This window comes from Deltaproteobacteria bacterium (genome assembly GCA_016183235.1).
GTDB lineage: Bacteria > UBA10199 > UBA10199 > DSSB01 > JACPFA01 > JACPFA01.
In genome coordinates, this window is record JACPFA010000031.1 from 1 (window position 1) to 57,671 (window position 57,671).

General features: G+C 45.1%; 48 protein-coding genes and 1 pseudogene (1 of these 49 running past the window's edge). 42 read left to right on the forward strand and 7 right to left on the reverse strand.

Annotation, left to right across the window (positions count from 1 at the left end; all coding sequences use genetic code 11):
* The first annotated feature begins 198 nt into the window (after positions 1–198).
* A complete protein-coding gene (locus HYU97_07635) occupies positions 199–1,062 on the forward strand; it encodes a heme A synthase (protein ID MBI2336615.1) in 864 nt (287 codons plus the stop codon).
* Complete coding sequence (cyoE, locus tag HYU97_07640) at positions 1,059–1,928, forward strand: protoheme IX farnesyltransferase (protein ID MBI2336616.1); 870 nt, start codon at positions 1,059–1,061, stop codon at positions 1,926–1,928. Before HYU97_07635 ends, cyoE begins: the two co-directional genes overlap by 4 nt.
* Here cyoE and HYU97_07645 read toward each other — a convergent pair.
* On the reverse strand, positions 1,873–3,048 hold the full coding sequence (locus HYU97_07645; GenBank protein ID MBI2336617.1) for an MFS transporter: 1,176 nt from the start codon (positions 3,046–3,048) through the stop codon (positions 1,873–1,875). The genes cyoE and HYU97_07645 overlap by 56 nt on opposite strands.
* 79 nt (positions 3,049–3,127) lie before the next feature.
* Between HYU97_07645 and HYU97_07650 the strand changes: the two genes are divergently transcribed.
* The 13 genes and pseudogenes from HYU97_07650 (at position 3,128) to pgeF (ending at position 15,723) form a co-directional block, all read left to right on the forward strand.
* On the forward strand, positions 3,128–3,994 hold the full coding sequence (locus tag HYU97_07650) for a CDP-alcohol phosphatidyltransferase family protein (GenBank protein MBI2336618.1): 867 nt from the start codon (positions 3,128–3,130) through the stop codon (positions 3,992–3,994).
* A gap of 80 nt (positions 3,995–4,074) precedes the next feature.
* Positions 4,075–4,371, forward strand: a pseudogene (locus HYU97_07655) (GIY-YIG nuclease family protein).
* Positions 4,372–4,552: 181 nt separating this feature from the next.
* Positions 4,553–5,827: a patatin-like phospholipase family protein gene (locus tag HYU97_07660; GenBank protein ID MBI2336619.1), complete on the forward strand. Its 1,275-nt coding sequence runs from the start codon at positions 4,553–4,555 to the stop codon at positions 5,825–5,827.
* Positions 5,828–6,122: 295 nt separating this feature from the next.
* Positions 6,123–6,341 (forward strand): DUF2191 domain-containing protein, encoded by a 219-nt coding sequence (locus HYU97_07665; GenBank protein MBI2336620.1) that lies wholly within the window; start codon positions 6,123–6,125, stop codon positions 6,339–6,341.
* Entirely contained in the window at positions 6,338–6,715 is a 378-nt protein-coding gene (locus tag HYU97_07670) for a PIN domain-containing protein (protein MBI2336621.1), read from the forward strand. Before HYU97_07665 ends, HYU97_07670 begins: the two co-directional genes overlap by 4 nt.
* Before the next feature lie 207 nt (positions 6,716–6,922).
* Positions 6,923–8,197, forward strand: coding sequence for a hypothetical protein (locus HYU97_07675; GenBank protein ID MBI2336622.1), 1,275 nt, complete (start codon positions 6,923–6,925; stop codon positions 8,195–8,197).
* Complete coding sequence (locus HYU97_07680) at positions 8,154–10,259, forward strand: FHA domain-containing protein (protein MBI2336623.1); 2,106 nt, start codon at positions 8,154–8,156, stop codon at positions 10,257–10,259. Before HYU97_07675 ends, HYU97_07680 begins: the two co-directional genes overlap by 44 nt.
* Positions 10,260–10,294: 35 nt before the next feature.
* Positions 10,295–11,587 carry a phosphopyruvate hydratase gene (gene eno, locus HYU97_07685; protein MBI2336624.1) on the forward strand — a complete coding sequence of 431 codons (1,293 nt, stop codon included), beginning with the start codon at positions 10,295–10,297 and terminating at the stop codon, positions 11,585–11,587.
* Between the two features lie 245 nt (positions 11,588–11,832).
* The gene (ysxC, locus tag HYU97_07690; GenBank protein MBI2336625.1) at positions 11,833–12,405 is read left to right on the forward strand and encodes a ribosome biogenesis GTP-binding protein YsxC; all 573 of its coding nucleotides are present in this window, start codon (positions 11,833–11,835) and stop codon (positions 12,403–12,405) included.
* Positions 12,380–12,820 carry a ribosomal protein S18-alanine N-acetyltransferase gene (gene rimI, locus HYU97_07695; protein ID MBI2336626.1) on the forward strand — a complete coding sequence of 147 codons (441 nt, stop codon included), beginning with the start codon at positions 12,380–12,382 and terminating at the stop codon, positions 12,818–12,820. The genes ysxC and rimI overlap by 26 nt, the downstream gene beginning before the upstream one ends.
* A 109-nt stretch (positions 12,821–12,929) precedes the next feature.
* Positions 12,930–14,012: a quinone-dependent dihydroorotate dehydrogenase gene (locus HYU97_07700; GenBank protein MBI2336627.1), complete on the forward strand. Its 1,083-nt coding sequence runs from the start codon at positions 12,930–12,932 to the stop codon at positions 14,010–14,012.
* Positions 13,972–14,913 carry an RluA family pseudouridine synthase gene (locus HYU97_07705; protein ID MBI2336628.1) on the forward strand — a complete coding sequence of 314 codons (942 nt, stop codon included), beginning with the start codon at positions 13,972–13,974 and terminating at the stop codon, positions 14,911–14,913. Before HYU97_07700 ends, HYU97_07705 begins: the two co-directional genes overlap by 41 nt.
* A gap of 108 nt (positions 14,914–15,021) precedes the next feature.
* Positions 15,022–15,723 (forward strand): peptidoglycan editing factor PgeF, encoded by a 702-nt coding sequence (gene pgeF, locus HYU97_07710; GenBank protein ID MBI2336629.1) that lies wholly within the window; start codon positions 15,022–15,024, stop codon positions 15,721–15,723.
* Here pgeF and HYU97_07715 read toward each other — a convergent pair.
* Positions 15,713–16,846, reverse strand: a complete 1,134-nt coding sequence (locus HYU97_07715; GenBank protein MBI2336630.1) for a VWA domain-containing protein — start codon at positions 16,844–16,846, stop codon at positions 15,713–15,715. The genes pgeF and HYU97_07715 overlap by 11 nt on opposite strands.
* Positions 16,847–16,967: 121 nt before the next feature.
* On the opposite strand from HYU97_07715, the gene mtnP reads away from it, so the two are divergent.
* The 5 genes from mtnP (at position 16,968) to HYU97_07740 (ending at position 22,241) form a co-directional block, all read left to right on the forward strand.
* Positions 16,968–17,825 (forward strand): S-methyl-5'-thioadenosine phosphorylase, encoded by an 858-nt coding sequence (gene mtnP, locus HYU97_07720; GenBank protein ID MBI2336631.1) that lies wholly within the window; start codon positions 16,968–16,970, stop codon positions 17,823–17,825.
* A gap of 84 nt (positions 17,826–17,909) precedes the next feature.
* Positions 17,910–18,269 (forward strand): helix-turn-helix domain-containing protein, encoded by a 360-nt coding sequence (locus HYU97_07725; protein MBI2336632.1) that lies wholly within the window; start codon positions 17,910–17,912, stop codon positions 18,267–18,269.
* 63 nt (positions 18,270–18,332) lie between these two features.
* Positions 18,333–18,890, forward strand: coding sequence for a DNA repair protein RecO (gene recO / locus HYU97_07730; GenBank protein MBI2336633.1), 558 nt, complete (start codon positions 18,333–18,335; stop codon positions 18,888–18,890).
* 687 nt (positions 18,891–19,577) lie between these two features.
* On the forward strand, positions 19,578–20,888 hold the full coding sequence (locus HYU97_07735; GenBank protein ID MBI2336634.1) for a serine/threonine protein kinase: 1,311 nt from the start codon (positions 19,578–19,580) through the stop codon (positions 20,886–20,888).
* 444 nt (positions 20,889–21,332) lie between these two features.
* The gene (locus HYU97_07740; GenBank protein ID MBI2336635.1) at positions 21,333–22,241 is read left to right on the forward strand and encodes a diguanylate cyclase; all 909 of its coding nucleotides are present in this window, start codon (positions 21,333–21,335) and stop codon (positions 22,239–22,241) included.
* On the opposite strand, the gene HYU97_07745 is transcribed toward HYU97_07740, so the two are convergent.
* The gene (locus HYU97_07745; protein ID MBI2336636.1) at positions 22,224–22,874 is read right to left on the reverse strand and encodes a response regulator; all 651 of its coding nucleotides are present in this window, start codon (positions 22,872–22,874) and stop codon (positions 22,224–22,226) included. The two genes, HYU97_07740 and HYU97_07745, sit on opposite strands and share 18 nt — an antisense overlap.
* A 215-nt stretch (positions 22,875–23,089) precedes the next feature.
* On the opposite strand from HYU97_07745, the gene HYU97_07750 reads away from it, so the two are divergent.
* The 13 genes from HYU97_07750 to tsaE all read left to right on the forward strand — a co-directional run bounded on the left by HYU97_07750 (position 23,090) and on the right by tsaE (position 37,357).
* Positions 23,090–23,533, forward strand: coding sequence for a transcriptional repressor (locus HYU97_07750; protein MBI2336637.1), 444 nt, complete (start codon positions 23,090–23,092; stop codon positions 23,531–23,533).
* Positions 23,534–24,007: 474 nt separating this feature from the next.
* Positions 24,008–24,646 carry a hypothetical protein gene (locus HYU97_07755; GenBank protein ID MBI2336638.1) on the forward strand — a complete coding sequence of 213 codons (639 nt, stop codon included), beginning with the start codon at positions 24,008–24,010 and terminating at the stop codon, positions 24,644–24,646.
* A 25-nt stretch (positions 24,647–24,671) separates the two neighbouring features.
* Positions 24,672–25,937: a hypothetical protein gene (locus HYU97_07760; GenBank protein MBI2336639.1), complete on the forward strand. Its 1,266-nt coding sequence runs from the start codon at positions 24,672–24,674 to the stop codon at positions 25,935–25,937.
* A gap of 194 nt (positions 25,938–26,131) precedes the next feature.
* Entirely contained in the window at positions 26,132–26,677 is a 546-nt protein-coding gene (locus HYU97_07765) for an FMN-binding protein (GenBank protein MBI2336640.1), read from the forward strand.
* Positions 26,667–27,152 (forward strand): hypothetical protein, encoded by a 486-nt coding sequence (locus HYU97_07770; protein ID MBI2336641.1) that lies wholly within the window; start codon positions 26,667–26,669, stop codon positions 27,150–27,152. Before HYU97_07765 ends, HYU97_07770 begins: the two co-directional genes overlap by 11 nt.
* Positions 27,153–27,444: 292 nt before the next feature.
* Positions 27,445–28,317: an FAD:protein FMN transferase gene (locus tag HYU97_07775; GenBank protein ID MBI2336642.1), complete on the forward strand. Its 873-nt coding sequence runs from the start codon at positions 27,445–27,447 to the stop codon at positions 28,315–28,317.
* Entirely contained in the window at positions 28,314–29,279 is a 966-nt protein-coding gene (gene tilS / locus HYU97_07780; protein ID MBI2336643.1) for a tRNA lysidine(34) synthetase TilS, read from the forward strand. Before HYU97_07775 ends, tilS begins: the two co-directional genes overlap by 4 nt.
* Before the next feature lie 404 nt (positions 29,280–29,683).
* Positions 29,684–31,585, forward strand: coding sequence for an ATP-dependent metallopeptidase FtsH/Yme1/Tma family protein (locus HYU97_07785; GenBank protein MBI2336644.1), 1,902 nt, complete (start codon positions 29,684–29,686; stop codon positions 31,583–31,585).
* Positions 31,586–31,760: 175 nt separating this feature from the next.
* The gene (folP, locus tag HYU97_07790) at positions 31,761–32,600 is read left to right on the forward strand and encodes a dihydropteroate synthase (protein ID MBI2336645.1); all 840 of its coding nucleotides are present in this window, start codon (positions 31,761–31,763) and stop codon (positions 32,598–32,600) included.
* Positions 32,601–32,683: 83 nt separating this feature from the next.
* A complete protein-coding gene (locus HYU97_07795; protein ID MBI2336646.1) occupies positions 32,684–34,027 on the forward strand; it encodes a phosphoglucosamine mutase in 1,344 nt (447 codons plus the stop codon).
* Positions 34,024–34,746 (forward strand): pyridoxine 5'-phosphate synthase, encoded by a 723-nt coding sequence (locus HYU97_07800; GenBank protein MBI2336647.1) that lies wholly within the window; start codon positions 34,024–34,026, stop codon positions 34,744–34,746. Before HYU97_07795 ends, HYU97_07800 begins: the two co-directional genes overlap by 4 nt.
* Complete coding sequence (locus HYU97_07805; protein ID MBI2336648.1) at positions 34,743–36,275, forward strand: NAD(P)H-hydrate dehydratase; 1,533 nt, start codon at positions 34,743–34,745, stop codon at positions 36,273–36,275. The genes HYU97_07800 and HYU97_07805 overlap by 4 nt, the downstream gene beginning before the upstream one ends.
* A gap of 596 nt (positions 36,276–36,871) precedes the next feature.
* Positions 36,872–37,357: a tRNA (adenosine(37)-N6)-threonylcarbamoyltransferase complex ATPase subunit type 1 TsaE gene (tsaE, locus tag HYU97_07810; protein ID MBI2336649.1), complete on the forward strand. Its 486-nt coding sequence runs from the start codon at positions 36,872–36,874 to the stop codon at positions 37,355–37,357.
* Here tsaE and HYU97_07815 read toward each other — a convergent pair.
* Entirely contained in the window at positions 37,308–37,955 is a 648-nt protein-coding gene (locus HYU97_07815) for a hypothetical protein (protein MBI2336650.1), read from the reverse strand. The genes tsaE and HYU97_07815 overlap by 50 nt on opposite strands.
* A gap of 210 nt (positions 37,956–38,165) precedes the next feature.
* Here HYU97_07815 and HYU97_07820 point away from each other — a divergent pair, with 210 nt between their 5' ends.
* Positions 38,166–39,047, forward strand: a complete 882-nt coding sequence (locus HYU97_07820) for an RNA polymerase factor sigma-32 (GenBank protein ID MBI2336651.1) — start codon at positions 38,166–38,168, stop codon at positions 39,045–39,047.
* A complete protein-coding gene (locus HYU97_07825) occupies positions 39,044–41,488 on the forward strand; it encodes an MMPL family transporter (protein MBI2336652.1) in 2,445 nt (814 codons plus the stop codon). Before HYU97_07820 ends, HYU97_07825 begins: the two co-directional genes overlap by 4 nt.
* 68 nt (positions 41,489–41,556) lie before the next feature.
* On the opposite strand, the gene HYU97_07830 is transcribed toward HYU97_07825, so the two are convergent.
* Together HYU97_07830 and HYU97_07835 are read right to left on the reverse strand one after the other, a co-directional pair.
* Positions 41,557–44,652: an efflux RND transporter permease subunit gene (locus HYU97_07830; protein MBI2336653.1), complete on the reverse strand. Its 3,096-nt coding sequence runs from the start codon at positions 44,650–44,652 to the stop codon at positions 41,557–41,559.
* Positions 44,653–44,817: 165 nt separating this feature from the next.
* A complete protein-coding gene (locus HYU97_07835; GenBank protein MBI2336654.1) occupies positions 44,818–46,077 on the reverse strand; it encodes a TolC family protein in 1,260 nt (419 codons plus the stop codon).
* Between the two features lie 453 nt (positions 46,078–46,530).
* On the opposite strand from HYU97_07835, the gene HYU97_07840 reads away from it, so the two are divergent.
* The 6 genes from HYU97_07840 (at position 46,531) to HYU97_07865 (ending at position 50,427) form a co-directional block, all read left to right on the forward strand.
* Positions 46,531–46,902, forward strand: a complete 372-nt coding sequence (locus HYU97_07840) for a hypothetical protein (GenBank protein ID MBI2336655.1) — start codon at positions 46,531–46,533, stop codon at positions 46,900–46,902.
* Positions 46,903–47,105: 203 nt separating this feature from the next.
* Positions 47,106–49,091 carry a squalene--hopene cyclase gene (gene shc / locus HYU97_07845; GenBank protein MBI2336656.1) on the forward strand — a complete coding sequence of 662 codons (1,986 nt, stop codon included), beginning with the start codon at positions 47,106–47,108 and terminating at the stop codon, positions 49,089–49,091.
* A 126-nt stretch (positions 49,092–49,217) separates the two neighbouring features.
* The gene (locus HYU97_07850) at positions 49,218–49,439 is read left to right on the forward strand and encodes a ribbon-helix-helix protein, CopG family (GenBank protein ID MBI2336657.1); all 222 of its coding nucleotides are present in this window, start codon (positions 49,218–49,220) and stop codon (positions 49,437–49,439) included.
* A complete protein-coding gene (locus tag HYU97_07855; protein MBI2336658.1) occupies positions 49,426–49,809 on the forward strand; it encodes a type II toxin-antitoxin system VapC family toxin in 384 nt (127 codons plus the stop codon). Before HYU97_07850 ends, HYU97_07855 begins: the two co-directional genes overlap by 14 nt.
* 146 nt (positions 49,810–49,955) lie before the next feature.
* The gene (locus tag HYU97_07860) at positions 49,956–50,189 is read left to right on the forward strand and encodes a type II toxin-antitoxin system HicB family antitoxin (GenBank protein ID MBI2336659.1); all 234 of its coding nucleotides are present in this window, start codon (positions 49,956–49,958) and stop codon (positions 50,187–50,189) included.
* The gene (locus tag HYU97_07865; protein MBI2336660.1) at positions 50,179–50,427 is read left to right on the forward strand and encodes a type II toxin-antitoxin system HicA family toxin; all 249 of its coding nucleotides are present in this window, start codon (positions 50,179–50,181) and stop codon (positions 50,425–50,427) included. The genes HYU97_07860 and HYU97_07865 overlap by 11 nt, the downstream gene beginning before the upstream one ends.
* 41 nt (positions 50,428–50,468) lie before the next feature.
* Here HYU97_07865 and HYU97_07870 read toward each other — a convergent pair whose 3' ends face one another.
* Positions 50,469–52,115, reverse strand: a complete 1,647-nt coding sequence (locus tag HYU97_07870; protein ID MBI2336661.1) for a hypothetical protein — start codon at positions 52,113–52,115, stop codon at positions 50,469–50,471.
* 469 nt (positions 52,116–52,584) lie between these two features.
* On the opposite strand from HYU97_07870, the gene HYU97_07875 reads away from it, so the two are divergent.
* Positions 52,585–57,671 carry the 5' portion of an AAA family ATPase gene (locus tag HYU97_07875; GenBank protein ID MBI2336662.1) on the forward strand. The gene runs 1,168 nt beyond the window's last position, so the window shows 5,087 of its 6,255 coding nt (coding positions 1–5,087); the start codon lies at positions 52,585–52,587; the stop codon falls past the right edge of the window.

Genomic DNA, 57,671 nt, shown 5'->3' on the forward strand with positions numbered 1-57,671 from the left:
CCTCTCGTCCATGACTGCCTCAATTACCTCAATTTTATTTTTATCTCTCATTGTTAGTAGCATCCTTCTCCTCCTTTCGGAGGATAGCTACTGACATTTTCACTCGGCAGTTAGTACTGACACTTTCACTCGGCTACCACAGGTGCAGCAACTTGTGTTGACCAAGTTGAGTAGACTTGCTAGCTCGTGCCTTTCAATATGCGCTCTATTTTACTAATTCTATTAGTCTTAACTTTTATTTTGATCTTAATGGGGGGATTAGTGCACGGAACGGGTTCGAGCCTCGCTTGCCCGGATTGGCCATTATGTTACGGCGAATTTTTTCCCAAGATGCAAGGCGGTGTTGCCATTGAACATTCGCATCGCTTAGTTGCTTCTTTAGTTGGGCTACTCACCCTCATCTTTTTTCTAAAAACTTTGCATGATTCTAAAGTATCCTCGAAATTCAAAAAATTAAGCTTATTGGCTTTTCTATTGGTGGTGTTTCAGGGAATTTTGGGAGGCATCACGGTTATTTATCGGTTACCGACCTTAGTATCCACAGCTCATCTGGGTGCCTCCATGCTTTTCCTGGCAACTTTGTTTTATTTATTTCTAATCATGAATCAAAATTCAACCGGTGAAAAACAAGTGTCTACTCAGTCTTGTGGCTATCATTTTTCGCTTCTACTATTGGTGCTACTTTACGTGCAAATTTTATTGGGGGCCTTGGTGAAACATACGGGGGCGAGCCTCGCTTGTTTAGAGATCCCTTTTTGCCAAGGCTCGCTTTGGCCCTCGGGTGGTTCGGGCTTACTTTATTTACATATGGCTCATCGTTTAATGGGGATGGGGCTTGGAATATTGCTGCTCGGTTTTCCAATTTATTTAAAAGTTAAAAATTTATCCCATCATCAACCTATCTTATTGCTGATGATATTAACGGCTGCCCAAATCACTTTGGGATTCCTATCCGTTTATACTTATCTTGATTTACCCGTCGCCCTTGGGCATTTAGGGGTGGGAGCGCTGCTTTTGCTCGCGTTAGTTTATATCAGTATTCGCGTGAAAGCCTCACCATGATTTCTTATCAAAAATCTCTCGTGGCTATTTTTGAATTGTTCAAACCACGAATTATTCCCCTCGTGCTCATCACCACCTTTGGCGGCATGTGGCTAACCCCTATGCCCTTGGTACCCCTGCGCGTATTAACGATTCTTGGGTGGGTCTTTTTATTAGTGGCAGGGGCCAATGCGATTAATATGTACCTGGAAAGAGATTTAGACCGCCTCATGACTCGAACCGCTGACCGGCCTTTGCCTACCCAGCGTATCCCAAGTGCCCTAGCTTTATGGATTGGACTTATACTTTCCATCATTGCCGTGTTTGCGATGATGGAATGGGTGAACCCCATTACCGGTTTGCTCGCCGCCATTTCTCTTTTACTTTACACAACTGTTTACACACCTTTAAAACGCAAAACCCCTCTAGCTTTGTGGATTGGAGCAGTGCCAGGTGCCATGCCTGCCTGGTTAGGTTGGACAGCGCTTACCCATCGCTTAGATTTACAAGGTTTGAGCCTCTTTGCCATCCTTTATATTTGGCAAATCCCTCATTTCTTAGCGATCAGCATTTTTCGTAAAGAAGAATATTTTAAAGCTGGGATTAAAGTGATGCCTTTAACGCAAGGGAATATGGCTACCTGTTATCAAATGATTCCCTATGCCTTTATCCAAATTCCCATTTCACTCATGCCTGCACCCTTGGGGCTTGTAGGTCGTTTTTATTTTATTGCAGCTTTAATATTAGGGATTATTTTTTTCGGCTACACTTGTTTAGGGATTAAAAACCAAGGTAACGCCGTTTGGGCACGGCGCTGCTTTTTTCTTTCGATTATCTATTTGCCGTTATTATACGCAGCTTTAGTTGTTGATCGATTTTTACAATGACAAACACTAGCAGCATCAGCGTGCCTGCCACATAAAATGGCACACTAGGCCGCAAATCAAAAAATGCCCCGGCTGAGAGTTGCCCCACAAAACGAGCCAAATTTGTGCTAGCTGTAAAAACCCCCATTACCGTTCCAATCCCGGTATCCATCACTTTGCTAGCCATGCTGGTTAAAGAAGGCTGTGCCACGCCACGCCCAATAGAAGCCGCGGCGAGCGGCAGCAGTAAAATCGAAACATAATGCACTTGTGGAAGTAATAAAAAACCCAAACTTAAAATCCCAGCGCCCACCATTAATAAAGTCATATCTGAATAACGAGGGGAGAGCCGCCGAATCAAACCCCCTTGCACCAAGATCATGAGCAATGCCATGAACGAAAAAATAAAATAAATTTGCGAATCAGGCGAAGAAAAAATACTTTTCATGTAAAATGCAAAAGTCGTTTCTAATTGGGTTAAAGAAAAAGTAAAAACAAAATTGATGATACAAATTTTTAAAAGTAGGGAATGGGTCAATACTTGTCTTAGTGGCAGGCTTTCGCGTTTGACCCCATGCAGGCCATGCCGATCTTCTTGCAAAACCGCATAGGCATAAATTGCATTAATAAAATTTAAACCACTGGTCACAAAAATGGGAACATGTTGCCCAAAGCCAACTAACATCCCCCCTAAAGTAGGTCCCAATAAAAACCCCACCCCAAAGGCAACGCCAATCAACCCCATGGCCTTGGTCCGATCATGGTTGGGGGTAATATCCGTAATATAAGCACTTGCCACCCCAATGTTGGCGGCAAACATTCCGCCTAAGAGTCGAGATAAAAAAATCATCCATAGATTAGTCGCAAACCCCAGCAGAATCATGCTAAACCCGGCACCTACGATTGAAATAATCAACACCCTTTTGCGGCCAATCTTATCTGAAAGCCGCCCCCACAACGGCGCAAACAAAAATTGCATAGCGGTGTAAGAGCTAACAATGACGCCCAAGATTGTACCACTCGCATGATAAGTCTTGGCCAAAAGCGGGATAGTGGGTACCAACAGGGCAAAACCAATCAGATCCAGTAAAATAACACTAAATAAGGTTAACAAGGCACGCTTACGCTGGGCATCATTCATAGTGCAAAGCTCATACCGATGACGGTTGATAAATTCAACTGTATAGTCTAGGAGTGTATAGTCTAGGAGTCATTTTATTATGCTGAGCGCCCTTAAAAACTTGGACCCTTTTTGGATTAGCCTAGGGCCAGTGATTGCGATCAATAGTTTTTTCTTCATCATGCTTATTATCTTTGCAATAACTCACTGGAAATTGCCTCACGATGAAGAATTGGCCACCCGGCATCGCTCAAGATTATTAAATTTATGGTTTCGCGAATATTGGATTTGGTCAACCAACCCTATCCTAAAATTATTGATACGTTTAGGCATTAGCCCCAATGGTTTAACCACCGTGGGGTTTCTCTTCAGTTGTTTTGCCAGCATCGCCTTTGCTCAAGGCTTGGTGGGCGTTGCAGGGTGGATGATCATTGCCAGTGGCACCTGCGATATTTTTGATGGAAGGATTGCAAGGCTTTCAGGGAAAATGAGCGTGTCAGGTGGGTTTTATGACTCCGTCATGGATCGCTTGGGCGAAGCGGTAGTTTTTTTAGGGGCCGCTATTTATTTTCGTGAATCCTGGGTGTTGTATTTTGTCATCGCCGGCCTCATTGGTTCTTTCATGGTGAGTTACACCCGCGCCCGCGGTTTAAGTGAAGGGATTAAATGCGATAGTGGCACCATGCAACGCCCCGAGCGCATCGTTTACCTTGGAGTAGGTTCGGTATTTAGCCCCCTGGTTAAACTTGCCGTTAGCGGGGGTAATATCAACGCCCCAGAATACATCACCATTGCTGCATTAGTCTTAATTGGCGTGATGACCAACTTAACCGCTCTGCATCGCATCATTTATATTTTTAAAAAATTAAACGAAAAAAACCCGCCCAATTTCACCTCCCAATCCAAACTCGCCAAGAGCCCCATCATCACCAAATTACGCGACACCATCGTTGACAGCTTGAGTTAGATAATGATGGGAAAAGCATCATCCCGGGCTAGCCTGCCCCGGACCCCGATCCGGGGACCCGGGATCCATAGTGGAAATCTATGAGAAATTGGTTTGTATATATTATGACCAATAAACGCAACGGCACCCTTTACATTGGTATTACTTCGAATCTACCCAAAAGAGTATGGGAACATAAAAATAAGGTTAATCCGAATTCTTTTACTACCAAATAGGGTTTGGATAATCTGGTTTATTTTGAACCTTATGAAACTTACGAGCAGGCTATTCCACGAGAAAAACAATTAAAAAATTGGAAAAGAAGATGGAAGATAGAGTTGATTAAAAAAACAAACCCTCATTGGAACGATTTATACCCTGACATTTGTGAATTGTAACTTCATGGATCCCGGGTCCCCGGATCGGGGTCCGGGGCAGGCTAGCCCGGGATGACGTAATGCCGTCATGCCGGACATTGATCCGACATCCATGTATGAGAAGAATAGATCCCGGGTCTAGCCCGGGATGACGGAAAAAGATTCTTTGGTTAAGAACCTCAATTTGTATTACAATTAAACAGTGAAGAATCGCAATGAACGCTTGGCGTTGGTGATGAGTGGGGGAGGGGCTCGTGGGGCCTACGAAGCGGGTGTGCTGCATTTTATTCGCACGGGGCTGCCTAAACCTTTTCGTGAACTCAATTTCCCCATCCAATGTGGCTCGAGTGTGGGGGCAATTAATATTTCTTTTATGGCCTCCACCGCTGATCACCCTGAACTTCAAGGCGAACAATTGTGCCGGCTATGGGCTGAGGTCAAACAAGAAGAAATTTATTATCGTAATTTTAAAGCCCTAGGGAATTTTTTAAGCAATACCTTCTTGGGCCTTACCCGCAATTTAACTCGGCTCAATCCCTTTGCCAGTCACAAAAAAAGCCAACACCATTTTCACTCGGTTTTTAACACCGCACCTTTTGTAGAATTTTTAAAAAAACATGTGTCTTGGAACAAAATTTCTCAAAACGTCAACAGCGGTCGTCTTAAAGTTGTGTCGCTCGTCACCACCCGTATGAAAACCGGGAAAACGGAATTATTCGTTCAAAAGAAGCCGGCCATAGAATATGTCGGCCCGTATCAAGTGCATGAAGTAGATTTAAATTATTCACATGCCATGGCCAGTGCTGCCATCCCTTTTATTTTCCCAAGTATTGCCATTGATGGTCACCATTATGTTGATGGCGGGGTGCGACTTAACACGCCTCTGTCACCCGCGGTGCAATTTGGGGCGAATAAATTATTTATTGTGAGTTTGCATTCGGAGGCTCGCGACTTAGCTCAACGTCAGGTTGATGAAAAAGATGTTAAAGACCAAGGGCCGCCTTCGGTGGGTGAATACTTGGGTAAAATGCTCAATGGCATTTTTCTAGACCGGCTCGAATACGATATGGAGCAAATGCTGCGCATCAATCAAATCATTGAACGTAGCGTTGAAGTATATGGCGATGACTATTTAGACAAAATCAATGCCGGGCTTAAGAAAGTCTTGCGTTCGGGGCAACAAGCCAAGCGTCGATTTCGCAGCATCGAATACATCAAGATCAATCCCAGCACTCCCATCAGCGACGTGTTTTATAATTGGTACAATAGCCACCATCATCACCCCCATTTTACCACCCTAGAAAATTTTATTTTACGCGCCCTCGACATTAACCAAGACGCCAGCCTTGACCTCTTGAGTTATCTCACCTTTGCCTCGGACTATCTCAAAATGTTATTGCAGTTGGGCTACCAAGACGCCGCCGCCAAAAAAGACGAAATCATCGCCTTCTTCGAGAAAAAACCGTGCAATCATTGAAATTAACTGTCATTCCGAGCCTAGCATATGCACTTGACGCCACTCACTTTTTTCTTGTCATCCCTGCGAAGGCAGGGATCCAGTCTTTTCAAACACTTCTAGATTCCCGCTTTCGCGGGAATGACAACGGTGGCGTCAAGTGCATATGCAGGTGGCGAGCCTAGTCCTTCGCTTAATTTTTATCTTACAATTGTCGAAGCACTAGCAGGGCTTCTATGTCATTGCGAGCGAGCCCCAAAGGCGAGCGTGGCAATCTTCCTTGATTTATACGATTGAGTATCGTATGATTCATCGTATGAAAGTCACGGCTTTAATTACTGATCAGTTAGTTTATGAAGTCAAAAAAAAGGCTAAAGGCAAAAATTTAACGGATTGCATCGTTATTGCCTTAAAAGAATGGCTGGCTATGCAAAAATTACGCGAGTTGAACAGCTCCCTTCAGAAAAACCCCTTAAAATTCAGTGCTTCTTTTTCGGCCCAAAAAGCGCGGGCCCTCAATAGAAAACTAACATGATTATTGTCGACACTTCTGTGTGGATTGAATTTTTTAAAAATAACCTTACGGTAAGCGCTGCCCTTCGCCAAGAAATTGAACTATTCCATGTCTTAGCCATAGAGTGCGTATTTTCCGAATTACTGCAAGGCGTTCGTCATCGTAGCGAAGCAGAAATAATTACAAAATATTGGGAGCTCTTACCAAAAATAGAAGAAAGAGGGCTATGGATCCAAGCTGGGCTCCTCTCCTCTAAAAATCATTGGGGCAGCAAAGGCATCGGGCTTATCGATGCCTGCCTTATTACCGCTGCAAGAAATTCCAAATCGCAAGTGTGGAGCCTCGATAAAAAGCTCAATGCTGTCTTGAAGCCTTTGGAACGTTTCCTTCCTTAACCTAGCAGTAGAAGCTGTGGAATTGTGGGAAAGTCGACGAGCTTATAAAATCTTGACCCCACGCGCATCAAGCAACCTTTATTATTTTATAACGAGAACATGAATAACAAATCCGGGGGGAACATGGTCAGGGTAGACCCGTCTTTCAGTTGTAATTCCAAGATTGCAAGTTGTGTCACAACAGACCCGTTATGTGTAAACGGGGACTTGGTATCTCCTCCATCTTTAGATGGCTATTGCGCAGCCATTGAACCTGACACAAGCAAGCAAGTTTCCGGGGTTGAAACGCCACTACCGCCATCTCCAGAAGAAATCCAAGCTCAAACCCTGACCATGATTGAAACCATTTACACCTTAGATCCCAGCGATGCCAACCTACAACTGTTACTTGTCACCTATGCAAAAATCGGTGTTAATCTACCCGATTTAAAAAAGCGCCTCCAAGCGGCCGAAGCCACTTTAAGCACTTCTTTACTCGATCAGCCCCGACCTCCCAACCCTGGAGTAGTTTCTGATTATTTATTAACAGCAAGTTTGAAGCAAATCGATGCCGAGCAAAAACACCACGCAACTTCAACTTTAGAAAAAGCACGGCCTGTCTACGAGGCCTGGAGCAAGCGCGTCTATGATTTGATCGAAACTGCACACCCTGACGTAGGTGGCCCCGAAGGCCTTGAAAATAATTACATTAAGCTTGTCCAATGGGGACTGGCAGCACAATGGATGCAAGACAGGCCCAAGGCCCATCATTACTTTGCCCAAGCCCAGGAATGTTTTGACACGGCTAAGATCCCTCACAAACCAGAATACGTGGCCAAGGAACTCCAAGTGCTCTATGCCCTTTTGAAAGATTCAGAAAGTTTTCCTGAACAAGAGGTTTTATTATACGACGCTAAAAAGTTACTGAATGAACTTGCACAATGCCCCTTTTTAGAAGATTGGGTGGCCCTTCGAACGCAGTATGAAGAACTCGAGGCTGACTTTCACATTCGCCGCGTTGAATATTATTTACAACAGGAATGGATAAACCTTGAAGATTATTTTTTTAGTATCATGGTAATCCTAAAAAGTTTGTGCCGCAGCTACGAAGAATTAATGGGGTTTACCCTTGACCCTCTCATGAAGAACCGCTTAGCTCAAAGCTATGTTGAAAAACGCCTGGCTCTTTACGAACATAGCTTAGACGAGATCTTAAGTCGTTATTCTCAAGACCCCCACAAGGCCTATGACGAAGCAGTCGTGGCAGCCCAATTCCTCCATATCGACGTAGCACACTATGCAAAAGAGGTTGGTGATGAGAAGGTACAAGAGGCCTGGGCCAGGGAAGAATTTGCCGCAGCTCATTATGAATTCAGGATTGGAAAAGTTAAAGTAGCTATTGAACATTTAAAAGACCTTCAAAAAAACTACCCACAAAGCATGAGGGTCTTTGTCAGAAATGGGCTATGTGGTCAACACACCCGTGTTTCTTCATGCGAATAGAGGCCTGACTGACTTACTTTCTCCCCATACCGCAAGCCACGAAGATGGAGAAGAGAAGGAATTATTCATGGCCTATCTCTTTATTCGACTCTTGCCCTTGATGAATGAACTCAACCCTGGCAGGCATGTGGTTCATGGGAATGGTCGCTTTGCCCTTTTCGCGCAAAAAGGGGTAAATGCCTTGGCAGCCATGGGTGGAATTAAGGCTGCTGAACGAGATTTATACGATCGAACAACCCCCCTTCTCGATGACGTAGTAAGTGGTCTCACCGAACTAGCTATGATTCATTACGGCAATAAACATGGGATGGAGAAAATATTGCCTCTCCAAAAGGTGCAACAATTCAACGACTATTTAGCAAGGCAGACACTTCAAAACCTCGTAGCCATTCGAAAATTAGCCGCAGATGATTCTAACACAGGCCCTTCAGACCCTGATGCAACAACACCCACAGCCCCTGCCCTTGATTTCATCGGGATGAGCCGACAAATTGCACAGGATCTCTACGGCATCTTGGGCGATACCTGGCCTCAACACCCATTGGCGGTGGGTATCGGTAAAATGCCCAGGGCAAAAACCGATATCCCAAAAGGAATTATGTTAAGCCAGGGCAATGATGAGAGTGGTGCTTCTAAACAACCTACAGCCACCAAGACCTACAAACCTAGCCGAGAAGAGGTGGCTCCATTTTTTAAGGGAAGTGTGAAAGTTGACGAGCTGATCAAAGAAGGTCCTCTGTATGTTTTGAAACAGTTGATCCACAAAGCCATCTATGAGAGCGGCCTCTCAAGATGGGAGGGATATAAAGCCGTTGAACCCACGGTGATTCGCCTTATTGCCTATATACGAGTGTACTACCCCAAGGAGTTAGAAAATTTAAAAATACATTTGAAGGGCTGGAAAAACCCAAACCTTTCCGAAGGGGGTTACCTTTGGCCCAGTGCAAGGGCTTTGCAAAAAGGCTTTAGAAGGGGCTTGCTTGGCCTAGGAGGCAACGAAAAAGAGGCAAAGGACTTTTTTGCCAACACACCTGTAGACGTAGAAAATTTCTTCAAAAATGGCCCTCTGGCCGAATTGCAGCGATTGCTTGGAAGTGCATTCGAGGAAACGAGCCAACTCTCTCCCAAGGCCTACCGAAAAATCGAACCTGGCACCTTGAGGTTGATGGAATATATTCGTCAAATCAACCCACGTCTGATGAAAGTCGTCGAGAACTTGATGGTGAAGTATGGAATCTTTTACGAAGGTTTTATTGACATGCCTCATCAGACTGAACTGGATCATAATACCTTGGGCTGGGAATTTGAGGTAGGCGAAGATCATATGGACATCCCTCAATTTCAAGTGTGGTGGCCTAAAAGAGGATGGATCAAAACTGAGGGAGACATTTCACCTTTTACAAAAATTTTCCTGGGTACAGGTGTCCCAGCACAACTTCAACCTAGCGAAGGTATCATTCAACTCAATCCCTTTGATAAGAGTGATTACCGAGTTAAAATTGAAATCGTAGAGGGTCACGTGTATCTTGAAGACCTTGGGTTCTCAGGAGGGGTTTTCATTAATGAAGAGCGTATCCCTCTGCTAATCCCCATCATTCTCGGAGAAGGTGACAGAATCGCAATAGGAGGGCCCCATATCTATAATCTGCGCATGACCCATCCGGGACATACAAACGACGAAAGTGGCTTTGGCACATGGACGGCCGGCCGAATTGACAGGCTTGCTCTCTATCTTCCTGGTGAAAAAATCCTGCCCCAAATACCTACATTAAATAGCATGCCCAACTGGGCCCTGCGCCGGGTATTGGTTTTATTGGGTTCACGAAACGGCCAATACAATGACTTTGCCCATGCCCTACAAGCGATACGCGAGTTGCCAGGAGGAGGCCCTCTTGCCACAGCTATGCAAGGTGCGTATGAGGGTCGTGATCATGCCAGTGTGGGTCCTTCGGAAATAAGGTCAAGTATTCTACGCCCTGCTAAACCAGAAGACGAGTTCGAGGACTTGCCAACATGGTTAGGCATCCGCCGTTTTGTTTGGCATCATGCCCATCATTATTGACTCTTCTCCCTCTTCATGTTACCCGCCATAACGAAATGTCGACTGTCATCTCCAACATTATTGCACGGGAAATTCTGGACTCACGGGGTAATCCCACGGTTGAAACCGATGCCTGGTTATCCGATGGCAGCATGGGTAGGGCCGCTGTGCCCAGCGGTGCCTCGACCGGAGAATTTGAAGCCATTGAATTGCGCGACGGGGGTGAGCGTTATTTAGGCAAGGGGGTTAAAAAAGCCGTTTCTAATGTTGAAACTATTTTGCAACCCGCGCTGGTGGGCAGAGATCCTTTTGCCCAAAAAGAAGTCGATCAAATCATGCTGGCCCTTGATGGTACCCCTAATAAATCAAAGTTAGGTGCCAATGCCTTATTATCGGTTTCATTAGCTGTGGCTAAGGCCGCTGGTGTTGCAGAAAAAATGCCCCTCTATCAATATTTGCAAAAATTAACGGGCACAGCGCAGCTTTTACTACCTACACCCATGATGAATATCGTCAATGGCGGCCAGCACGCCGACAATAATCTTGATTTTCAAGAATTCATGATTATCCCTACTGCCGGAAAAACCTTTGCCGATGCTTTGAGGATGGGGGTCGAGGTTTTTCATCATTTAAAAAATATTTTGCATCAGAAAAAACTATCCACCAGCGTGGGTGACGAAGGTGGCTTTGCACCTAACCTAACTTCAAATGTAGCTGCCGTTGAAATTATTTTAAGTGCCATTGAAAAGGCTGGCTTAAAACCGGGGAAAGATATTGCCTTAGGGCTAGATGTCGCGAGTAGCGAATTTTACAAAAATGGAAAATATAATCTTGCAGGTGAAGGCAAATCAAACTTAAGCAGCGATGATTTAATTCGCATTTATGAAGACTGGTGCCGGCAATATCCTATTATTTCGATTGAAGATGGTCTGGATCAAAATGATTGGGAAGGTTGGTTGCATTTAACCGAAAGCCTAGGCAACAAAATTCAGCTCGTGGGTGATGACATTTTTGTCACCAACCCAACCCGGTTCAAAAAAGGCATCGCTTCAAAAGTGGCCAATGCTATTTTAGTGAAACTCAATCAAATTGGTACTCTCAGCGAAACTTTAGAGGTGATTCAATTAGCTCAACAAAACCATTATGCCACGGTTATTTCACATCGTTCCGGCGAGACCGAAGATGCTACCATTGCTGACCTTGCGGTAGGGGTAGGGGCAGGGCAGATCAAAACCGGCTCCTTAAGCCGCGCTGATCGAACCGCAAAATATAATCAATTATTACGCATTGAACAACAGTTAGGTGATCGTGCGGTATATGCCCAGGCCAAAAAAATTGCGCCTTTATGAGTCTAACTAAGTTCTAAGTTTGCAGCTCGCGTACGCGTAGCTTTGTCGACCCGGCGCGTAAGCTTAGACCCTCATATGGGGCTAGCCGGCACGGGCTTCCTGTCATTGCGAGCGAGCCCCGTTGGCGAGCGTGGCAATCCCACCGCTTAAACAGAAGAGATTGCTTCACCCTGCTGGGTTCGCAATGACAGAGGAGCCCCGCCGCAGAATTTGGGGTCAAGTCTTGACCCCAAGAGAGATTTTTTATGCCCTTTATTCCTAAAGCTAAAATTACCCAAATTCTTACGGCGTTTCTTCTAGAGCAATTGCCCAAACCGCCGCCACCCTTGAAACATGTATTGTTGGCGGGGAGGTCTAATGTTGGAAAGTCGAGTTTGATCAATGCGTTGTTTCAGCAGAAGAAATTGGCCAAGGTGTCCAAGACCCCTGGCAAAACGGTATCGATCAATTATTATTTTACCGATCAGCAAACGGTTTTGATTGATCTTCCTGGCTATGGCTATGCCCAACGCAGCAAAAAAGAAGTGGGGCAGTGGCAATACTTTTTAGAAGGTTTTTTGCGTCAAGTACCCCCTGATTCTGAATTGTTGCTGTTAGTCGATAGCCGGCGAGGTATCCAAAAAGAAGACCTGGAGGCCTTAGAGTACTTTCAATTTTTTGGAATTAAAGTTACCATCCTCTTGACCAAGGCTGATAAATTGAATAACCAAGCACGCAGTAAACTTCAATCAACGACTAAAGTCGCTGCGTTGTTGTTTTCGATCCATATGCCAGAGTTGATTCAGGAGGTCTATGACACTATCTTTACGCCCCATTAAAAAAGAAGACATCCCGGCCATTTTAGAAATTGAGAAACAAAGTTTTCCAGAACCTTACTCCGAGGCTGTTTTTCAAGATGAATTAAAAATTACCTGTTCTAATCTTTGGGTAGCTGAAATCAACTCACAGTTAGCTGGTTATATCGATTTTTGGATTATCCACGACGAGGTCGAACTGATTAGCATTGCCGTTCACCCCAACTTTCGTCGCCAACATATCGCCGAAACTTTAATGAACCAAATGATTCAAATGGCCCAAACCAAAAATATTCATATTATTTATTTAGATGTGCGAGAGAGTAATTTGGCTGCTAAAAGTTTATATGAGCGTTTTGGCTTTAAGCAAGTAGGGGTAAGAAAGCGTTATTATAAAAACAACCATGAAAATGCACTAATCATGGTAAAGGAGTTGTAATGTCATATATGGATGCCGGATCAATGTCCGGCATGACGGCATTACGTCATCCCGGGCAAGCCTGCCCCGGACTTGATCCGGGGATCCGGGATCCACGTATAATATCACTATGTACCGCTTGATCAAACCTCTCTTATTTTCTCTCAACCCTGAAACCGCTCATCATCAAGCGCTGCTGTGGGGGAAATTTGTTGGTAAAACTTTTTTAGCAAAACCTTTCACATGGTGCTTTAACTACGAACATGCCAGTTTAAAACAAAGCCTATGGGGCCAAACCTTTGCCAACCCAGTGGGTTTAGCCGCAGGGTTTGATAAAAATGCAGACCTCCTTGATTTTTTACCAAGCCTTGGTTTTGGGTTTTTAGAGATTGGTTCGGTCACGGCTAAGCCCTCCGCAGGAAATCCTTTACCAAGAGTATTTCGACTGCCTCAAGATCGTGCCCTCATCAATCGGTTGGGCCTACCCAATATAGGGGCTCAAAGAGTGGCTGAAAAATTAATCAAACACCCAAGCGCTGTTCCACTGGGGATCAATATCGCCAAAACTCCTGATCCTCGGTGTTTAGGCAGCCTCGGGGTGAAAGACTTTGCTGAAAGTTTTGCTAAACTTGGCCCCCTGGCCGATTATGTTGTGCTTAATATCAGTTGCCCGAACACCAATGATGGCAAAACCTTTGAAGAAACAGAATATTTAGAAGAGCTGCTAAACAAAATTAGCGATGAAGCCAAAAGTCAAAAAATTAAAAAACCTATTTTGCTAAAATTATCACCGGACCTTACTTTCCAAAAATTAGAATCGCTCTTTGCAGTCAGTGAAAAATATAATATCGGTGGTTTTGTGGTGGCCAACACCACCCAAGAACGCACTCATTTAAAAACAAGTTCGAATTTACTTAGAAAGATAGGTGCAGGGGGCTTAAGCGGTGCACCCCTACATTCTATCTCCGTTAAAATGATTCAATTTGTTAAACGAAACTTGCCTAAAAAAATAATTATCGGAGTAGGGGGGATTTTTTCTAGCCTTGAGGCCTATGAAAAAATCAAAGCCGGGGCCTCGTTGGTGCAAATCTACACTGGGCTTATTTACCAAGGCCCTGGGCTTGTTAAGTCGATTAATCAAGGTTTAGTTAAACTTCTCAAACAAGAGGGTTATGGATCCATCACCGAAGCCATCGGTTCAACTCATCGTTGATGCAAGCGGTGAGGGGAAACGGGCCGACCAATTTATCAGCGAACGCTTTCGTATCACTCGTTCTAAAATTAAGCGGGGGATCGAAGCTCATACTATTTTACTCAACGACAAACCCCTTAAACCCGCCACCCATTTAAGAAAAAAAGATCAAGTAACGATTAATTGGCCATACGCGTCATCCCCCGGCGTGACCGGGGGATCCAGAATGTTACCGGAGGATATCCCATTAGAAATTATTTATGAAGACGACGATCTATTTGCAGTAAACAAAGAAGCAAAATTTGTCACTCACCCCGCACCTGGCCACCCCAATCAAACCATGATGAACGCCATTTTGCACTATCACCCTGGCGCCTGCATTACCCATCGCCTTGATAAAGGAACTTCAGGGGTGTTGTTGGTGGCCAAAAACGAATGGACTTTAGAAAAAATCCAAACTCAATTTAAAAACCGCCAAATTAAAAAGACCTATCAAGCCTTGGTATGGGGCAAATTCAAGCTCTTACATGGTTCTTTCAAAACGGTGATTGGCCGCAGCCTTCATGATCGCAAAAAAATGTCTTCGCAAACTCAAAAGGGCCGCGAAGCCCATACCGATTACCGAGTGCTCGAAGAATTAGGGCCCATCACTTTTGTCGAGGCTTATCCTAAAACCGGGCGCACCCATCAAATCCGAGTGCATTTTAAAGAAAGCCATCACCCCTTGGTAGGTGATCCGGTTTATGGCCCCCGCGGTGATTTGCCCTATGTGATTGAAGATTTTCCCCATCAAGCCTTACACGCCTATCAACTTGAGTTGACTCACCCCCGCACAAAAGAAAGATTGATCATTGTTGCCCCCTTGCGGCAAGATATGAGGGAGTTGCTTAACAAACTTAGACTGTCATTGCGAGGGCTATAAATAGTGTCATTCTGAGCCCAGCAGGGCGAAAGAATCTTCCATTTTATTAAGCAACCCGAAATGGAAGATTCTTCACCCTGCTGGGTTCAGAATGACAGATATCATCATATGCTAACTAAATCCTTTACCTTCGACACACATCAGATCAACGTCCTTTTTACGGGCAAAGGATTTAATTTAAATTCATTCCGTGGTTTGGGATTTGATCAACCGTTATTGTTAAACCAAATCCATTCTGATCAAATTATTGAAATTGAAAATAATTCTATTATGGATCCCGGGTCTGGGCCCGGGATGACGGAGAACTGTTACGGCAAGGAAGGCGACGGCCTAGTCACTTCTTTACCCAATGTTTGTTTAGGCATCAAAACGGCTGATTGCGTGCCTATTTTGCTGTTTGACCCAAGCGGCACCCTAGCCGCAGTTCATGCGGGTTGGCGAGGGAGCGCCCAGCAAATTGTTAAACAATGTGTTGAAGAATATTTTACGGCTGATTCGCGTGATAAAATCAAGGCCCTGATTGGGCCGGCGATTTGCGCTAAACATTATGAAGTAGGGGAAGAAGTGGCCGATCTTTTCAAACAATACCCCGACGCCCTTCATTCAGGAAAAGAAAATAAATTTTACTTAAATTTGGGGAGGGTCAATGAGCTGCAGCTTTTACAAGCCGGCTTGACCCTCCCCAATATTGAAACCATCCCTCATTGCACCTTCGAATTAACCGAACTTTACCACTCTTTTCGAAGAGACGGCGCTTCTAACGAACGCAATTATGCAATCGTCATGAAGAAAACTTTAACTAAAGCGTAATTGTTACCGTATCGGTGGCGCTCGTACCATCGATTGAAATAGTAATGGTAATTTCAACCCCAGTAACCGTAGAATCATGCACAGAAAGTGTTACGGTTGCGTTGTTGTAACCTCCATTAACCGCAGTCGCAAAGGCAGCAAAAACTTCTGCTAGTTCGCTTGCTGCACTCACCGGTCTATATAATCCACCATTAGCATCAGCAATACTTTGTAAGACGCTATCAATGGCACCTGATCCCAAACCAATGACATAAGCTGTAATATCGTTGGTACTCAAACAAGAGTTCAGATCAGCTAAGCTGCTACTACCACCACCGCTATCGTCACCATCCGAAAGCAAAAGGATATATTTACTATTACCCGAAGTGATCGAGGAGTTCGTAGCCATATCGGTACATACCTCAGTCATCGAATCATAAAGCGGTGTGCCTGCGCCATCTCCTACCGTGGCAACTGCCGAGGAAAAGGCTGCATTGTTAGCCGACGTGGTTGCAGACCAATCAAGCAACTCACTCGTATCTGTGAAACCTGTCGTTGCTGCCCAAGTTGCTCGAGCACCCGTACAGCCAGTCGCATCGAGAGAACTATCTGTCGTAAAATCATAAGCCGCAACTTGATTGCTGGCTGAATCTGCCTCTAATTCATCATAAAAAGAATTTGATGCTGTAACCCTTAAACAAGAAGGGTCGCTACCCGACATACTTCCGCTACTATCGATATCCAAGGCCCATGAACCTGTCCCTGTGGTGGCACTCACCGTAGCAATGGAAGCAAAGGTGCAGGTAATGGTGGTACTAAAGGCAGAGCTGATACTGCAGGTAATATCACCATCTGCCGCATTGGCCGAACGAACCACAATATTGTCAATGGCCACTCGAAGTGGAGTACCCGATGTGTTTTGTGCCAAGATAGCGTTGCCACTTGAATCGGTAGCCACAAAACCAATATTCACATTCCCACTGGTTGAAAAATCATCGGCCTTGGTCGCATTTACAATGGTCATCCCGGTTGCATTCGCCAGATTATCATTGCCAGTTCCGGCTGAACTTCCACAAGAGAGTGCGCCCCCACTCACAATACTCACCATCAGTGCTATGAAAGCACGACTTTGTTTTAGTTTCATAAAAAACCCTTTCTATAAAATTAGGTTGCGGGCTATGGTACTTGTGAAAGCAATTGTTGTAAAGAAATTACTTGCTTTGAAAGACAAACTTTTTGATAGGATGGCAACGGAGGCAATGATCATGATCGGTATTATCGGTGGTTCGGGTCTTTATCAAATGCAAGAGCTCAAAAATACAGAAGAGCTCAAAGTTAACACCCCCTTTGGCGAACCTTCTGATGCCCTCATTCTAGGAGAGTTATCGGGCGTCAAAGTCGCTTTTCTAGCCCGTCATGGCCGAGGGCATCGGATATTACCCAGTGAATTAAATTTTCGGGCTAATATTGCCGCTTTAAAAATCATCGGCTGCCAATCGATTATTTCTATTTCAGCCGTGGGTTCTTTGAAAGTCGAAATTGAACCCGGGCATTTAGTCATCATTGACCAATTTATCGACCGCACCTTTGCCCGCCCTGCTACTTTTTTTGGCAATGGCATTGTGGCCCACGTGGGCTTTGCTCATCCCATTTGCGCGAACCTACAAAAGCAACTCGTGCAATCAGGGCATACGATTGGGGCAACGGTTCACGATGGCGGCACTTATCTATGTGTGGAAGGCCCGATGTTTTCTACTCAGGCTGAATCGCAGCTCTATCGCCAATGGGGTGCTGCTGTGATTGGCATGACTAATCTACAAGAGGCCAAACTCGCCCGCGAGGCCCAAATGTGTTATGCAACAGTGGCACTTTCGACCGATTATGATTGTTGGCATGAGGGCCACGACACCGTGACGATTGAAATGATTATTGATACTTTAAATAAAAATATCGCAACGGCTCAAAGCTTGTTAAAAACAGTCTTGCCAAAGATAAATCAAGGGGCACCATGCAAATGCCGTGAGTCTTTGAAAAATGCGATTATCACCGATAAAACAAAGATTCCCCCAGCAACGTTAGAACGGCTGCGGTTTATGCTACCTAAGGAATTTCTTGAAGGATGAGAGAGATTGCTTCGCGGACGCTCGCAATGACAGAGGGCTGTCATTGCGAGGCCAGCCGGCCGAAGCAATCTCATATGTGATAACATGGAAAATCTAGGAAGTTATTTAAAAAGAGAACGTGAACTACGCCGCATCAGCTTAGAAGAGGTGGCTAAACTTACAAGAATTAATCTCCAATATTTAAGTGCCATTGAATCGGATCACTTTGAACGCCTCCCAGGCATAACCTATGCCCGCGGTTTTTTGCGAGCCTATGCCCAATGTATTGGGCTGAACGATCATGACACTTTGTTGCGTTTCGATGCTTTAATGACTCAACTAGAATCTTACGGCCAGAAAAAATCGCCCCTGCAAGAAAAAAAATGGATTAAAAATTCTCTCTTAGTCATTGCCATCTTAATCCCAGTGGGCCTTGCCATTTGGCTTTCTTATGGGCACCTCTAATTGGGGGGACCTCTAAAAAGGGCCCAGATGCAAGGCGCCCGCAAAGACGCGACCGGAGCGTATATGGAAATACGTGAGGATCGCGGCTTTGCGGGCAACCCCCTTATGCAAACACTTGAAAAAGTTTTTTTACTTAAAAAAGTTCATTACCAAGATGCCCATCTTATTCTAACTTTTTTAGGGGAAAACTTAGGGCGATTTTCGGCACTGGCTTACCAAGCTAAGGTAAGCCAAAAGCGGGGTGGGGGGCTTTTAGATTACACCAACCTTTTAGAGATTGAATTATCTGCCCAACCTAAAAGTCGTCTGCCCGTGGTACAAAACATTCAACTACAAGCAAGTTTTGCCTACATTCGCCAAGACTACGAACGCCTAGAAAAAACGCTGCTTTGGTTTAATTTTTTAAATAAGGCCATCCAAGAATCGCAAGTCATCAGAGGATTGTTTGAAAATATTCAATCAGCTTTGGCACGCATGAACAGCCCTGAAGAACCCACCCATGTCGATCTTGATTTCAAAAAAAAGTTGCTCACCCAATTAGGCTATCACTTTGAGTGGAAATATCCTGATAGCAAGGCCATCAACAAATTTGCCCAACACCACCTAGGCTTCGGATTTTAATTTTTATGATGACCTCTGTCATTGCGAGGCAAGCCAGCCGAAGCAATCTTCAGTTTTAAAATAATGTTGGAGACTGCCACGCTCGCTATCATGGGTCCCCGCCTTCGCGGGGATGACATCGCTCGCAATGACAGAGTCCCTCACAGTAAATAATTTTTATACTGTTCAATTATAGCCTTTCAGAATTGCCCTTAATCAAGGCGAAAATAAAATTGCATCCGGAGGCGTACTCGCGTAACAGGCAAACTTCAGCCGGTGGCTGAAGGCAAACTATTTAAGCGTATAAGCTCTTGATCCAAGCTAGCTGTACGTCGAGGATGCAATTTCATTTTCAACGCAGAGTAAGGGCAATTGTGAAAGGCGGTGAAGAAAGGAGGGCAACTACCCGGATTTCCTCCGGGTAGTTGGTAGGTCAAAATAGTGCGGTTTTTTTGACGTGAGGTCAAAACCCATTTTCTAAAGAGAGGTCATGCATAATGGGTTTGACCTTATATATGTGCAAGTTGAATGCCAAATTGGCATGCCCAACCGATTAACAAGATAACTATTTGAAATTACTTAAATTAATATTTGTTTTTAGGCTGGATTCATGTTAGTTTTTTCTTACTAAAAAGGGGATTTTAGGCCCCATTCTAAAGATATTTGGGGAAATTTAACCCCATTACGTGATAATGGCAGTTTTCATTTATGACAAAACCACGACCCTTCGGTCATTACTTCATTCTAGAAAAGATCGCGCAAGGCGGTATGGCGGAAATTTTTAAGGGCCTCACTTATGATTTTACAGGCCTGAAAAAATTTGTCGTTATCAAACGTATTTTGCCCCACATTGCCGCCAATAAAGAATTTATTCGCATGCTCATCGATGAGGCCAAGATTGCGGTTAGCTTAACTCATGGGTCCATCGCGCAAACCTACGATTTAGGAAAAGTAGGGCGCGATTATTTTATTGTCATGGAATATGTTGATGGCAAAACCATCAGCCAAATCATCAAACGATCCCAGAGCCTTCACGAACCCATTCCCATTCCCATCATCGCTTACATCTTAAGTGAATTGTGCAGCGGCCTCGATTATATTCATCGCCGCACCGATGAAGCGGGTGATCCCTTGCACATTGTGCATCGTGATATCTCACCGCAAAACATCATTGTCTCTTATTCAGGCAGCGTTAAGATTGTTGATTTTGGCGTAGCCAAGGCCGCCATGAAGGCCAGTGAAGCTGAACTAGGAGTTTTGAAGGGGAAATTTGCCTACATGTCACCCGAACAAACTGAGGGTACAGCAGTTGATCATCGCTCCGATATTTTTTCGGCGGGCATTGTTTTATGGGAAATGTTGGGGTTAAAACGACTCTTTAAGAAAAAAACCAATGCCGACACCGTTGCTGCCGTAAAATATCAAGAATTTATTGCCCCCAGCGATCTACGCCCCGAAGTGCCTGCTGACCTCGATGTTATTGCTCAAAAGGCCTTGGCCAAAGATCCGAACGTTCGCTACACCAGCGCCCAAGAAATGTCGCTTGATTTAACCAAGTTTATTTTAAAATATTATCCTGATTTTAAACAAAGCCACATCGTAACCTATTTAGAAAAAATTTTTACAGGGCTTGGGGAAGACACCGTTGCTTATCAAGAAAAAACTATTTTAGAAGAAAAATCAAAGGCCACTTCTAAAGACTTAAATCAATCCACCGAAGAAACGGTTTTGGTTGATAGCCGTGCCCTCGACTTTCGTTCGATCTTCGATGACATCGATGTAGAAGACCCTAGCGAGCACACGAAATTTATTGATTTTTCCGAAATCGAAGCGACCATCGGTATTGAAGGCTTCCATGAACTTTCAAGCGAACGCCAAGAAAATTCCAAAACTGTTTTGTTATCTGACCTCTACCCCAAAAAAACCAACCACTCCCACTTAAAAAGAAACCTAACCCTAGGCCTGATCGCCTTATTGCTATTAGCGGGTTTAGGGTTTTATATTTTTAAGATTGTTTAAGTTTATTTAAGTTTATTTAAGTTTATTGATATAAAAAGAGAGAGCAGTGACTTTGAAGTTGAGATGGTTTTGCCGACCCATCGCAGAAGCGGCGGGGCCCCCATGCGGGCTAGCCGGCATGGAAAGCCGAGGCCCATGTCATCCCTGCGAAGGCAGGGACCCATGATGGGGGAACGCGGAAGGCTTCCGTGCCGGCGGGCCCCATGAGGGTCGCCGCTGGAGCGCCGGGTCGGCAAAACCATCTCAACTTCAAGGTCACTGCTCTCTCTTTTTAGGTGCAACGATTTGCAGATTAATTGAAGAATAAAATGGAAGATTCTTTTCCGCCGGAGGCGGACCAGCCTTTGGCTGGCGCGGGCTCAGAATGACACGATTGCTAGGGCTACCGCACTTTTATATTTTCAAGATTGCCCTCCATTAGCTATTTCGTTATACTTTGCAAATATGAATGGTCAGTTTAAAGATGACACGATTATTCGCGCGATCAACAAAGACGATCCTCAAGCTGAAAAAATTCCCGCCCTGCATTTTTTAACCGGTCCCGCCATGGGCAAACTATTCCCTCTTTTAGAAGGGGAGTGGACCATTGGCCGCAACGAAAAATCTGATTTCCTTGTTAAAGACGAAGCGATTAGCCGATTCCATTGCAAATTTATCGTTAAAAACAACCAAGTTACGGTTGAAGATTTACAAAGTGCCAACGGAAGCTTTGTGAATGGTGAAAAGATTACCCGGCACAAACTTCAAACCGGCGATAAAATTCGCATTAGTTCAGAATCCCTCATTCGTTTTGATTATGTTGACCAATTTGACACCGCATCTTTTCATCAACTCTATAATATGGCGGTGGTTGATATTGTCACCGGCGCTCACACCAAACGTTATTTTTTAGATCAACTAGCTTTAGAATTTTCTTATTCAAAACGTCGCAACACCCATTTATCTCTCATCTTATTTGATATCGATTTCTTTAAAAATATTAACGACACTTACGGGCATCTGGCCGGCGACACACTATTAAAAAAATTATCCGAAATGACTCAGCTTATCATTCGTAAAGAAGATATTTTTGCACGTTATGGGGGAGAAGAATTTGCCATTCTGATGCGCGATACTCAATTGCCAGATGCCATCCGGTTGGCTGAACGGCTTCGTTTAATTGTCAGTGAAGCCAATTTTGAATTTGAGGGGAAAATGATGCAAACGACGGTTAGCTTTGGAGTGGCCTGTCACATCGATCATAATTTTCAAGAACCCGAAGACCTGATCAAAGAGGCCGATTATTATCTTTATTTGGCCAAACAAAAAGGGCGCAACCGCGTCTTAGCCAAACCCTTACTTACCTCCACTTAAAAACTTCCATACCATTTCTTTTAAGCCCATCATTTGTTCATAAACCTGATCTAAGCCAGCGCGATCTTTGGTGGGTTCGTTAGAATCTTTAGCATCTTTAGGGTCTTGGCCATTGAGTTTGACTAATTTCTTAAGATTATTTTGAATGGCATTTAATTTTTTCAACATGCTACGTGCACTCGCATCAATAAGACTTGGCCCCAAGGCTCCACTCGCTGCCAGGGTCTCTAAAGGATTTTGATGACGCCGTTCAAATTTTGTGATGATCCGTTCAATAATTTTGGGCATGGCTTCAAGCGAATCGCGAGTTTTGATAATATAATCTTCGGCCCCCGCTTTAATCGAACGCGCCACATTTTTTTCATCACCGTTGGCGGTTAACACTACCACCGGGCAATCGGGCGCCAGTTTGTGTGTCTCTTGAATATGCTGTTCACCTTGTTGGTCGGGAAGGGCCAAATCAGTTAAAACCAGATTATACTTTTGATGTTTTAATTTCTTGTAACCCTTGCTGGCCATATCCACATGTTCAAACCGCAAGGGCTTAAAATGAAACTTCAATGCACTTTGGATCAGCTCGGCATGCTGAACGTTCGCATCCATCAACAAAATTTTAAAGGCCTTTGTGGACATAGAATTACAAGACCCTCATTTTAAGGTTTAAAATAAAAAAAGGCAAAAACTAAAAATGACGCAACCCATTAAAATATAAGGTTTTGTAATACCAAGGCCTTGCCTCTCACAAATTCTGATTCTAACAACTTTAACTTAAAAAAAATATGGTTAGTTTGTAATTTAGAGTGATAATTCATTGACATAGCTAAGTTACCTTGATTATTTTACTTATTATGATGAGCAAATCGAATCCCCACGAAATTCTTAATAATTATTTGTCGAATAAAGGGCTTAAACAAACTCACCAACGTGAAATTATTTTTAACGCCTTTTTAGAATCGAAGGGCCATGTCACCATTGAAGCCCTCCTCGACAAAGCACGTAAGACAGATACCAACATTGGTTACGCCACCGTTTATCGTACGCTCATGCTCCTACAAGAATGTGGTTTGGCCGTGCAACGCCACTTTGGGGAAGGGCAGTCGCTTTTTGAACCGGCTGGCAAACACCACGATCATTTAATCTGCGTCAAGTGTGGGAAAATTGTTGAATTTGAAAATGACCACATTGAAAAACTCCAAGATTCCGTGGCTAAAAAACATGGTTTTCACTTAAAATCCCATCGGCACGAACTCTACGGCCACTGCAGCAAATGCCACGCCAAAAGCCATTCCTAATCATTTTCATTTGCAAATCATCACACCTAAAAAGTTATTTTGAGTTGGGCTAAGGTGTCTATCGAGAACCCGCACCCGTAAAGCCTACTCGGCCAAAAAAATCCTTTATTTTTATTGAATTAGAGTATTCCTCTGTCATCCTCTAATTCAAAAAAATAATAGGAGCCCAACTCAAAATAACTTTTCATATCTCTGCAAATATTTGAGAAGAAGTCTTTTCGAGGTAGGGAGAGGCCAAGGGAGAGCCTTTCAGCGCAGGAGGGCGGACGTAGGAGGGTTAAAAAATTTTATTGTTTTTTTGAATTAGAGGATGACGAAGGAATACTCTAATTCAACCAAAAACAAAAAATTTTTTAGCCCTCCTTAAGCCGACCAGGCGCGGGCTCTCCATTGGCCTCTCCCTACCTCGAAAAGACGTGGGCTAAGAATTTGCACTTGACAATGACCTGCCTGGCAGACTAATCCCTGTCATATATGAAAATGAAAGTTATTTTCAATATTGCCACAGAAAGGAAAGTAGCTATGCAGAAGATTTTTTTAACCCTCGCTTGCTTGGTTAATTTTAGTATTGCCCATGCCACACCACCCGTGCCCTCCATTCCATTAGAAGTGGGCATTATGCCCGTTTTGACCCAAGTTGCAGACCCTCATTACAAGGCCACTACGCTCATTGAATGGTTCAAAGATTATCGAAAAAACAAATGGTCTAAAGACGGCCCCATTAAAGATATGGTGCGTGAACATGTGGCCTATGGAATGGATGACAAGGGGTACCGAGTGGTTAAAGATTCGGTGGTGGATCCTTTAGTTGCCCAATACGAAGACAAAGAACTCAAACCCAACAATCCCTTTTTTCAGGTGGGTATTAAGGCGCTCGTCTTTCCAAAAATTTTAAAAATGGATGCGGCTCAAATGACGCAAACTGGAGAAGTCACGATTGAACTGCAAATTGATGTCGTTTCAACTGAAACTGGGCAGTTGCTTTGGTCAGGCATTAATAAAAACAAACGCATCTGGGATAAACGTAACATTATTGCCCCTGACATGAAGAACTATCTTACTCGAGCCGTGCGCGATTCCCTTAAACAATTACCTAAGGCGAACCATTCTTAAAATTTTTATTAAAAAAGGAGAAATCATGAAAGTTAAATTGTTCCACAGTATCATGCTTGCTTGCCTGGTATCGTGGGTTGGTCAAAACTCACAAGCTGAACCGCAACTTCCCAAAAGCGTGGGTGAATCCTCAACCGCCTCTGAAAATCAAGATGCAAGCGAGGGCCCGGTTTACTATGAAATCAAAAAAGAAGGGCATAACGAAACCGCCGTTCCTGAAGGCGTTTCGGGATTTAAAAAGTTTTTAGGCCGCACCACAGTCGGTGGTTATTTTGATGTGGAATTTGACAATGATGGGGGCGTAAATAATGCCTCTAGCTTTGATGCTCACCGTTTTGTTTTAGGGGTGTCTTCACAACTTAATAATTGGTTGTCGATCAATAGTGAAATTGAATTGGAACATGGTGGTGATGGCACCATCACCAACGGTGACCATGTAGCCCTTGAACAAGCCTTCTTTGATGCCACGGTGCGCGATTGGTTGACCTTCCGCGGTGGGGTTATTCTCATCCCCATGGGACGAGTCAATATTCTCCACGACGCCAATTTGTTAGATTTTACCACTCGCCCGCTCCCTGATTTGTTGATCATTCCTTCGACTTGGTCAGAAACAGGCGTTGGCGCTCATGGTTTTCATAACTTTGCCAACAACATGGCCTTTAATTATGAACTCTATGTAACCAATGGTTTGGCCAGCCCCAATGGCGATGGCAACGTGTTGGGCAATGGCGGTAACCGCGGGCTACGCAATGGGTTCCGAAATGATAACAATAATGACAAGGCCATCAGCGGTCGTTTAGGTTTTTCACCCATGACGGGTTTAGAAGTAGGGGCGTCAGCCTATACTACAGACTTGGCTAGCAATGGAGCTGGCGATGAACGCATGACCATCTTGGGTGGGGATTTGCGCTATCAATCGCCATCTTGGGAATTTGGCAATACCATCGTAGGCCCGGTGGAATTAGAAGGTGAAGTTTACAAAACCTTTGTGGACACCAATGGAGTCACGGGACAGTTTGGTTATTATGCTCAACTTAACTTTCACTGGTTCCCTGGCCCTTTTCGAAAAGTGATCCCTGATGGGACCTTCACCAACATGGTTCGATTCAACTATGTTGATACAAATACTGCTGGGGCAAGCACCGATGAACGTAAACGTTTAGAAATTGGTATGAACTTTAGGCCTATTGAGCCTTTTGTGATTAAAGCCGAATATCAAATGAATTTTGGCTCAGATACAGCAGCCAATAATAACGATCGTATTATTGCTTCAGCCGCCATTGCTTTCTAACATTTTATTCTGGGTACATGAGCTGGCAAACCCTTTCTCTCCATTTGTGGTTTGCCAGCTTTTTTTTATGTGTTAAAGCTTTATAGGTGTCATATATGGATCCCGGGTCAAGCCCGGGATGACGTAATGCCGTCATGCCGGACGAGCCTGCCCCGGACTTGATCCGGGGATCCGGCATCCATTCATTTTTAACTATGAATGAAAACGTCGCTACTTTTATTGTCATGTTTGCTGTAGTCTGCTTTGGCTCAATAGCATGGGCACAAAAGATTTATTTAACGCCTGTAGATGCACTTAAATTGATGTTTAAAAAATCAAGCACGGTAAGTGAAGAGAAACATGCCGTGAGTCTTGAACTTCGCCAAAAATTAGAAAAAGAAAATCGAATTCCTTTTCCAAAAAACACTTATACGTTTTATGTGGGAAAGAGTGGGGAAAAGATTGATGGCTATGCCCTGATCGATGAAGAAATTGGCAAGGTTGAGCCCATCACCTTTGTGACTTTGATTTCTCCCGAAGGGATTATCCAACAGGTAGAAATTATGGTGTATCGCGAAAGTCATGGGGGAGAGGTGGCACAGCTGCGGTTTTTAAATCAATTTAGAGGAAAGACTTTAGTGGGGGACTTGCGGCTTAATCAAGGGATTCGTAGCATTACGGGGGCTACGCTTTCGGCAAAGGCTTTGGTGACAGGCACGAGACGGGCTTTAATTCTTTGGCAAAATTTTTATGGAAAATAAATGGCTTCATCAATGGTCGATAAATTTCAAAATAGCTATTGTTAGCTATTTAATATTACTCACCGTGGGTTTTAGTTTTGCCTTGTTACAGGGCTACGACAAAACCCAATTGAATCATGCAAAAACAATTACCTATTATCAAGGTGGGGATAGCGCAGACAGTTTAGATTTGCCAAAGCCCTACAGTCACATCTTAGCGGTTATGCATGTGCATGCATTTACCATCCCTTTGGTATTTTTTTCTTTATGGATCTTACTTGGATTTGTGCCGACAGCAAATCGCTTTAAAGGGATGTTGATCGTCATTAATGGTTTGGGCATCTTGATTTATAATTTTTCTCCTTGGCTGGTGCGTTATGGGGGGAATCAATATGTTTATGGTTTTACCATTGGCGGGGGAGGGATGTTTTTGTGCTTTGGGATCATCGCCGCCACCATTTTTTATGAAATATTTTGGGGTATTAAAAAGGTATAAGCAAACAGGATGAGAAAGTTTTTTTTGAGGGAGGGATAGGTCAATTGAGAGCCCGTGCCCGGTCGGCTTAAGGAGGGCTTCTGTCATTGCGAGCAAGCCCCGTTGGCGAGCGTGGCAATCTCACCGGTTAAACCAAGGAGATTGCTTCGCCCGTTGGGCTCGCAATGACAGATGCCCTCTGGAGCCTGTCCTGAGGCGCATGCGTTGGAGCCGACCTCCTGCACTAAAAGGCTCTCAATTGACCCATCCCTCCCTCAAAAAAAACCTTCTCATTCCATTTGCTTGACTATTTATGAGTTTCTACAAATTAATCCCATTAAAAATATTTTTATTGCTCACAAGTTGTGCATCGACAACGGTTTATACTCGGTCGCAGTTGTTGATGGGGCATGTGCCGGTTACGATATCGGTCAAAATTGCTTCGCATGAAAAGGCCCTTGCTGATCAAGCGATGGATCAAGCTTATGGTGTGGCTAGAAATTTAGAAAGGCAGTTAAGTGAATGGCAAGCAACTTCACAAATCAGTTGTCTTAATCAAAATGCCGGGCGGAAAAGTTGCAAGTTTTTTCCTGATACTTTACGGGTATTAAAACAAGCCAAAGAACTTGCTGAAAAACTAGACGGTTATTTTGATATTCGCTTTGCGTCTAAAACAAAGGCGGGGATAGTAGGGGAAATTATTCTTGATGAAAAGAATAAGAGTGGAAAACTGACAGACCCTGAAACTCAAATTGGTTTAGGGGCTATTGCTAAAGGTTATATTGTTGACCAAATGTTACAGCAATCGGAATTAAAAAAATTTACGGATGTATTGATCAGTGCCGGCGGAGACACTGCTAGCCGCGGAGGGCCTTGGCCCGTTGCCATTCAAATTCCCCAGCAATTGCCGGGTAAATATACGGCTCCTATGTTCTTAAAAGACCAAGCTATTGCCACTTCAGGCAATGATGAACAACCGGGGCATATCCTATCTCCTAAAACGATGCTGAGAGTAGAAAGAAATCAAAGCGTATCGGTGATAACCAATTCACTTACCTTGGCCGATGCCATGGCTACAGGGTTTTACGTCGCAGGTGAACTAACAAGCGTTGAGCTATTGAAAAGATTCCCAGGAACCATTATGGTTTGGACAGATCCAACAGGAAAGACGCGTCACTATCCATGAAACAATTACTTAAAGCTATTAAAGATTCGCATGCCTCTTTGCCGCAAGAGGCGCGCGGCTTACCCATCATTATAGCTGCCTCCGGGGGCTTAGATTCTACGGTTTTGTTGCATGGGCTTTATCAATTGCGGCAAGCATTGCCAGTGCTCGTTGTGGCGCATGTTAATTATGGGTTGCGCGGTAAAGAATCGGATGAAGATCAAGCTTTTACGGAACAGCTTTGTCAGCTGTTTAGCTTGCGTTGTTTTGTTTTGCAAAAAAAAATAGGTACCAAAGCCAATGATTTACAAAATAAGGCGCGTAAAATTCGCTACGATTTTTTTACCAAGATCGCATCGGAATTAAAAGGCGCCATTATTGCTACGGCTCATCAACGCGATGATCAGGTAGAAACTTTCTTGTTGCGTTTAGTGCAAGGGGCCTCAAGTCATGGGTTGGGGGGGATGGAAGAATTTTCTGCTGGCCTCTGGCGGCCGCTTTTAAAATGCCCTCGCCAGGCTTTGGAGAAAATTGCCCAAGAAAATAAAATTGAATTTAGAACCGATTCTTCTAACCAAACCGACAAATATTTGCGCAATAAAATCCGCCAACAATTATTGCCCCTACTTAAAACACTCAACCCCCGCATCGAAGAACACATTGCCAAAACCGCCACGCATCTGCGCAGCCAGGCACAATGGGTCATGCTGATGGCAGAAAAATTTTTAACTACTCACCGTGAAAAAACAGGCAAGGGATTTTCACTCCCCATCATTCCTTTAAAAGAAGCACCTCGCGCCTTAAGGTGCCAGGTGTTGCAACAGGCCTGGAAAGAACTTTCAAACAACTTGCCCCTCAATTCCAAAAAATTAGCTCAACTGGAACAGGCCGTGCTATTCCCACAAAAAAAACGCCAATTCATTTTTAAAGACCCCATTTTAATCGAGCAAACCCGTTATCGAATTAGTTTTAAAAATATTTAAAGGTGAAGATATTTTAGGCCGGGGCCCCTCTGTCATTGCGAACCCAGCAGGGTGAAGCAATCCCTTCTGTCTAACCGGTGAGATTGCCACGCCCGTTGGGCTCGCAATGACAGAAAGTCCATAACGGCTAGCTCGCATGGGGGCCCCGGCGCTTCCGCGATGGGTTGCTAAAGACAGCTTCGGGCTCCAAAATCTAAAATACCTTTGTATTATAGTTTTACTTTAAGTTATTGTTTTATCTATTTAAATTTAAATATAGATTGCTTCGCCATGCTTGGCTCGCAATGACAGGGTAATGTCATTGCGAGGAGGCAAAACCGACGAAGCAATCTCACAATAGTGGCCAGTAATAGATTGATTTTATTAGCAGAAACGTTTACCGTTAAGGACTGGAAGGACCTGCTATGAAACCCACTTATAAGACAATTTTGCTATGGGGCATTATCATCTTGTGTTCCATTTCAATTTTACAACTCATTAGTTTCCCACCCAATAGCGAACAAAGCATTTCTTACAGTGAGTTTGTAAAAGATATCAAAGAAAATCGCATTGAAAACGTGGTAGTGAAAGGCAATGTCTACACGGGTAAATATAAGCCTAGCAATTCTGGTAAAAAGTTTTTTAAAGCGATTGGCCCCTCTAATAGCGATAAGATTAATGAGCTGTTGGCCAATTCGCAGGCCCGCGTCGAATTTTTAGAACATCGCGACTCCTCGATGCTGTATCAGTTTTTGATCTATTGGCTGCCCATGATTGTTTTGGTGGGGCTTATCATTTTTATCATGCGGCAATTACAGGCCGGGGGCGGCAAGGCCATGAGTTTTGGCAAAAGTAAGGCCCGCCTCATGACTGACAAATCTCGCCGGGTTACTTTTGCCGATGTAGCGGGGGTTGATGAAGCCAAAGAAGAACTACAAGAAATTATCGAGTTTTTAAAAAATCCTAAAAAGTTTACCAAGCTGGGGGGAAGGCTTGCCAAAGGGGTTTTGCTGATGGGCCCTCCCGGGACGGGCAAAACTTTATTGGCACGGGCCATTGCTGGCGAAGCCGGGGCACCGTTTTTCTCGATTAGTGGTTCTGACTTTGTAGAAATGTTTGTAGGGGTGGGGGCCAGCCGAGTGCGTGATCTTTTTGAACAAGGCAAAAAACACGCCCCTTGTATTGTGTTTATTGACGAAATCGATGCGGTGGGTCGCCATCGTGGGGCAGGGCTAGGCGGCGGCCATGACGAGAGGGAACAAACCCTTAATCAATTACTCGTTGAAATGGATGGCTTTGAAAGTAACGAGGGGGTTATTTTGGTCGCGGCTACAAACCGCCCCGATGTTTTAGACCCCGCCTTATTGCGCCCGGGCCGCTTTGATCGGCGGGTCGTAGTGGCCAAACCCGACCTACGAGGTCGCGAATTAATTTTGCGGATTCATATGCGCAAAGTACCGATGGCAGGTGATGTTAATCTTTCGATTATTGCCCGTGGTACTCCCGGGTTTAGTGGTGCCGATTTACAGAACTTAGTTAATGAAGCAGCTCTCGTCGCGGCCCGCACTGAAAAGAAAGCTGTCGAAATGGTAGATTTAGAATTTGCCAAAGATAAAGTATTGATGGGCTCCGAGCGGCGCAGCATGTTGATTAGCGAAGAAGAGAAAAAAAATACAGCCTATCATGAAGCCGGCCACACCTTGGTGGCCAAACTTATTTTGGGGACTGACCCCATCCACAAGGTTACGATTATTCCCCGAGGAATGGCATTGGGGTTAACCCAGCAGCTACCGGAAGAAGACAAGCATTCTTATTCTAAAGAATACACTGAAAATCGCATCGCTATTTTAATGGGTGGGCGGATTGCTGAAGAACTTATTTTTGCTGCTCAAACCACCGGCGCTGGTAATGACTTTCAGCATGCCACCGACCTGGCGCGTAAGATGGTTTGTGAATGGGGGATGAGCGAAAAATTGGGCCCGATTCATTATGCTAATCGTGATGAAGAAATCTTTTTAGGTCGCGAATTAGCTAAAAACCCCAACTATAGCCCCTCAACCAGTGACCTTATCGATGAAGAAATTAAAGCACTTATCTTACGCAATTATGAGCGGGCTAAAAAATTATTGAGCGAACATATTGACCAACTGCATCGTTTGGCCAAGGCCTTGCTTGAAATGGAGACTTTGTCGGGGGATCAAATTGATTTGATTATGAGTGGGGGGACGCCGGCGGTGGTGACGCCTAGCGCTGAAGTCGCCGAAGTTAAAACTCGCAAACGGTCAAAGCCAAAGCCCATCATTTCACCCCAACCTACCAAGGCTTGACAATTTTCTGTCATTGCGAACCCCCTTCAGGGGTGAAGCAATCCGATGCAGAGCATCGTCCTGAGCGGTAGCGAAGGATCTCCTCGTTTGCAAGAGATCCTTCGGCTAAAGCCTCAGGACGACCTTCGGTCGGATTGCCACGCCCGTTGGGCTCGCAATGACAACATTTTAAATTATGTCGGTTTGGAAATTTGCAAATATTGAATGGGACTTGGAAATACAGCCAAGAATCTTGGGAATCTTGAATGTTACTCCGGATTCGTTTTCGGATGGGGGGCTTTTTGTTGAACCGCAACGGGCCTTGGAGCATGCGCTTAGAATGGAAGCGCAAGGGGCTGATGCGATTGATGTTGGGGCTGAGTCGACTCGGCCTGGGGCGTGTGAAATTACCATTGCAGTAGAATGGCAACGCTTAGAGTCGGTGTTAAAATTATTAAGTGCATCGCTGAAAATACCTATTTCACTGGATACTCGCAAAAGTGAAATTGCACGCAGGGGGATTGCAACCGGGGTTCAGATTATCAACGATGTATCAGGGGGGCGATTTGATGCTAAAATGTTTGATGTCGTTCGGCAAACTAAAGCAGGTTATATTCTCATGCATTCGCGTGGAACTCCTGATCACATGATGGAACATTGTCATTACCAAAATCTCTTCGAAGAAATTAAACAAGAACTTAAAAACCAAGTTGGGCTTGCACAAAAGCAAGGGGTTAGGCCTAAACAAATCGTACTCGACCCGGGTTTTGGTTTTGCCAAAAATGTTGAACAAAATGATGATTTATTAGATAACCTTGAAAAAGTGATCTTAGAATCTTATCCTTGCGCCATTGGCATTTCACGCAAACGATTTTTAAGGGAAAAAGCGGGTGGTGAGCAGGAAAAGCTGATGAAACTTGGCATTGCTGGGTGTCAAAAGGCTTATAAAAAAGGAGTACGCCTTTTTAGGGTGCATGAGGTAGAATTGACTGTTAAGAGATTAAAAGGAATGGATCCCGGGTCAAGCCCGGGATGACGTCACTGTTGTCATCCCGAACTTGATCCGGGATGACAGGGGCAACGTCATCCCGGGCTTGATCCGGGATCCATACATTTTCTATGCAAAACTTATTTGGTACGGATGGGATTCGTGGGGTTGCAAATAGTTTTCCGATTACAGCCGAAGTGGCCTTGGCCTTGGGCAAGGCGGTGGCGGTGTTATTTCGAGAAAAACAATCTAAAAAAATTGTCATTGGCAAAGATACTCGCAAATCTAATTACATGATTGAAAATGCGATTGCGGCAGGCATTTGTTCGATGGGGGTGCAGGCCATTTATTTGGGGCCCATTCCAACCCCCGGGATTGCCTTTATCACCCAATCAATGCGGGCTGATGCGGGGATTGTCATTAGTGCCAGCCATAACCCTTACTTTGATAATGGGATTAAAATTTTTGACCACGATGGCTACAAACTCCCTGATGAGCTCGAAGAAAAAATTAGCAACATGATTCTTAAGCAATCCTTTCCACCGGGCCCCACCAAAGAACACATCGGAACTGCTTTTAGGGTGGATGATGCAGGGGGGCGTTACATCACTTACTTAAAATCGACCTTTCCCAAAGATGTGACCCTTGAGGGAATCAAGGTGGTAATTGATTGCGCCCATGGTGCGGCTTACAAAATTTCACCTACTTTATTTGAAGAGTTAGGGGCCACAGTGATCGCTATGGGGGTAAAACCCAATGGGCTTAATATCAACGAACGCTGTGGGGCCCTACACCCTGAACATTTGGCTAAAAAAGTTTTAGAAGAAAAGGCTCAACTGGGGATTGCCTTAGATGGGGATGGGGATCGGGTGATTTTAATCGATGAGAAGGGTAATATTGTCGATGGCGATTTTATTTTAGGAATTTGTGGCGAAAATTTAAAAGAAAAGGGCCTGCTCCATCATAACACCCTGGTGGGAACCGTAATGACCAACATGGGGCTAGAAAGTTGGCTTAAAACTAAAAAAATCCAATTATTAAGAACTCAAGTAGGGGATCGTTATGTGGTAGAAGCCATGCGCCATAATGGCTATTGTTTAGGTGGCGAACAATCGGGCCATATTATTTTTTCAGAATATAGCACCACGGGTGATGGCACCTTAACCGCCTTACGAATCTTAGAAATTCTTAAACTTACCGGAAAAAGTTTATCGGAGTTAGCCGCCAATATTCCGCGCTTTCCTCAGCTCCTTATCAAAATCAAAGTAAAAGAAAAAAAGGAATGGGAGCAAATCCCCGCTTGCAATCATTTGATACGGGAAATTCAAAAACAATTGGGGGGAGAGGGCAGGTTATTGTTGCGCTATTCTGGCACCGAACCCGTCTTTCGCATTATGATTGAAGGGCGTGACGAAACCAAAATTAAAAATTACTTAGTGAAAATTGAAGAAGAATTTACTAAACAACTCACGTGAAACTTGGCGTTAATATTGATCATGTCGCAACGATCAGGCAGGCTCGAGGGACTGCCTATCCTGAACCCGTGGTAGCGGCCAAAATTGCTGAAGCCCATGGGGCTGATCAAATCACTTTTCATTTGCGGGAAGATCGTCGGCATATTCAAGATCGTGACTTGCCACAATTAAAAGCCGCAGTTCGTATTCCTTTAAATATGGAGATGGCTGCAACCCCTGAAATGGTCAAGATTGCCTCACGCTTAAACCCTTACAGTGTAACGTTTGTCCCTGAAAAACGTAGGGAATTAACCACCGAAGGTGGGCTTAACTTAGCCAGACATAAAAATCGTTTAGGAGAATATTCTCGAAAATTACAACAATACGGTATTAAGGTGAGTTTATTTATTGATCCTACGTTGCAAGACACCGATTTAGCTCATGCCTTGAAAGTCGACCATGTGGAATTTCACACGGGCACTTATTGTGATGCCAAGACCCATCGACAAAGGCAACAGCAATGGCAACGCCTTTTACAATGTTGCCAATATGCAAAAGAGTGCGGGCTTTATGTGGCCGCTGGTCATGGGCTTAATTATGAAAATATCCAAGAAGTCTTAAAAATTAAAGAGATTGAAGAATATAATATTGGTCACTCTATTGTGGCAGAAAGTATCTACTCCGGCTTTGGTGAAGCCGTGGCCAAAATGAAACAACTCCTGACGGGATCTACTGATTGAAAATTGTAACCGCAAAACAAATGCAAAGGTTGGATTGGCTAACCATTCATCGTTACAAAGTACCGGGAATTGTGTTGATGAAGCGGGCAGGGATGGGGGCCTTTCAATGGCTACAAACTAAATTTGGCCATCGTAAAAAAGTTTGGACGGTGTTGGGAGGGACTGGCAATAATGGGGGTGACGCCTGGGTGGTGGCGGCACAGGCTATGGCACGGGGTTACCAGGTACAATGTTTTTTGATGGGGGAACCCAGCCGTTTGAATACCGATGCTAACTATTATTATCAAAAAATAAAGGCTCATGTTCAAACTATTCAATCGATAAAAGACCTGACCCCTCTAAGCCAGGCCTTAAAAAATTCTGATTTAATTATTGATGGGCTTTTTGGGACAGGTTTGTCTAGGCCCTTACGCGGTTTGCAACAACGAGTTGTTAAGCTAGCCAATACTGCAACAAGTGTGCGAGTTGCTTTAGATATACCGTCAGGGATTGCTTCAGATTCAGGTGAAAGTATGGGTGAAGCCATCCGGGCTGATTACACGGTTACTTTTCAATTACCTAAGTGGGGGCATTTTTTAAAAGACGGGGCTAATGCCACTGGTTCATTAGTCGTTATTCCGATTGGAATAAAAAAATCACTTATTCAAAAAATAAAAACTAAGGCCCAGATGATTTCGGGCGCACAAATTAAAGGCTATTTGCCCCAAAGGCGCCCTAATATCCATAAAGCAAGTTTTGGCCGAGCCTTGATCATTGCAGGCTCTAAAAAAATGCCGGGGGCTGGAATTTTGGCTAGTACCGCGGTATTGCGATCGGGATGTGGCTTATCCACATTGTTTTTTCCAGCGGGGGCAATTCATCCAAGTTTGTTTAAACATCCAGAAAATATTTTAACTCCCATTACAAATTCTTCAGGGGTTTTTGATAAAATATCTTTAAAAGAAGTATTACCTGAACTCTCAAAATTTAAAGCCTCAGGCCTTGGTTGTGGAATAGGGCTTGCCCCAATAACAACCCCATTTGTTAGAACGATCGTCAAAAATTTTAAAGACCCTATCGTGGTTGATGCCGATGGGCTCTTTCATCTTCAGGGCAAACAACGAAAACCCATGATTGTCACGCCCCATCCTGGCGAAATGGCACGCTTACTTGGAACGAGCGTCGCATTTGTTGAAGCTAATCGCATGAAAGTAGCGATGCAATTAGCCAAAAAATGGAATGTATATGTATTGCTCAAAGGCCACCGTAGCCTCGTTGCCACTCCAAGGGGTCAGGTCTATATCAACCCAACAGGCTCAGTAACTTTAGCAACAGCCGGGTCAGGGGATGTATTAACCGGTTTGATCACAGGGTTCTTGGCCCAAGGCTTAAATCCATTGCGGGCCTGCCTTACCGCCGTTTATATCCACGGCCAGGCAGGGGATTATATTTATGAAAAGGTTGGAGACCGAGGTACTACGGCAAGTGATATATTAAAATTTGTCCCCATGGCTATCAGGCAAATTACCGTACCTAAAAAGTTTTATTGAAGGGGGCTAGAGGGTAATTTGAGAACTCGCACCCGTGAAGCCTACTCGGCTCAAAAAATCCTTTATTTTTAATTGAATTAGAGTATTCCTTCGTCATCCTCTAATTCAAAAAAATAATAGGATTTTTTGAACCTCCTACGGCTTCACTCCTGTGCTAAAAGTTCTCAAATTACCCTCTAGCCCCCTTCAATAAAACTTTTTATATCTCTCAAATATTTGCAGAGAAGTCTTTTCGAAGCGGGGATAGGCAAATAGAGAGCCTTTTAGCGCAGGAGGGCGGACGTAGGAGGGTTAAAAAATTTTATTGTTTTTTTGAATTAGAGGATGACGAAGGAATACTCTAATTCAACCAAAAACAAAAAATTTTTTAGCCCGACTAGGCCGACCGGGCGCGGGCTCTCAATTTGCCTATCCCCGCTTCGAAAAGACGTGGAGAGAATTGCAGATGAATTGAAGAATAAAATTGAAGATTGCCACGGCATCATGGATCCCTGCCGGAGTTTACCCCTGCGCAGGCAGGGGCAGGGATGACATTGCTCGCAATGACATATCGAGCTGGACTCTGAATGACATTAGAGGTAAATTCTCACCCCCCTATGGCACCTTTAAATGATCAATTATGCCCTGATGCCAATGCTATGATTGAGCTGGGGCGGGCGTGGGCTAAAAAGATGTGGGGAGGGGAGAGGATTGGGTTGGTGGGGGCGTTGGGGGCTGGGAAAACGACTTTTGCGAAGGGGTTTATTGCGGAGTTGACTGGGTTGCACCCGGATGAAATTCAGTCACCGACTTTTACGTTGGTGCAGAGTTATGCAACGAGGAGAGATTGCTTCACCATCATGGGTCCCTGCCTCCGCAGGGATGACACGGGGCGCAATGACATCTATCACTTAGATTTGTATCGTTTAAATTCGTTGGTTGAATTTGAAAATTTGGGGCTCGATGAGTTTTTTACCCCATCCAATATTATACTTATTGAATGGGCCGATAAATTTTTGGAAGTGCAAAAACTATGCACCCAAATTTTTAAATTTAAAAGGGGGCTTGGCTCAACAGTTCACTTTGCCACGTCTCACGAATGATGCCCAATTGATTATATATGGATAAAAAGGTAGCACCGCTTGGAATATCCTTATATAAAGCATCGACCAAAGCGGTATTGAGCCCTAAATTGGTTTTTCTCACTTCATCTTTTATCCAACCTACATTGCGAGTGATCAGATCAAGGCTGCCTGGTTTTTCTTCGCGCCTAAATGACTGCACTTCGGAGGCTATACATTCTGCACCTTCCAAATGAATCCCTAATACAAATAAACTGGAAGCTTGAGTGCTCATGCTGGCCCAGGCCGCTTGTTCAGCCACAATAATATCCATCAAGCGTTGCCGAATTTCTTTAAAAGTTAATCGACCAAGGTCGGATTTAAGCTGGGCAAGCCCATTGGCCGGGTTACCCATGGCCCTAGCGGTATCAAGACTCCAGGTAACATTGCGTTTGATTAAATCAAAAGCCCCTGGTTTGTCTTTGATAGGAAAATTTTCAAATAAAGTGGCAATGCATTCGGCCCCACCAATCTGCACTCCTAACACAAAAAGATTTCTTTTGAGTTCATCGGCTTGACTCAACTTTGGCAAAAATAAAATAAGTGAATAACACAGGAGGGTGAAAAACTTTGTTTTCATGATTATACTCCTTCGTTACCTTGAAAAGTAATTATAAAGACCCGTAAACACCTTGTAAAGGAAAGGATTTTTCTATTGTTTAATCAAGGGGCATCGATTAGTGAAGCTGGCAGAGAGATTGCCACGCTTGCTATCATGGATCCCGGGTCCCCGGATCGGGGTCCGGGGCAGGCAAGCCCGGGATGACGTAATTTGCAATGACAGAGGAATATGACTAAAGCGAAAAAAAATAGTTTGGTTAAATTTAGGCCTACGGTTTTGGTACCGGAGGACCCGCTTAGAAAATATATTCAAGAGGTGAATAAATACCCTATCTTGAGTCGGGAAGAGGAGTGTGAATTGGCACAGCGTTTTCAAGAAAAGCAAGATAAAGAGGCTGTCAAACGCTTAGTGACGGCCCATTTGCGCTTGGTGGTGAAAATTGCCATGGAGTATCGCACGGCCTATGGCAATGTGCTCGATCTTATTCAAGAAGGTAATATTGGGTTATTGCGTTCGATTAAGACCTTTGATTTAGCCAAGGGCACTAGGCTTGCATCGTATGCCAGTTGGTGGATCCGTTCTTATATTTTAAAATATATTTTGGATAATTTCCGACTCATCAAGATTGGCACCACCCAAGCCCAGCGCAATCTTTTTTTTAATTTGATGAAAGAAAAGAAACGTATTGAGGCCATGGGCTTTAAAGCCGATTCTGGATTGATTGCCAAAAGGCTCAATGTAAAAAAGAGTGAAGTAGAGGAAATGGATCAGCGCTTGACGGAAGGAGAGGTGTCTTTAGATACCCCGCTGGGGGACAGTAACCAATCTTATGCGGATCTCTTACAAGACCCGGCACTTCCCATTGACGAGAAGCTCGATCAAGTCAACTTGCATGACTTTTTACTAGAAAAAATGTCGGACTTTGCTAAAACTTTACCACCGCGGGAATTAAAAATTTTTCAAGAACGCTTAGTCTCTGAAGTGCCCTTAACCTTACAACAGATAGCTGATGAATACGGCATTAGCCGAGAGCGAGCCCGGCAAATTGAAGAAAAGATTAAAATGCGCCTCAAACAATTCTTTGAAGAAGCAGGGCTTAAACACCCATGATTAAAAAATGGGCCCATTTATCTTACCGCTACGCTTGGTTGATCGCCTTACTTTCGATTATTTCGTTAGGGTTTTCGATCCGGCTAGCCTCACACTTGAAACTGCGCAGTGACTTTGCCGAATTGCTGCCCGACCATTATCGCAGTGTTAAAGATCTAAACATAACTCAAGAAAGGGTAGGGGGCTTATCGAATCTACTCATTGGGATTGAAAGCCCTGATTTTGCGGCGGGCAAACAATTTGTCGAAGACTTGGTTAAAAAATTAGAGACGGATCTTCCACCCCAAACCTTGCAAAGTATTGATTATAACGTTGCCGACATCAAAGCTTTTTTTGAAAAAAACAAATTTTTATATATTGAAACCCCCGACTTAGAAGAAATTTACCAACGTTTAGATCGCTCTATTAAACATGAAAAATTAAAAAAAACCGGGTTATTGATTGATTTTGCAGATGAAGATCCCAAATTTAATACCAAAGATATTGAAGAAAAATATAAAAGTGAATCGGCCTATGGCCATTATCAAGAAGGCTATTTTACCACCGAAGATGGCAAATTATTTGCGATTGTCTTACGGCCCTATGCCAGCTCGACCAGCGTTAGTGATGCCCGCAAACTCATTGCAGACACTGAAAAAATTATTCAGTCGTTAAATCCATCTCATTACCATCCCCAACTCAAAGTGGGTCTGGCCGGTAAACTTAAAAACTTTGTGCGGGAATATGATGCTTTAGTGAACGATATTTTCTCGACCTTGTTTTTAGTTTTGGCCGGTGTTGCTCTGGCAGTTTATTTTTATTTTCGTAAATTACGTTCGGTGGGATTGATGACCTTGCCGGTGGTGATTGGTTGTAGCTGGACTTTTGCCCTCACTTATTATCAAATTGGTTATCTCACCAGCCAAACGGCCTTTTTAGGTTCGATCATCATTGGTAATGGCATTAACTATGGGTTAATTGTACTGGCCCGTTATTTTGAAGAACGCAAAGCAGGGCAAGGGGTAGAATTAAGTCTAACCAAAACCCTCGAAACCACCTGGATTGCAACGCTCGCTTCGGCCATTACGACTTCAGTCGGCTTTGGCACGCTGATCTTAACTAAAGTAAAGGGGTTTTCACATTTTGGTTTTATTGGCGGGGTAGGCCTATTCTTTTGTTGGGTTGCAACCTATTTCTCATTACCTGCCTATATTGCGATAAGCGAAAAAATTTGGCCCTTGAGTCAAAAAGCCCTGAAAGGTTATCGGCAAGGGCTTTTTACAAAATATCTTGCCCAATGGACAAGTAGACGACCTGGCACCTTGCTTAAAATAGCGGGAGCGACTGGCTTATTAAGTGTGCTGGCATTATTTTTGTATATTCCAAATTCTTTAGAGTATGATTTTAATAAACTCAAATTTGCCCCCCCTAAGGTTACCGACCCCTGGGAGCGAGGGCTGCATGATCGCCTCACCGCTATCTTCCCGGTTTCATTATCCCCGGTAGTTATTTTGGTAAATATCACCGACCAGGCCAAAGAAGTGTGTGAAGTTATTTTAAATAGAAAAAAGATTCTGCGGGATCAATCTAAAGTTGATACTTGCAAATCTCTGTATTCTTACATTCCTGAACAACAAACTGAAAAATTAGAGATCTTGGCCAAAATTCGCGGGCTGCTTTCGGGTAGCACCTGGGAATTTATGAACGATTCAGAAAAAGAAAAGGCCCAAGAATTTTTAGAAACTAAAGATTTAAAAACTGTTGATTTAAATGATTTACCAGGCCGAGTAGTGGATCGCTTTAAAGAAAAAGATGGGGCCCAAGGCAAGATTGTGTTTGTTTATTCTAAAAAAGATGCCGAGCTATGGAATGGGCGAAACTTGATTCAGTTTGCCAATGAAATTCGTAAAAACGAACTCAAAGATGGAACTGTGATTTATGGCAGCGGACAGGCGGTAATTTTTTCTGATTTATTGGGCGCCGTGGCCCATGATGGCCCCTTGGCGGTTGTGATTAGCTTTGTGGCCATTATGCTCGTAGTGTTAGTCTCGTTTTGGAATATCCGCCAATCTTGGCTGGTGCTCATTGCCTTTACCCTAGGAATTTTTTGGCAAGTTTTATGGATTTATTTGTTCAACATTAAACTTAATTTTTTAAATTTCATCGCTCTACCAACAACCTACGGCATTGGGGTAGATTACGCCGTTAACATTGTGGGGCGCTATAAGCATGAGGGTAGGGGGGGCATTCAAAAAACGGTGACGACCACGGGAGGTGCGGTTATTCTTTGTTCGATCACCACCATTATTGGTTATCTTTCACTCATCATCTCCAATAGCCAAGCCCTGGTTTCTTTTGGCCACATCGCACTTATCGGAGAATTCACCTGCCTAATCAGCGCGCTGATCATCCTCCCCGCCTACATCCTACGCAGAGAAACCCAAGGCAAGAGACTTTATTAACCCATTCATTTGCAAATCGAGTCACATCTTTTTAGGTGCGGGGATTTGCAGATGAATTGGAAGATTCTTCACCCTGCTGGGTTCAGAATGACATTTGTAGGTTTTTCAAATCTTGCTAGTACCATGTAGAAGCAGGGGATGACGAAGAGGGTGAGTAGGGTTGAGACTAACATTCCACCGATGATCACGATCGACATGGGTACCCGCACTTCTGAGCCTGGCCCAAGGCCTAGGGCAGTGGGGATGGCTGCGGCGATGATGGTTAAGCTGGTCATTAAGATGGGGCGCAAGCGAGTGGGGCAGGCTGCAAGTAAGGCTGGTTTTAAGGCAACGCCGGTTCTTCGTTTTTGATTGGTGAAATCGACTAATAAAATAGAATTTTTCTTGGCGATGCCCATGAGCAAGAGCAAACCAATAAAACTATAAATGTTAATCGATTGTTGAAAGACCCACAAAAATAATAAGGCCCCCGTAACGCTAAAGGGCAAGGCCAACAAAACCGTAACGGGATGAATGTAACTATTATATTGGCTGGCCAAAATCATGTAAGCTACTATGATACCCAAAATCATGGCTAAACCTAAACCGCTAAAGGCTTCTTTAAAAGTCTCGGAGGCCCCACCCAAAACGATGCGATAACCAGCGGGTAATAAAGTTTGTGCCATTTGAGTTACATGATTCACCGCATCTTGTTGTGCATAGCCTTTGCCAATGCCAGAAGAAATATTGATGGCCCGTTCACGATTCACCCGGGTAATCACTTGGAGGGTTTGCCGTTCTTCGATCATCACCAGTTGGGCCAGGGGAACCAACTCGCCTTGGTTATTACGCACCAGGAGTTTTTTAATGTCGCCCACTTGGCTACGATATTCGCGAGTAAGCCGAAGGCGAATATCATCTCGTTTGCCAGCTTCGGTCATTTTACCTTCGCGCCGCCCCCCAATCATGGCGTTGATAACAATCGCAATATCTTCGATGCTCACGCCACGGTTCAAGGCCTCTTGCCTAAGCGGGGTAATTAAAATTTCTTTTTGACCAAAGCGATAGTCGCTATCAACATCTTTAAAATAAGGGTCTTGCTTCATTTGCTCCATGAGTTTTTCAGCATGGAGAACGAGTTCTTTGTGATCAGGGCCACGCAATGAAAACTCGATGGGTTGGCCACGTTTGCTCGTAAAACCACGTAGCGACATATCCATGGGAAAGGCCCTTACGTCTTTGAGGTTAAAAAGTTGGTTCCGTAATTTATCCATGATTTGGTCTTGGCGCAGGGCCCGGCCAAGACTGGCATCAATAGGGCGCTCTTTCGGTGTTTTGAGGGTTACAAAAACCATGGCCTTATCGACCTCGCCGCCGCCAAAGCCACCTACGGCTAAAAAAAAGCGTTGCACATTAGGATTTTGAGCCAAAAGAGTTTCGATTTCTCGCATTTTTTGATCGCTAAATTCAAGGGATGACCCAACCGGCATTTGGGCTTGAATCAAAAAACCGTTTTGATCTTGAGCGGGCACTAATTCTTTTTTAATTTTGGGAAGGATACCAAGCGAGCTAACAAAAATTAAAAGGCTTAACGTAATCACCCGCCAACGGTAGTTTAAACAAAATTCTAAGGCTGAGGCATAAAATTGTTTTAAACCCGCAAAGGCACGATCCACCAATCTTGCCCACGCATTGGGTTGGGTGTGAATATAAAGCAGGCGCGAACTACGCATGGGGGTAAAACTCAAAGCTTCGATTAAAGACAAAACAACGGTGATGCTCATCACCATACCAAATTGATAAAAAAACTCTCCAATCACACCTTTGATAAAAACCACGGGGATAAAAATAGCGATGACGGCAAAGGTGGTGGCCATTGCAGCACCCGTAATTTCTTTGGCGCCAATACTGGCAGCCACCATGGGGGGCTGCTTTAATTCTTGGTGGCGCACAATATTTTCTAACACCATGATGGCATCATCCACCACAATCCCTATGGCCAGGGTTAAACCCAGAAAAGTAAAATTGTTAAAGGTGAACCCAAAGCGGTCCATGAAGAAAAAGGCGCCAATAATTGAAGTAGGGATGGCCAATAAAATATTAAAGGTACTTTTAAAAGAGGCTAGGAATAGCAAACAAACAATGGCAGTGAGAATGGCCGATAAGGTTAGTTCAAAACGCATCTCGCCAATGGAATCGCGAATAAATTGGGTGCTATCGAAATTGACTCGCAAAACATATTCAGAGGGAAGAGTTTTTTGAATTTCTTCAACCCGTTTTTTAACCCCATCGCCCACCGCCACCGTATTATAGCCACGCTGTTTTTTTATACCTAAACCCACCGCGGTTTTGCCACTGGCCCTGCTGATGCGACGAAGCTCGTCGAGGCCTAACTCGATGGTGGCCACTTCTTTTAAGGGAATGGGTTTAAAAATAGGCTTGCCCCCGCGTTTGGTAATCAGGATATTGCCAAATTCTTCGGGGGTGGCCTCACCCATAAAACGCAAATTATATTCGTATTGCGGGGTTTCAATGCGGCCTAAAGGTATTTCAACATGTTCGCGGGCAATGGCATCGAGCACATCTTGGGCGGTTAATTCATACTGTTGTAATTTGTCGGGGTGGAGCCAAAGCCGCAAATTAGGGTCAACATAGCCACTCACCATCACTTCGCCCACGCCATCGACGGTTTGCAAACGATCTTTAATTTGATTGCGTGCAAAAGTGATGATTTCGCGCAAAGGTTTATCGGCAGAAAGAGAGATCCACAAAATAGGATTATCTTCGGGGTTGGTTTTGCGCACCACCAAGGGTTCTAAATCATTGGGCAGGCGGGATTGAATTTGGGCAATTTTATTTTGCACATCTTGCATGGCCTGATTGATGTCGCGTTCTAAATTGAAATCGATGGTAATGCTGGCGCCTTCTTGACGCACCGACGAGGCGATTTGACGAATGCCTTCAACCGTCATGAGGGCATCTTCGATCACATCGACCACATCACTTTCCATAACCTCAGGGGCTGCCCCGCGGTAAGTGGCTGAAACCGTAACCACGGGGAAATCCACATCGGGCATTTCGCCAATACCTAAATCTTTTAGTGAAAGCACACCAAAGAGAATGATCGCCGCAATAAGCATCCACGCCATGACCGGTTTTTTGATGAAGATATCAGAAATATTCATGGGAAAACCTCAAATAGTCTGAGACCTCTAAAAAGGGCCCAGATGCAAGGCGCCCGCAAAGACGCGACCGGAGCGTATATGGAAATATGTGAGGATCGCGGCTTTGTGGGTGATCCTTCGCTTGCGCTCTGGACAGGCTCCGCAGATGGGTCGTTTTTAGAGGTCTCATTCAAAAACTCCCACGTGAAGTTTGAGTAGGGTATACGCCTGCCAGGCTTGAATTTCAGCCTGATCCCGCTGCCAACTGGCATCGAGCCACTGTTTTTGGGCCTGTAAAATCTCAAGCTGCGTGGCTTGCCCTAAACGAACATCGGCCTTAAGCAAATCGTAGGTTTTTTTGGCCAGATAAACCGCCTGTTGATATTTCTTAAGCTGGTTAAGGGTTCCCATTAATTGAGTGTAAGCTTGCCTAATATCATTTTGCGCTGAACGCTCTTGTTGTTGTTTGCGTAACTGTTCTTGCAAATTTTTAGATTTGGCCTCTTTGAGTTTGCCAAAATTGTCTAACTTTAAAAGGGGAATTTTGGCATTGAGGGTAACATCCCAATCAATGTTACTTAAAAAACCTACGCGATAAGGATAATAGTTGGCCTCTAAATCAACTTTGGGAAAAAATTCGCCCTTAGCCATCTTTACAGCGCTTTCAGCCATTTTGGCGCGAAGGGCAGCGGCTTGAACATCGCTGCGATTGGCAGATAAATGTAGATATTCTGCTAAAGGTTTTATTTTTTCTTGGAGCGGGCTTTGAATTAAAATTTTGGGTTGAGGATTAAGCCCTGTTAAATAGCCCAAGACTTCGTAAGCAACATTCCGTTCACTTTTCAGTTTGCTAAGATCTGCCTCCAGCAGGGCAACGGTTGCTTGTTGGCGGACCATTTCAGCATCGCGAACCTTACCTAAATTTTTCCATTCAATAAGTTCAGCTAATTGCTCACGCAACACCGACAATATGTGGCCGGTGGTGGTGATATTACGTTCTAAAAAAACTACCCGGTAATAACTTTCGGCCACATTGATAAACAAGGCCCGTTCGGCCTCTTTTTTAAGCCAAGTTTTTTCTCGCTTCTCGTATTTTAATTTTTTGATGGCATAAAATTCAATAAGCCCATGAAAGATGGGTTGGGTGAGGGTGAGACTTAATTCGGGCCGAAATTGCCGGGTAAAAGTTTCTAACTCGCCACTATGCGAGGCCTTTTCTTGAATTGTTTCCGTAAATTTAAAACTTATTTGGGGAGTAATGGCCCCCACGGTTTGGGTTAAACGGGCCTGAACTTGTTTAATATCTTCGACGGCAAGGGGAATGGATTCATGAAAATTTTTGGCAAGTTCAAAGCATTCGGCCAAATTTAAAGGCCTGTTTTCGGCCCACAGGGGGCTGCTTATGAGAAGCAAAAACAGGGCTATTAAATAATTAATCCGTTCCAAGCTCAGAACCCCAATTTAAAGAAAGCGATTTGCCATGTTATAAAGATTTTTTTAAGTAAGTAAACAGTTATGGGAATTTTAACTATCACAAAAATAGTTTAAGAAGTCGGCTTAAGGCTGGAAGGGGTTTGTCCCCTCGCTATTGCTCGGGATAAACTCCAGCTTTCACCTCTATGGCTATATAGCCGTGAAAGCTGAGACTTTGAGTGCGTCCGGCGGCCGTAACCGCCGGACGACACGGACCCCTGGAAGCCTTAAGCCGACTTCTTAAACTATTTTTAGGTGCGGCAATGTGCAGATGAATTGAAGAATAAAAAGGAAGATTGCCACGCTCGCAAACGGTGCTCGCTCGCAATGACATTTATTCTAAAACTGTCTTGCCAAGCTTGACAAAATTTGACATACGGGCCATTCCAACAACCAAAAACCATATTAATAGGGGTGTATTCAGCTATGCCTAAGGAAATTGATGAATTAACCGAGTTAGAACTCATTAAGGACCTTAAAAAGACTCTTCGTCAAGAGGGGGATATTAATATTGATCGCCTGGAATTCATTTATGAGGGGGATGAATTGGTCATTTCAGGGGCGGTTAATAGCGAAGAAGATTTAGACAACCTTAATCAAATTCTAGCCGATTACTTTGGTGAGAATGAGGGGTATCACATTGAGGCTAATGTGGTGGATCCTGATGATGTGGAATATTTGACTAAAAAGAAGGCATGGGAAGACGATGAATATAAAGAGGATGAAGAAGAAGAGCTAGAAGAATTGGAAGAAACGTCTGAAGACGATTATTTTGAAGATGATGATGATAAGTACTAAGCGGGAGGTAAACCATCATGGATCCCGGATCAAGTCCGGGATGACAAGGAGGGTACTTCCTCAAAAAATAGCCACGTATATTATGTTAAATTAAATCAGGAATCCATTCTGATGGTTCCTGATTTAATTTAACATAATATACATTATGGGTCCTCCGCCTACGCGGAGGATGACACGCGTTGATGCGTGAGGATGACTAGCTTATGCCTACCGGTGTTACGAGACTTCCCGGCACTAAACCCGCTGTTGCTACTGAACCATCGTCTTTAAATGAGGCCTTGCAAAGGGCCCAACGTCTGCTTTTAAAACATCAATTTAATGCGGGTTATTGGTGGTACACCCTAGAGGCCAACGAAACCATTGGTGCCGAATATGTCATGCTCACCCACCTCTTGGGTAAAGTCGATGCCACGATTCAATCGGGTTTGTGCCAACGCATGTTACGGGAGCAACGCAGTGACGGTTCTTGGGGCATTTATTACCTAGCCCCGGGCGACCTAAGCACCACGGTTGAATGTTACATGGCATTACGGCTGGCGGGCCTTAAGCCTGAACACGACGCCTTAAAACGGGCCCGTAAATTTATTCTTAAACACGGCGGCCTTACCAAGGTAAGGGTTTTTACCCGCATTCATTTGGCCCTATTTGATATTATCCCTTGGCAGGCCTGCCCAGCCATGCCGCCTTTTTTAATGTTGCTACCCCCTTGGTTGCCCATCAACATTTATGAATTTTCAAGCTGGGCCCGCGCCACTATTGTGCCACTTTTGGTGGTGCTTCATTATAAACCCACGAAACGCGGCGTTTTAAATATTGATGAACTTTTTGTGGAATTGCCTAGCGAACGAGATTTTCGTTTTAAAACCAAGCGAGGGCTGTTTTCTTTTGAAAATTTTACCATTCAATTAGACAAAGTTTTTAAATGGCTCGACCCCTTGGCGAAGTTTAATCCCATCAATTTTTTGGCCTTAAAAAAATGCCAAAAATATATTGAATCGCATATTGCCAAAACCGAAGATATTTTCCCTGCCCTTAATTATGCAGCGCTGTCTTTTCACGCCATGGGCTATGGCGCTGATCACCCAGTGATTCGTAAAAGTTTGAATGCGCTTAAAACCTTTCAACAAGTTTGTAAAAAAGATTTGGCCTCGGTTCCCAAGAGCCTCATCCATCACGAAGTAACGGCGCTTGCTGAATTAGAATTTATTCACCAACAATGTTGCATTAGCCCGGTGTGGGACACGCCCTGGGCGGCGCTTGCCCTGCTCGATAGCGGCGTGGCCAGCGATGCCCCGGAGATATTAAAGACAGGGCGTTATTTGCTCACCAAACAAATCACGCAGACCCGTGGCGATTGGGCCAAGAAAAACCGTTTTGCTAAACCGGGTGGCTGGGCCTTTGAATTTGAAAACGATTATTTTCCCGATGTGGATGATACGATTGCGGTGCTCACGTTATTATTTAAATGCGATTTACCCAACCGTGAATTGATGGACGGCTTTCAATGGGGGCTTAACTGGCTTAAATCGATGCAATCGGCCAATGGCGGCTGGGCGGCCTTTGATGTTAATAATTCGAAAGAATGGGTCAATCGCATCCCCTTTTCAGACCATGGTGCCTGCCTCGACCCCCCTACCCCCGACATCACCGGCAGGGCGCTGGAGCTGTTTGGCCTGTTGGGCGAAGATAAAAACACCCCATTTATTAAAAAGGCCGTGCAATTTATTTTTAACACCCAAGATAAAACCGGGGCTTGGTGGGGGCGCTGGGGCATTAACTATGTTTATGGCACATGGTGCGTGTTAACGGGATTGGCAGCTATTGGCTTCGACATGAAAGACATGCGCATTCAACAAGCGGTGCGCTGGTTAAAATCGACCCAACACGGGGATGGCGGCTGGGGCGAATCGCCGGAGGGTTATAAAAAACATCGTTACATTCCCTGGCATCGCTCCGTGCCCTCGCAAACCGCATGGGCCTTAATGGGGTTGATGGCGGCGGGCGAAGGTGATTCGAGCGAAGTTAAAGCCGGGATTGAATTTTTATTGAGGAATCAAACCGCTAGTGGCGAATGGCCCGAGCCTGAATTTACCGGCACAGGGTTCCCCGGGCATTTTTATATCCGCTACCATGGCTACCGCCATTTCTTTCCTTTAATGGCGTTGGGGAAATATCGTAAAAATACTTGACTTATATAATATATAGATATATTATATATAAAGAGGTAGAATGGATGCCGGATCAGGTCCGGCATGACGATATTGCGTCATCCCGGGCTAGGACCTGAGGATCCATATATAACAAGGTCTCAGCATATGAAAACGTTGGTCGATATTCCCCATCCTATTATTGAACAGTTGACGGAAATTTCGAGGCAAGAAAAAAAGTCGCGCTCAGAAATTATTCGGCAGGCCTTGGCTCTCTTTCTTAAAAGTACCAAGGCAAAGCAAAAACGCCCCAATCTATTTGGCATTTGGAAAAATCGCAAAACTGACAGCCTAGCCTATGAGGACAAACTGAGAAATGAATGGCGTTAAGGGATTAAAGGCTGTCTTTGATACCAATATTTTAGTGGACTACCTAAGGGGCATCTCCCCTGCCGAACAAGAACTTCAGACTCACACCGAACCTAGCATTAGCATCATCACTTGGATGGAGGTGTTGGTAGGTGCAAAAAACGAAGCAGAGACGGGTTTGTTGAAAAAGTTTTTATCGAGTTTTGAGTTATTGCCTTTGAGCCATGAAATTGCTGAAGAAGCAGTTTTGCTGCGGCGCAAATACCAAATTCGCATTCCTGATGCCATCATTTGGGCAACGGCTCGCTGTTATGGCAGCCTGTTGGTAACTCGCAATACACGAGATTTCCCTCACGACTCCCCTGAAATTCGCGTGCCATATTACTTATAAGGCGGGGCTTATTCCCCCCTACCCTCGCCGCCGGGTGTGAGTTCGGTGCGTTCGAGGAGGCCGCGGTTTTCGGCTAGTAAGCCCATAGAAACAAGCCCATAGAAACGACTTGTCTTTTCATGACAAACTCTTTATGATCAAAAGTGATGAAAAAACATACTGTTAAAGCTTATTTATATAAGGGCGAGGCACAATATGTTGCCGAATGTGTAGAGATTCCCGTTGTAACCCAAGGAAAAACCTTGGATGAAACCCTTAAAAACCTGCAGGAGGCTGTTTCTCTACACCTAGACGGAGAGGATTTAAAAGCCCTTGGTTTTATCGAAGATCCTAACATCCTTATTACAATGGAAATTGAAACCTCCCGTTATGCCGCCTAAGTTGAAGCTTCTTTCTGGTTCTGATGTTGTTGCGGTATTATCAAAATTTGGTTTTTGCCTGCATTCGCAACGCGGAAGTCACATGAAGTTGAGGCGGATAACACGGGAGAAATTAGTCCAGACATTAACCATACCTAATCATAAAGAAATCGATCGCGGTACTTTACGAGCCATCATCCGACAAGCTTCTAAGTTCGTTCTTGAGTCTGAACTACGTCCTTGCTTTTATACAGAATAGGCTTAAGCTTGCCTCAGTAAAAAAATATTATAACCTTTTAACTATTTCCCCCTACCCTCGCCACCGGGAAGGCGATCGGTGTGTTCGAGAAGGCCGCGGCTTTCGGCTAGGCTACGCAGGCTATCGAGGGTGGTGCTGGGAACACTGTGCTCACGCAGCAGCGTATCCATTCTATTAAAAAGTTCGGGGCTGGCGAAGGGATTTTCGCCAATGTGGGCGTAGACGGCTGGCCAAAGGCGCTCTGGGATACCTGCCTCTGTAAGGGCAGCAACGACTTGAGGGGGGAATGCGGCTTGGTCTGCTCGCAAAGGGGGCATGGCTCCTGGGACGAGCGTTGAAGCTGGCGCAGCACGGGCGATTGCGGGCTGGCCGGGGTCGAAGCCCCGCTCTGGGGCAGTCATTGGAAGGGGATCTTCACCAAACTCATCCATCATAGGATGTGGCGCTCTTGAGTCTACTGGGGGGCCTTGCAATTCTTGTTGCAAATATTGCAAGGCGCTTAAGCCTTCTTCGGTTGCAAAGAATGCGATAAGGTCATCGTCTTGGGCCATCGCACTTAACGTTGCTTGCCAAACTTTATCAACATTTTCAGCCCGGGTTAAATTTGGGTAGGGCAAGCCCACTTTATATTCCCAGATATCGTCTATTATATCAAATAACTCCACAAATTGGGGCAAGGCTTCTGTAGGTAAACGACGCAGCACTCCCCAATACAAAGCAGGTGGGTTGGCCGAGTATCTTTGATAATAAGCGCTGAAGCTCAATTTGCTCAAAGCCTCTAATAAAAATATAGCTCGAGCAACTTCGACTTCATGATCTGTGGCTGCATAAATCCCGTGGGTGCTGGCGATTTTGGCTAAAGCTTCTAAGGCAAGAATGTGGTCGGGATGAGCGAACAACATTTGGAAAACTTGGAGAGGCACTTGGCCATCTTCAAGTGCTAAGAGGGGCTGGCCAGCTAAATAGCCATCACCTTGAGTTATAACAATATTCAATCGGAGGGAAAGACTAAGTAACCAAGCTCGCATTGGATTAGAAAGTTCATAACCCTCTTTTAAAATATCATCGATAGCATCTTTGATCTGGCCATAAGATTCAACAGCGGCTGGGTGGTTAAGGGCTTGGTAAGCATTCTCGATTCTTTCGGTGGAGTTGGCTCTTAACACATCTAGAGGGATGGGAGATAAACCGGTTATCAAACCCACTTCAACAGCCAATGGCTGCATACCTAGTAAGGTCGCTAAGCCTTGGTAAAGGGGCTCCAACACACCATTGATTCTACCACTGGTGGGCAAGTAAATTTGGCCCGTAAAGGCAAGGCTTGCCCCTGAAGCCATGGGGGCTAAGGCATAACCCGTAAAAGAGGGATCGGCCTGGTTAGAAAATAGTACTAATTGATAACCCTCTCGCCATGGGTTACCCCCCAAACGCGCAGTTACTTGGCGGGCTAAGGCTTGGTCTTGGAAAACTAGGGCACGAATGGGTGGGGCATCGCCGACTTTAAGGTACTGAGGTCGGAAGGGATAAAGGTTTTCTTGCCCCCCTACTTCGGCAAAACTACTTTGGCCTGGGACTGCCCAGGCTAATTGAGAGACTTGAGCAAAGGGCTCGGTGCGAATGGCACCGTTAGAATCGACATAAAATTCGGGGTGATTAAAATCGGGGGAAATGGTTACTGAGGGTGGCATATGGGCTCCTTTTGTTTGTCATTGCGAGCCTCCTTCGCAAAGCCTCAGGACAGGCGCTGGGCGTGGCAATCCGACCGAAGGTCGTCCTGAGGCTTTAGCCGAAGGATCTCTTGCAAACGAGGAGATCCCTCGCAAGGTCTCGGGACGATGCTCTGCATCGGATTGCGGAGTTTATCCTGAGGCTTGCCGAAGGAGCCGGCTGGCCTCGCAATGACAGAAAACCATCGATATTGTGTGTATTTAGTTGCTAAATTTTATTAATATACGAGTAGAATTGATTATTAAATGGAATAAGATGGAAGATTGCTTCGCTATGCTCGCAATGACATTTTCTTAAAAATCTCACAACAATTGGTGGGGGTTGTCGAAAGAAACACTTAGATTAAGCGCGGCAGGGGTAATTAAACGACAAAATAAACGGAAGATTGCCACGCTCGCCCACGGGGCTCGCTCGCAATGACAGCTATAAATGGTAGAACCACCGAACAATTTAGGCAATGATGGTGCTGCAGGGGTTGGAGTTGTTGGCCCCGTATCGGCGCCCGAAAATACTCAACCTTACGTGCGCTTTCCGGTCGCACAAAAAACGTTGTATACCCTTGTGGCATTAGGACTATTTAAACCTGGTGAAGGGGTGCAGCTTTATCCTGCAACCGAAAGTGGCGAAGGGCTTTATTATTATGGATTTCCTGAATCTCAAGCACGATTACAGGCGGTCATTGCCCGGCTGCAAGAATTAAAAAAACCTGAATTTTACCATGTAGGTTCACTTCCCTCGGCAGAACCCGAAGTCGAACTCGATTATACACCATCAACCCCAGAAAAAAAACCTGAACCGCCCAAGGTTCATTTTATTCAATTGGCTGCAGGCACTCCGCCTATCATCATCGGCCCTAAATTTTTTGACAATAGCCTCGCCTATCTACAAGAACACCTCAAAGATTTATCCGTAGCGGAATGTGCGCCGCTCGCTAATGATCGCTTTGCTTACAAGCCTTTTTACATGCAGGCCAGCGCCCTTGGGCAAGCTGAAGTTCAGAATCCACCTCCTCTTAAGGCTAGAAGTTTTTGGGGTTACAATTTTCCCGTGGGGGCTATTCCTTTGCGCCACGACTCTGCCCAAGAACATTTGCAATTGGAATTAACTCAAAACCCTGAATTGACCCTCTGCCGCCGTGCGCTCACGGTAACCCTCGATGATTTTAAAAACCTCAATGGGTTTTTGCAACCCCCAGCGGGCCAACTCTATTGGGGGGCCTATGGTTATTTTGAACAGATCGATCGCTTGCACAGCAAGTGCGAAACTGTCTTTCAGAAATTTGAAAAGCTTGAACTTAGTTTGCCACGGGAGACAGCTGAACATTTGGTAACTATCGGATTACTAACCCCAGGCGATCAGATCTGTAATCATGGGCCCGACAATATTCGGGCAGGTAACAATATTTATTTGATTCGAAAAAACATTCTACCCGTGGCTCATAAACAGAAAATTTTAGAAAACTTAAAGCTTTGGATTGAGGATGGGCAGTTTCAGGATAATCAAGGCAAGCTTGTACCTGCACCCAAGCTTGACCTCCCTCCCGAGCTATTGCAGAGCATTAGAGATAAACTAGAAGATGAACTTTTAGACCCCGACGAGGCCAAGAGCCTGATGGATGAAATCAGTAAATGGATCAAAAACAACCCTTTGTCGATGGCAGGGATCTCGCTGTTGGTGATCATTATTGGGTTTTACGGCTTTCCTTGGGGATGGGAGGCCATTCGCCATCGCTTTGACCTGGATGCCCATCGACAGTTGGTGTCAGACTTGACCACTTGGAACGGCCGGGATGCTATGAACTTGGCAGATAGGGCGCGGGATGATTTAACCAAGCCGTTAGGAAAAGATCGCCCGATATTACCGGCTGTGGAGTGGCAAAATCAAACCTTGGTGCTTAAGGGTAGTGATGCCGTGCTCGACGAAACTCGCACGGCCGAAATGAGTGTAGAACAAGGGCCCTTGCGGGGGCTGGCTAGCGTGACCAAACCTGAAGGGGGTAAAGTTGTAGGCGAAATCGATGCTACACGAAGCGGCGTGGCTAAGCTGCGTGCACCGCGAGAACGGGAACGCAAGGTCACGGTGCGGCCTTTACAAGTGCGCACCATCGCCTGGGACCTAGGCGACGGCCGACGTATACAATTGGCGCTTTACACGGGGGAACAATTTCCGTCGCAGGTGTACTTGATTGATCCGAGCGGACAAGCTCGGGCATTACAGTATGATGGTGTCATTGCGAGCAATGTCATCCCCGCGAAGGCGGGGACCCATGATAAAGCGTGGCAATCTCGATCGGGGCAGTCGTCACTTGCTCAATATTCCGACGGGCGTGGGCTTCGAATTTTAATTAGCCCATCGGTGCTAGGTGGGGCCCCTACCCTTTACATCCCACCAGCCTCAGAGACCCTTGCGGTGACCAAACCCAAAGAACAAAGTTTTAAAGTAAAAACCGAAGCCGGTGGCCGTTATGAAATTCGCTTTAGCCGTGGCCCCAATGAGCATCCCACCGAATTTGAATTGTTCACCCGCACCCAAGCGCCCCAGACCTTTCGCTTAGTGGGTTTTTTGCATGGCGCCCAAGAAAGGCATTTTTGGGGGAATGTGGGCATTTATGAAAACCCGGCCGAACCCCATTCGCCACCCTTGTATTTAGCCTTTTCAAGACATGGCACCTTTGGCTTGCGCCGCGGAGCGCGCGTTTTGTTAACCGCCGATACGAAAACTTTTGATCGCGGGCGACGGTTTTTTTGGGGCCAAGCCAAGGCGCCTGATGACATGCAAGTGGGCATGGAAAATATGGTGGCATGGGAAGAAACTCGCAAGGACGGCCTGCGAGCCGCCATTGCTGCAGAACGAGACAAGCGTGAAGCTAGCCGCGATGCGCTTAGGGAAAGGGCGGCTTCTGTCATGGTGAACTCCGGGCCCCCTGTCATTGCGAGCCCAACGGGCGAAGCAATCTCACCGGTTAAACCGAGGGGATTGCCACGCCCTGGTGGGCTCGCAATGACAGAGGATGTTGGGCTCGCAATGACAGAAGCCAGTGTAGCCGACTTAGAAGCAAGACTGGCGGCGGAACAGCGGGCCACTGAAGAATTTCAAAACCAATTACGTGATCGGGTGGTAACGACACTCGAACCCATTGCCGCAAGCCTGAACACCGATGTCAACCGTTTGCGGTTGAGCCTCGAGATTGCCAATGTGCACGAAGTGACCACTCACTTGCTTTTTAGAGCCTATGCCGACCGCTTTGGGGTGGCCGAAGGGCAATCATCGGTGGTACCTGAATTAGATCAGGTGAGGCTGAGTGGAGATTTTACCGAAGACATGCTGCGAGAAATCTTGGTCGAACGACGGGCATTTTTTGAAGGGTTGATGGGGATGGATTCTCCCCTCCTCGAACGTTGTTTGGCTCAAATGCGCATTGCAGGGCTACAAGGCCAAGCCGTCAATCCTCATCAATTATTTGCCCTCGACCCAAACCCCGTCGTACGCGAAGGAGCCCCCACTTCAGGCCCGCTGGTGGTTGACGCACAAACCCGCTTTGTTGAAAGATGGGTACCCGCACATGCAAGCGCCTTGGGTACGGTTTATCGCAATCTTGCACAGCAAGAGTTAGAGCAAGCTCGTGACAGATTAACAGAAGCTGAACGACAATTAGCTGAAGCTGTAACCAAACAGGACGAACTGGATCAAACTCACAAGCAAGCACGTGCAGCCTGGGTTCGAGCCAGGAGTGCATTGGGCCATTTAGGACAAAGAAAGAAACGTGCCGGAGCAGACACAACAGAACTACCCCCTGCAGCCGTTCCCTCAGGAGGTCTAGGATTAAATGACGAAAGGGCTCGACTGCTTGGGGTCTTTGGCGCCAAACCACAAGCCGATTATCAAAAGGCTCATACAGCCTACACCCAAGCTCGCCTGGCCTATCGAGAACAAGGGCTAGTTGTAAGACAAGCCCGAACGGCACAAAAAGAGGCTGCTCTACAATTGGAAGCCGCTGAAAGAAAAGCGGCTGCCGTTCAAGCCACTGAGGCCAAGGCCGTTGCAAAATCTGCTCGTGAAATACAACTAGAGCAACTGCGCACCTTAGAGGCTACTCGCATTACTCTAGAAACCAGCACCCATGCGGCCGCTGGAAGCAGTGAACCGATTCGCCCTGAACTGTTGGTCGATGCCAGCGAACGATTGGCAACAACTGAAAGTACCGCCGATGCCGAAGAAAGACGATTTTTAGAAGGCCTCCCCTTAGGCGATGGCTTGGTGGCCTTGAGTGTGCGCAGCAAACCCGTTAATCCCAAGTATCGAGAACGTTTAGACCCAGTCAAATATCCTATGCTCACCCGCTTTGGCTACGACATGACTTATGCGGCAGCGGCAGGTGAGCTGAATGTAATCATTGGCCGTCAAGCCGAACTGGATAAAATGGATGAAGAATTGATCGACCCCGAAAAAGGCAACGTGGCACCCACCGGTGGGCAAGGGGTTGGAAAAACGGGCGTGGTAGAAGGCAAGGCAATTCAATTGGTGCACAACGATGTGCCGATACAATTGCGCGGCAAACGCCTTATACGCCTTGATATTGCTGCCATGGTGGCAGGCACCAAATACCGTGGAGAATTTGAAGAACGTTTGAAAGGGGCTATTAAAGAAGTTTTGGCTAGTGAAGGTGAAGTGGTCATCTTTATCGATGAATTGCACGTGATCGTAAAAGCGGGTGCAGCCGAGGGTGCAAGCGGTGCGGGCGATATCCTCAAAGAAGCCTTGGCACGCAGGGGTTTCCAAATGGTCGGCGCCACCACCGATGAAGAATGGGAGCGCATCATTGAAGGCACCGGTTGGCTTAGCCCCGGCGACAAGGCCTTGGGCAGGCGTTTCTTGCGAATACCTGTAAAAGAACCTAGCTTCCGTGAATCACTTGCCATGCTGCTGGGCCGCCGGCGATTTTTAGAACAACATTATAATGTTGCTATTTCGGCCGAGGCCTTAGAGGCCGCTATTTTGGGAAGCTCGGCTTATATTAAAGATCGCTTCTTGCCCGACAAGGCCTTTGACTTAGTCAAAGAAGCCAGTGCCGCAGCGGCCATTGGGGCTGACCTTAGGCCGCAAGCCATTCGAGATATCGAAGCCCGTTTTGAGATTGCCGATGCCAGCGAGCGGTCTGCCTTAGAGGCCCAACACCGAAAATTAATGGCGGAGTGGCAGCGCATGCAAAGCTTGGTGCAAAAAATTCGCTCAAGTTATGAGGCGTTGAAGCAGGCTGAAGCGGCTATGTATGATGCATTAGGCAAAGGCGATCATGCAGAAGCTGGGCAACGCGGCACGGCGGTATTGAAGGCTCGAGAAAATTTACGAACGTTACAAACAAGACTTGCTGCTATGGAAAAGACCACAGACGTGCGTTGGCCCACGGGTCGAGTGGAGGCGGCTGACGTGATTGCGGTGCTAGCAAAAAAGACGGGCAAACCGGTAAGTGAAATTGCTGATCGGATTGACTTTGAACGTGCGCCCGAATGTTCTCC

Bases quoted from the DNA above. Each gene is read 5' to 3' on its own strand.
- HYU97_07635 (MBI2336615.1), top strand. From the start codon at position 199: ATGCGCTCTATTTTACTAATTCTATTAGTCTTAACTTTTATTTTGATC.
- cyoE (MBI2336616.1), top strand. From the start codon at position 1,059: ATGATTTCTTATCAAAAATCTCTCGTGGCTATTTTTGAATTGTTCAAA.
- HYU97_07645 (MBI2336617.1), bottom strand. From the start codon at position 3,048: ATGAATGATGCCCAGCGTAAGCGTGCCTTGTTAACCTTATTTAGTGTT.
- HYU97_07650 (MBI2336618.1), top strand. From the start codon at position 3,128: ATGCTGAGCGCCCTTAAAAACTTGGACCCTTTTTGGATTAGCCTAGGG.
- HYU97_07665 (MBI2336620.1), top strand. From the start codon at position 6,123: ATGAAAGTCACGGCTTTAATTACTGATCAGTTAGTTTATGAAGTCAAA.
- HYU97_07670 (MBI2336621.1), top strand. From the start codon at position 6,338: ATGATTATTGTCGACACTTCTGTGTGGATTGAATTTTTTAAAAATAAC.
- HYU97_07680 (MBI2336623.1), top strand. From the start codon at position 8,154: ATGGGCTATGTGGTCAACACACCCGTGTTTCTTCATGCGAATAGAGGC.
- eno (MBI2336624.1), top strand. From the start codon at position 10,295: ATGTCGACTGTCATCTCCAACATTATTGCACGGGAAATTCTGGACTCA.
- ysxC (MBI2336625.1), top strand. From the start codon at position 11,833: ATGCCCTTTATTCCTAAAGCTAAAATTACCCAAATTCTTACGGCGTTT.
- rimI (MBI2336626.1), top strand. From the start codon at position 12,380: ATGACACTATCTTTACGCCCCATTAAAAAAGAAGACATCCCGGCCATT.
- HYU97_07700 (MBI2336627.1), top strand. From the start codon at position 12,930: ATGTACCGCTTGATCAAACCTCTCTTATTTTCTCTCAACCCTGAAACC.
- HYU97_07705 (MBI2336628.1), top strand. From the start codon at position 13,972: ATGGATCCATCACCGAAGCCATCGGTTCAACTCATCGTTGATGCAAGC.
- pgeF (MBI2336629.1), top strand. From the start codon at position 15,022: ATGCTAACTAAATCCTTTACCTTCGACACACATCAGATCAACGTCCTT.
- HYU97_07715 (MBI2336630.1), bottom strand. From the start codon at position 16,846: ATGAAACTAAAACAAAGTCGTGCTTTCATAGCACTGATGGTGAGTATT.
- mtnP (MBI2336631.1), top strand. From the start codon at position 16,968: ATGATCGGTATTATCGGTGGTTCGGGTCTTTATCAAATGCAAGAGCTC.
- HYU97_07725 (MBI2336632.1), top strand. From the start codon at position 17,910: ATGGAAAATCTAGGAAGTTATTTAAAAAGAGAACGTGAACTACGCCGC.
- recO (MBI2336633.1), top strand. From the start codon at position 18,333: ATGGAAATACGTGAGGATCGCGGCTTTGCGGGCAACCCCCTTATGCAA.
- HYU97_07735 (MBI2336634.1), top strand. From the start codon at position 19,578: ATGACAAAACCACGACCCTTCGGTCATTACTTCATTCTAGAAAAGATC.
- HYU97_07740 (MBI2336635.1), top strand. From the start codon at position 21,333: ATGAATGGTCAGTTTAAAGATGACACGATTATTCGCGCGATCAACAAA.
- HYU97_07745 (MBI2336636.1), bottom strand. From the start codon at position 22,874: ATGTCCACAAAGGCCTTTAAAATTTTGTTGATGGATGCGAACGTTCAG.
- HYU97_07750 (MBI2336637.1), top strand. From the start codon at position 23,090: ATGATGAGCAAATCGAATCCCCACGAAATTCTTAATAATTATTTGTCG.
- HYU97_07755 (MBI2336638.1), top strand. From the start codon at position 24,008: ATGAAAATGAAAGTTATTTTCAATATTGCCACAGAAAGGAAAGTAGCT.
- HYU97_07760 (MBI2336639.1), top strand. From the start codon at position 24,672: ATGAAAGTTAAATTGTTCCACAGTATCATGCTTGCTTGCCTGGTATCG.
- HYU97_07765 (MBI2336640.1), top strand. From the start codon at position 26,132: ATGAATGAAAACGTCGCTACTTTTATTGTCATGTTTGCTGTAGTCTGC.
- HYU97_07770 (MBI2336641.1), top strand. From the start codon at position 26,667: ATGGAAAATAAATGGCTTCATCAATGGTCGATAAATTTCAAAATAGCT.
- HYU97_07775 (MBI2336642.1), top strand. From the start codon at position 27,445: ATGAGTTTCTACAAATTAATCCCATTAAAAATATTTTTATTGCTCACA.
- tilS (MBI2336643.1), top strand. From the start codon at position 28,314: ATGAAACAATTACTTAAAGCTATTAAAGATTCGCATGCCTCTTTGCCG.
- HYU97_07785 (MBI2336644.1), top strand. From the start codon at position 29,684: ATGAAACCCACTTATAAGACAATTTTGCTATGGGGCATTATCATCTTG.
- folP (MBI2336645.1), top strand. From the start codon at position 31,761: ATGTCGGTTTGGAAATTTGCAAATATTGAATGGGACTTGGAAATACAG.
- HYU97_07795 (MBI2336646.1), top strand. From the start codon at position 32,684: ATGCAAAACTTATTTGGTACGGATGGGATTCGTGGGGTTGCAAATAGT.
- tsaE (MBI2336649.1), top strand. From the start codon at position 36,872: ATGGCACCTTTAAATGATCAATTATGCCCTGATGCCAATGCTATGATT.
- HYU97_07815 (MBI2336650.1), bottom strand. From the start codon at position 37,955: ATGAAAACAAAGTTTTTCACCCTCCTGTGTTATTCACTTATTTTATTT.
- HYU97_07820 (MBI2336651.1), top strand. From the start codon at position 38,166: ATGACTAAAGCGAAAAAAAATAGTTTGGTTAAATTTAGGCCTACGGTT.
- HYU97_07825 (MBI2336652.1), top strand. From the start codon at position 39,044: ATGATTAAAAAATGGGCCCATTTATCTTACCGCTACGCTTGGTTGATC.
- HYU97_07830 (MBI2336653.1), bottom strand. From the start codon at position 44,652: ATGAATATTTCTGATATCTTCATCAAAAAACCGGTCATGGCGTGGATG.
- HYU97_07840 (MBI2336655.1), top strand. From the start codon at position 46,531: ATGCCTAAGGAAATTGATGAATTAACCGAGTTAGAACTCATTAAGGAC.
- shc (MBI2336656.1), top strand. From the start codon at position 47,106: ATGCCTACCGGTGTTACGAGACTTCCCGGCACTAAACCCGCTGTTGCT.
- HYU97_07850 (MBI2336657.1), top strand. From the start codon at position 49,218: ATGAAAACGTTGGTCGATATTCCCCATCCTATTATTGAACAGTTGACG.
- HYU97_07855 (MBI2336658.1), top strand. From the start codon at position 49,426: ATGAATGGCGTTAAGGGATTAAAGGCTGTCTTTGATACCAATATTTTA.
- HYU97_07860 (MBI2336659.1), top strand. From the start codon at position 49,956: ATGAAAAAACATACTGTTAAAGCTTATTTATATAAGGGCGAGGCACAA.
- HYU97_07865 (MBI2336660.1), top strand. From the start codon at position 50,179: ATGCCGCCTAAGTTGAAGCTTCTTTCTGGTTCTGATGTTGTTGCGGTA.
- HYU97_07870 (MBI2336661.1), bottom strand. From the start codon at position 52,115: ATGCCACCCTCAGTAACCATTTCCCCCGATTTTAATCACCCCGAATTT.